We start from the raw sequence: 57,476 nt of genomic DNA on the forward strand, positions 1-57,476 counted from the left end.
GCCAGCGGTGAGCGCACTGGCGCGAGATGCCCATCTCCTTCGCGACGTGCGCGACAGGACGGCCGGCGAGGACCCGGCGCACGAGAATCAGACGGCCCGCGACAGTGAGCCGCGCATTACGGTGGACCAAGAGAAGGCCTCCACTTCGGTGACGTTAGACACCACCAATCGTGGAGGCCTTCTCCCTACCCGAGTGTCACCAACGTGCCGACCGGGTACACCTAGAACGGCGGCGGGTCGGTGCCGAGATCGGCGCGGGCGATCTCGGCGGATGCTTCGAACCTCACGACCGGTGTGGGTTTGTGCTTGACGGCCCTGCCGGTGGGGCTGATGACCTCGATGACCCCGCCGGGCCCGTGACGGAAGTTCCAGTTCGAGTTGTGTTTGAGGACGTGGTGGGCGCGGCAGAGGTTGGCGAGGTTGCGGACGGTGGTGGGGCCGCCGTGGGAGTACGGGATGGTGTGGTCGTCCTCGCAGCGGATGGCGGGTTGCCGGCAGCCGGGGAAGCGGCAGTGCTCGTCCCGGGCGATGAGGAAGCGCCGCTGCGCTTTCGTGGGCGTGTAGGTGTCGACCGTCTTCAGGCACCCGGTGTCGGGGTCCTGGAACAAGCGGACCCAGGTCGCGGCCTCCCCGGCCAGGCGGCGCGCGGCCTCCGCGGGGATGGGGCCGTACCCGGCGAGGAACGCGGACTCCTCACCGACACCGGTCAGTGACTGCCACGGGACGGTGACCTGAACGGTGGCGGTGATCTTCGTGAGGGCGTCGCCGCCGTGCTGGTCGATCAAATCCGCGGTCGGGAGACCGGCGAGGGCGATCTCGGCGAACACGTCCGCCCGGATCTGATCCAACGTCCGCTCGTCGGTCTCATCCTTGGTGCGGTAGATCGTGCGCGCCATCTGAGTGGCCCGGTCGTGCATCGCGTACACCGTCACCGCCGGACCGATGTAGGTCAACTCGCCCATCCCGTCCGGGAGCGGCGCCGCCCGCAGGGAGCGGTCGGCCATGGCCTCTTCGTGCCGCTCCTCCAACGGCAACGGCTCGATGTCATCCGCGAGCTTCCGCGCCAGCGAGCCCAGCTGCCCCGCGGTGAGCTTCACCGCTCGCGGCAGGCGCTCCTCCAACGGCAACGGCTCGATGTCATCCGCGAGCTTCCGCGCCAGCGAGCCCAGCTGCCCCGCGGTGAGCTTCACCGCTCGCGGCAGGATGATCTGCTCGAACTCCGCCCGGGAGTCGTCATCCTCGAGGCGACTGCCGGCGTCGACGATCGCGCGGACATGGGCCTCGCTGATCCGGCCCTCCTCGAACAGGGCGAACGTGGCCGGGAACCCGTCGACGAGGTCGACCGCCCACTCCATCCGGGCCCGGATCGTGCGGTCTGACATCCGCCCGGCGACCGCGAACTCCNNNGTCATGGCCCGATTCTCCTCCGGGCCACCGACATTCACCGGGCCGGAAAGCGCAGATCAGCGATTCAAACCGAATCTGTGGAGAAGTCCTCGCGGGCGGTGCCCTGTGGACGAGCGGTGGGTTGGTCGGCAGGGAGGGTTCGGACACGTTTCGACTCCGCTCGCTGGCGCTCGCACCGCTCAACGACCACAGGGTGGGTTCGCGCTGGCACACTGGCGGCATGGTGAGCACGGCGGGATTCGGGACGTACGGAGTCTGGCGCGGCGCGGCGGCGCTGGACGCGGACTTCGCGCGCGGGGTGGAGCGGCTCGGCTTCGGCACGCTCTGGGTCGGCGGCTCGCCGGGCGGCGACCTCGGGATCGTGGAGGAGCTCCTCGACGCGACGGAGCGGATCGTGGTCGCGACCGGCATCGTGAACATCTGGAAGGACGACGCGCGAAGCATCGCCCGGTCGGCCCGCCGGATCGAGGAGCGCCATCCGGGTCGCTTCGTGCTCGGCATCGGCTCGGGCCATCGCGAGGCGACACCCCACCGCGTCCGTCCGCTGGCCGCGCTCACGGCGTACCTCGACGTGCTGGACGCCGAGGGCGTCGGGCGCGACCGGCGTCTCCTGGCCGCGCTGGGCGACCGCACGCTCACGCTCGCCGCGGAGCGCTCGCTGGGCGCTCATCCGTATCTCACGGTCCCGGCGCACACGCGGCACGCGCGCGGCGTCCTCGACGCGGCTCGTCCCGGGGCGCTGCTCGCCCCGGAGCTCAAGGTCGTGATCTCCGACGACCAGGAGCACGCGCGCGCGGTCGCGCGCCGCTACCTGCGCCGCTACTTCTCGCTCGAGAACTACGTCGGCGCGCTGCGGCGCTTCGGCGTCGGCGAGGCCGCGTTCGCCGACGGCGGCTCGGACGAGCTGATCGACCTGGTCGCCGCGAACCCTACGGCCGGTGCGGCCGTCGCCGGCCTGCGGGCCCATCTGGACGCCGGCGCGGATCACGTCGCCGCGCAGGCCCTCGGCGACGACCCGCTCGGCGCGCTCGAACAGCTCGCCGAGGCGCTCACCCTCACGCGCTGAGCGCATCCGCCCCCCCGCCCGTGGGATTCTGGACGCATGCGGATCGGCGTGTTCCATCTGCGGCGCGAGCGGCCGCAGGCCCCGGGCTATCAGGCCCTGCTCGACCACCTCGACAGCGGGCTGCGCGCCGCGATCGACGAGCTCGGCTGGGAGGCCGACGTCGTGTACTCGGCCGAGCATCCGGTCGAGGCGAGCCTGGACGCCGTCGAGCGCGCCGACGTCCTGCTGCTGATGGGCGGCGAGGACGTCGAGCCGTCGCGCTACGGCGGCGCCGCCGAGTACCCCGGCAGCGGCCACCACGTGCCCGCGGCCGACGAGGCGCACATCGCGGTCGTCCGCGAGGCCATCCGGATCCGCAAGCCCCTGCTGGGCATCTGCCGGGGCCTGCAGGTCATGAACGTCGCGCTCGGCGGCACCCTCATCCAGGACATGGCGGGCCACCGCCTGCCGGACGCGCCGGATCCGTACGTGCGCACGCGCCTGACGATCGCGAACGCCCTCGCGGGCGACGTGGATCCCGCCGCGCCGGGCCGCTGCACGCACCACCAGGCGGTGGGCGAGCTCGCGCCCGGCCTCGAGGTCGTCGCCCGCGCGCCCGACGGCGTGGTCGAGGCGGTCGTGCACGCCGCCGCGCCGGTCACTGGTGTGCAGTGGCATCCCGAGCACCCCGACACCGCGCGCGAGCAGCTCGTGCCGCTGCTGCGCCGGCTCGAGGCGCAGCTCCGGGCACAGGACGCGCCCGCCGCGTCCGAGCCCGCACCCGCCTGAGCGAACGATCACCCCGGGGGCGCGGCGCGCGCGACGAGTCCGGAGCCCTGGAGCCCTGGAGCCCGGCGACATCGTCTCGACGCCCCGGAGGCCCGTCCGAGGCCGGAGCGGCCCACGGACTGGGACGCCGAGACCGGTGAGCCGCTGCGCGGCGCGACCGAACAGGGCGCGTTCGACGAGTCGCGCTGGGCCCGCGGCGAGGCGCGGAGCGTGTACGGCTTCGCGATGAACCACGAGGCGAGTTCCCGCGCGGCATCGGCGCCGACGAGGGCTCGCTGTGGGGCGAATACTTCTCCCTCGAGGCGCTCACCCGTCGTGCGCTGCCCGAGTGGGAGCGCCACTGGCAAGTCCCCGCCACCAGCACGGGCCCCGGAGAGCCGATCGACTCGGATCTCCGGGGCCTTCTCTATCCCCTCGCGGTCGCGCGCGCATCCGTCGCGCGACGGATTTCCCGGATCGCCGGAAGTGCGGGATGGCCTGGGATTCCGCCGTCAGCGGACAGGGCCGTCCGCGACTGGAGGATGTCGGAGGTCGGTGGCAGTCTCTATGGGTCCCGTGCGCGCACGCGCGGGGAGTTCCCCGTGGAGGCCCCTGTGCTCGGCAAGCTCCTGTTCCGATATCTCCGGCGATACAGATGGCTGCTCGCCGGCGTGCTGGTGTTCCAGTTCGCCGCGGCCCTCGCCGCCCTGTACCTTCCGTCCCTCAACGCAGACATCATCGACGAGGGAGTCGCCGAGGGCGACACCGGCTTCATCATCCGCACCGGCCTGGTGATGCTCGCGGTCTCGCTCGGTCAGATCGTCGCGTCGATCATCGCGACGGCCTGCGCCGCGCGGTCCGCGATGGCGGCCGGCCGCGACATCCGCCGCGCCGTGTTCGAGCGGGTCAGCTCGTTCTCCGAGCGCGAGGTCTCGCAGTTCGGGTCCGGATCGCTCATCACGCGCAACACCAACGACGTGCAGCAGATCCAGATGCTCGCGATGATGGGCGCGACCATGCTCGTGCAGGCGCCGATGCTGGCGATCGGCGGCATCATCATGGCGGTCCGTCAGGACGTCGGCCTCAGCTGGATCATCGGCGTCGCCGTGCCGGTGCTGCTCGTGCTCATGGGCCTGATCATCTGGCGCATGGTGCCGCTGTTCCGCAGCTACCAGACCAAGCTCGACGGCGTGAACCGCGTCATGCGGGAGCAGCTCACGGGCGTGCGCGTCGTGCGCGCGTTCGTGCGCGAGCCGATCGAGGAGGAGCGCTTCGGCGCCGCGAACGACGAGATCATGATCGTCGGCCGCAAGGTCGGATCGCTGTTCGTGCTGATGTTCCCGCTCGTCATGCTGGTGCTCAACGTCACGGTGGTCTCGGTCGTGTGGTTCGGCGCGTTCGAGGTCGACGAGGGCAGCGTCGAGATCGGCACCCTGTTCGCGTTCATGCAGTACGTCGGCCAGATCCTCGGCGGCGTGATGATGGCCGCGTTCATGACCGTGATGATCCCGCGCGCCGCCGTGTCGGCCGACCGCGTGGGCGAGGTGCTCGCTGTCGACAGCTCGCTGCAGCGGCCGGCCGAGGCGGTGTCGCACCTGCCGCGGCGCGGCGAGGTCGTGCTCGAGGACGTCGCGTTCACGTACCCGGGCGCGGACGAGCCGGTCATCCAGGGCGTGAGCTTCCGCGCGGATCCGGGCGAGACCGTCGCGATCGTGGGGTCCACCGGGGTGGGCAAGACCACGCTGATCAACCTCATCCCGCGGCTCTACGACGTCACGGCCGGATCGGTGAAGGTCGCGGGCGTGGACGTGCGCGAGGCCGACCTGGACGCGCTGTGGGCCGGCATCGGCCTGGTGCCGCAGCGGCCCTTCCTGTTCAACGGCACGATCGCGTCCAACCTGCGGTTCGGCCGCGAGGACGCCACCGACGACGAGCTGTGGGCCGCCCTCGAGATCGCACAGGCGGCCGACTTCGTGCGCGAGAAGCCGCGCGGGCTCGAAGAGCCGATCGCCCAGGGCGGCACCAACGTCTCGGGCGGTCAGCGCCAGCGGCTGGCGATCGCCCGCGCGATCGTGAGCCGGCCCGACATCCTGATCTTCGACGACTCGTTCTCGGCGCTCGACCTCACGACCGACGCGCGCCTGCGCCAGGCGCTGTGGCGGGAGCTGCCCGGCGTGACGAAGATCGTGGTCGCGCAGCGCGTGTCGACCATCACTGACGCCGACCGCATCGTGGTGCTGGACGGCGGCCGCGTGGCCGGCGTGGGCACGCACGACGAGCTGCTCGAGAGCAGCGACACGTACCGCGAGATCGTGGACTCGCAGCTGGGGGTCGAGGCATGAGGCGCGTGGTGATGCCGAGGACGTCGGCGCAGTTCTCCGCCCGCATCCTCCGAGGGGAGTCGTTCCTGTGAGCGCCGTCGAGAACGAGACCGTGAACGAGGAGCAGGCCCGGATCGAGGCCGAGCTCGCCGAGAAGGCGCGCCAGCAGGGCGGCGGCTGGGACGCCCCGCCGCCCGGCAAGCCCAAGAGCTTCGGGCCCAGCTTCCTCCGCTTCATCGGGCTGCTCGGCCCGTACAAGTGGGTGTTCGCGCTGGTCATGGTGCTGGGCGCCGCCGGCGTGATCCTGTCGATCGCCGCGCCCAAGGTGCTCGGCGAGGCCACGAACATCGTGTTCGAGGGTTTCATGTCGTCGGTGCTCGGGGCGCAGTTCCCGGCCGGGATGACCCAGGAGCAGGTCGTCGAGGCGCTGCGCCAGGCGGGTCAGACCGACTTCGCGAACACGATCGCGGCCATGGAGCACTTCGAGCTCGGGCGCGGCATCGACTTCGCGGCGCTGGCCGTGGTGATCCGCTGGGTGCTCGCGCTCTACGTGGTCTCGGCGCTGCTGCAGTGGGTGCAGGGCTACGTGATCAACGTGATCATGGTCAAGACCATGTGGCGCGTGCGTCAGCGCGTCGAGGAGAAGATCAACCGCCTGCCCCTGGCGTACTTCGACAAGGTGCAGCGCGGCGAGCTCATCTCGCGCGTCACGAACGACATCGACAACATGACGCAGACGCTGCAGCAGTCGCTGTCCGGCGCCGTCACGTCGATCCTGACGGTGGTCGGCGTGCTGATCATGATGTTCTCGATCTCGTGGCAGCTGGCGCTGGTCGCGCTCGTGGCGCTGCCGCTGATGGCCGTGATCTTCGGCGTCATCGGCCCGCGCTCGCAGAAGGCGTTCCAGGCGCAGTGGGCCAAGGTGGGCCGCCTCAACGCCCGCGTCGAGGAGTCGTTCTCCGGCCACGCGCTGGTCAAGGTGTACGGCCGTGAGAAGTCGAACTCCGACGCGTTCGCGAAGGAGAACGACGACCTGTTCGAGTCGGCGTTCCGGGCCCAGTTCTTCTCGGGCCTCATGATGCCGAGCGTGCAGTTCATCGGCTCGCTCACCTACGCGGGCATCGCGGTGCTCGGCGGCGTCATGGTCGCGAGCGGGCAGCTCCGGATCGGTGACGTGCAGGCGTTCGTGCAGTACTCGCAGCAGTTCACCCAGCCGCTCATGGAGCTCGGCGGCATGACCAGCGCGGTCATGTCCGGCACGGCCTCGGCCGAGCGGGTCTTCGAGCTGCTCGACGAGCCCGAGCAGGAGCCCGACGCCGAGGACGCCCCCGCGGCGCCCGACGGGCGCGGCGTGATCGAGTTCCGCAACGTGTCGTTCTCGTACACGCCCGAGAGCCCGCTCATCCGGGACCTGTCCTTCCGGGTCGAGCCGGGTCAGACCGTGGCGATCGTGGGGCCGACCGGCGCCGGCAAGACCACGCTGGTGAACCTGATCATGCGGTTCTACGAGCTCGACGGCGGGGCGATCCTGCTCGACGGCCAGGACACCTCGAAGATGACCCGGCACGACGTGCGCGCGCGGGCGGGCATGGTGCTGCAGGACCCGTGGCTGTTCTCGGGGACGATCCGGGAGAACATCCGCTACGGCCGGCAGAGCGCCACGGATGACGAGGTGATCGCGGCCGCGAAGGCGACCTACGTCGACCGGTTCGTGCACACCCTGCCCGACGGGTACGACACGGTGCTCGAGGAGGACGCGGCCAACGTGTCGGCCGGCGAGCGTCAGCTGATCACGATCGCGCGCGCGTTCGTGTCGCAGCCGAGCGTGCTGATCCTGGATGAGGCCACCAGCTCGGTCGACACCCGCACCGAGCAGCTGCTGCAGCACGCCATGGCGGCGCTGCGGAAGGGCCGCACGTCGTTCGTGATCGCGCACCGCCTGTCGACCATCCGCGACGCCGACCTCATCCTCGTGATGGAGCACGGCGACATCGTGGAGCAGGGCACGCACGAGGAGCTGATCGCCCGCGAGGGCGCCTACTGGCGCCTGTACCGGTCGCAGTTCGAGCATGCCGCGGTCGACCTCGACGCGGTCGAGGCGCAGGAGACGGCCACCGACACCGGCGTGATCGAGGTGCCCGCGGCCGCGGGCGCGCCGGAGGAGCCCACGGCCTGACGCGACCTGAGCCGAGGAGAGATCCACCTCCGAGGGCGGAACCCGGCGCTCCGCTCCTCGCAGGTGGATTCCTCCTCGGCTGGAGGCGGTCACCACTCCGGCCGGCGTCGTCCACAGGCCCAGGGATGGCCCGGTTGCTCATCTTGGCGAGTCAGGCCGACCGCGGGACCGGGCCGGGTGGCCAGCATGGGCGCATGGATCCCGTCACCGCGCTCGCCCGCTTCGGAGGCATCGCGCGCACCCCCGCGCTCCACAGGCTCGGTGTCACGCGGCACGCGCTGCGCGGCGCGCTGCACAGCGGCGCGGTGCAGCGACCCCGCCACGGCTGGATGTGCCTGCCCTCCGTCGACCCGGCCTGGCGCTCGGCGGTCGAGGTCGGCGTGGTGCTCTCGTGCGTCACGGTCGCGCAGCGGCGCGGGCTCTGGACCGATACCGTGACGCAACCGCACGTCGCCATCCGCCCGAACGGACAGCTGCAGCGCGAGACGACCGCGCACGTGCACTGGGCGACCCCGGTCATCCCGCGCGACCCCGACGCTCTCGAGGATTCGCTGATCAACGCGCTGGTGATCCTCGCGACGTGCCAGCCCTACGAGGCCGGCCTTGCGGCGTGGGAGGCGGCCATCCGGAGGCACCTCGTCGACCTCGACGTGCTGCGCGGCCTGCCGCTGCCGCCCGACGCCCGACGGCTGCTCGCGGATGCGCGGCCGCTCGCGGATGAGGGCACCGAGTCGATCGTGTTCTCGCGCCTGCGCCTCCTCCGGCTGGGGCTGCCGATCCGGCGCCAGGTGGTCATCGCCGCGCGGCCCGTCGATCTCCTCATCGGCGACCGGCTGGTGATCCAGATCGACGGCGGTCATCACGTCGACGCTCAGCGCCTGCGCGACAACGAGCACGACGCTCGCCTGCGCCTGATGGGCTACCACGTCATCCGGATCGGCTATTGGCAGATCATGGACGACTGGGCCGCGGTGCAGGACCTCGTGGTGACCGCCATCGCGCAGGGGCTGCACCGCATCCGCCGTTGAACGCCGACCTCCGCGGAGGAGAAATCCACGCGCGAGGCCGATCTCATGGGCATTCGTCCTGGATCGGGGATTTCTCCTCGCGCCAGGGCGGGGGCGGGCGCGTGCGGCGGCGCGCTACTGCAGGCCGAGCAGGTCGAGCGGGTGCGAGAGCCGCCAGAGCAGGCTGGGGCCCTCGAGGTCGCCCTCGAGCACCAGGGGGACCGTGGCCGAGTCGAACGGCCCAGTCGCGGTGAGCGTGCCGACCTCCGCGCCCGACGCGGTGCCGACCTCGACCTCGTAGTCCGACTGGACCTCGGGGGTGCCGCGGTCCCACAGCACGACCTCGGCGTCGTCGCCCGTGACCACCTCGACCGGCTCGCCCCACTCGGTCGTGACGTTCGCGACGGTGGTGCCGGATGCGACGGTCGGGGCGGGCTGCAGGGACTGCTCCACCTGCTCGAGCAGCGTGCGGCTGACGCTCGCGCGGGTCTCCTCGTCGGGCTGGCCGAGCACCGAGGCGTACAGCCGCACGGTGGTCTGGCCGATCGTGACGTCCTTGGCCGTGAGCAGGTTCCACGACTCGATCCACCACTCGGACAGGGTGCCGGTCTTGATGCCGACGACGCCGGGGTCCCCGATCAGCGGATTGCTGTTCTCGACCACGCCGGCGCCCGGGAGTTCCGTCTCGGGCATCGCCACGATCTCCGCGATCACGGGGTTCGCCAGCGCCAGGCTCGCGAGGGTGACCAGCGACGCGGGGGTCGCCGTGTTGTCCGGGTCGATGCCGCTCGGGTCGACCATCGTGATGCCCGACAGGCCGTGCGCCTGGAGCCACTCCGGCACGGCGAGGGCGAACGCGTCCTTCGAGCCCCACAGCTCCGTCGTCAGGCGATCCACGTAGTTGTTGGCCGAGCCGATCAGGATGCCCTCGAGCAGCTGCCGCTGCGTGAGCGTGCCGTCCACGGGCACGTCGAGCGCCGACTCGTTCGCCACGCGGTACTGCCAGTACTCCTGGCTGTCGGCGTAGTCGAACGCGTAGGACGGCCCCTGCTCGCCCACCGCGAGCGGCGCCTTCTCGAGGATCATGAGCGCGGTCACGACCTTGGCGATGCTGGCCATGGGCGCGCGCGCGGCGCTGGAGGCCGGGACCGTGCCGAGGCCCTCGGCGCCGACGGCGGCGGAGCCGTCCGCGGGCCAGGTCACGGCGAGCGGATGACCGGGCGCCGGGTCGACCGTCGCGGCCGAGACCGCGGGGGCGACGTTCGCGAGCGGCCAGAAGGCGCAGCCGCCCACGTAGCCGAGCGCGAGGACGCCGGCTGTGATCAGCGGGGCCGCGACGGAGGGGCGCCTCTCGCGGCGGGTGGGGACCAGGTCGAACGCGGGCGACGGCGCGGGGGCCGCCTCGGGCTTGGGGGCGACGGTGGCCGGGTCGATCCAGGCCAGAGCGGCGGTGTCGGTGCGGGGCGCGTCCGCCACCGCTGCGTGCGGCGCCTCGACCGCGGCGCCGGCGGCCTCCTCGAGCGACGTCGGGGTCTCCGGTGCGGGCACGGCCAGCGCCTCGGCCCCGGTCGGAGCATCCGCCGGGGGCGCATCCGTCAGCGCGGCGCCCGCCAGGGCCGTGGCCGCCTCGGTCACGGGCGCATCGGCGGTGCGCTGGTCGAACAGCGAGCCGATGCCGCGACGGATCGCGGGCTGCTCGGGCACCACGGGCGTCTCGGGCAGGGGGTCGATGTCGTGCGCCGTCACCGCACGGCGCAGGGGCGGCGCCTCGGCGACGGGGGTCGCTGCCACCGGCACCGTGGCGACGGACGCATCGTCGATCGCGCCGCGGAAACCCTCGCGGAGATCGTCGTGGGGGGAGTCGTCGATTGCCACCCGCCTACGGTACCCGCGGATGCCGGGAGTCAGCCGGAGATCGCGGGCCCCGGCGGCGAACCTCACCCGCCGGATCGCCCTAGAATGTCCCTCACACACCACGGGAGTCCGGCGAGCCGGGCTGAGAGGAAGCGACCCGCGCTTCGACCGTCGAACCTGATCCGGATCATGCCGGCGCAGGGAGGAGAGAGATGAACACGTCCGCACCCGCCACCCCGGGCACCCGCCGCTTCACCTGGCGCGTCGTCGACATCGTCGTCGCCAGCGTCATCGCCGTGGCCTGCGCCGTGGTGTTCCTCGTCTGGAACGTCGCCTACATCGGCCCGAGCGAGCTGCTCGCGCCGCTGCTGCCCGGTCTGGGCGGCCTGCTCACCGGCCCCTGGCTCATCGCCGGGGTGATCGGCGGCCTCGTCATCCGCAAGCCGGGCGCCGCGCTCTACACCGAGCTGCTCGCCGCGGTCATCTCCGCGCTCGTCGGCAACCAGTGGGGCGCGCTGACGATCGTGTCGGGCCTCGTGCAGGGCCTCGGCGCCGAGATCATCCTCGCGATCTTCCTGTACAGGTCGTTCCGCCTGCCGGTCGCGGTGCTGGCGGGCGCCGGCGCGGGCCTCGCGGCCGGCATCAACGACCGCGTCCTCTGGTACGCGGGCGCCGACGCGCTGTTCACGACCGTGTACATCGCCTCGACCACGGTGTCGGGCGCGGTCATCGCGGGGCTCGGCGGCTGGGCGATCGTCCGCGGCCTCGCGGCGACCGGCGCGCTGAACCGGTTCGCGGCCGGGCGCGCGGTCGCCAGGCGCGTCTGACGTGACGGCCTCTCCGGCGACCGGGGCCGTGTCCCCGGCCGCCGTCGATGCGCGCGGCTGGGGATGGCGCTACGCCAGCCGCCGCGCGTGGGCCGCCTCCGGCATCGACCTGCGGATCGACGCGGGCGAACGCGTCCTGCTGCTCGGCGCGAGCGGCTCGGGGAAGTCCACGCTGCTGCACGCTCTCGCGGGCGTGCTGGGCGGCGACGACGAGGGCGAGCACGCCGGCACCCTGACGATCGACGGGCACCCGCCCGCGGCGGTCCGCGGTCGCGCCGGGCTGGTGCAGCAGGATCCCGACACCCAGGCCGTCCTGCACCGCGTCGGCGACGACGTCGCGTTCGGCTGCGAGAACCTCGGGGTGCCGCGGCACGACATCTGGCCGCGCGTCGGCGAGGCGCTGGACCTCGTGGGCCTCGACGTGCCGCTCGACCGGTCCACGACCGCGCTGTCCGGCGGACAGAAGCAGCGCCTCGCGCTCGCCGGGGCGCTCGCCATGCGCCCCGGGCTGCTGCTGCTCGACGAGCCCACCGCCAACCTCGATCCCGCGGGCGCGATCGCGGTGCGTGACGCCGTGGGCCGCGTACTGGACCGCACGGGCGCGACCCTCGTCGTGGTGGAGCATCGCGTGGACGTGTGGCTGCCGATCGTCGACCGGATCATCGTGCTGGGAGCGGGGGACGCGGGCGTGATCGCGGACGGCCCGGTCGCCGACGTGCTGCGCGACCGGGGCGCCGAGCTCGCCGCGCTCGGCGTCTGGGTGCCCGGGATCGCGCCGCGCCACCCGGCGCCGCCGGCCGCGGCGCCCGGCGAGGTCCTGCTGTCGGGACGCGCGCTCGAGGTCGCGCGCGTACGCGGCCGCCGCGTGGCGGGCCCGCTCGACGTGGACGTGCGCGCCGGCGAGGTCCTCGGCGTCGTCGGGCCGAACGGCGCGGGCAAGTCGACGCTCGGCCGCACGCTGGCCGGGCTGCTTCCACCGGCGGGAGGCCGGGTCGTCGCCGGGCCGGCGCTCGCGGGCGGGATCGGCGAGGCGCCGATCCGCTGGTCGTCGCGGCAGCTGCTCACGCGCATCGGGACCGTGCTGCAGTCCCCGGATCACCAGCTGCTCTCCACCACCGTCCGCCGCGAGCTCGAGGTCGGTCCCCGCGCCCTGCGCCTGCCCGAGGGCGAGATCGCGGCGCGGGTCGACGAGCTGCTCGAGCGGCTCCGGCTCGCGCATCTCGCCGAGGCCAACCCCCACACGCTCTCCGGCGGCGAGAAGCGGAGGCTGACCGTCGCCGCGATGCTGGCGACGCGTCCGAGGGTGGTCGTGCTCGACGAGCCGACGTTCGGCCAGGATGCGCGCACGTGGGCCGAGCTGGTCGCGATCATCGCGTCGCTGCGCGACGGCCGCGACGGGGCGCCCGGGGCGGGCGTCGTCGCGATCACGCACGACGCCGATGTGCTCGAGGCGCTGCACGCGCGCCGCCTCAGCCTCACGGCCGGGGTCGGGACATGATCCTTCCGACCCCGCTGGTCCCCGCCGGCCCGCTCGCCCGCGTCAACCCGGTCGCGAAGCTGGGCGCCGCGCTCCTCATGGCCGCCCCGCTGGTGCTCACGATCGACTGGGTGTCGGCGGCCGTCGCGCTGCTCCTGTCCGTGCCGCTGCTGGCGATGTCGGGTCTCGGATGGCGTCGCTTCTGGGCGCGCACGGCGCCCGTGTGGATCGCGGCTCCGCTCACCGGGGTGACCATCGCGCTCTACGGCGAGACGTCGGGCACGGTGCACCTGGACTGGCTCTTCGTGCGCATCTCGGACGGCTCTCTCGCGCTCGCCGCGGCCACCGTCCTGCGCATCCTGGCGCTCGCGCTGCCGAGCGTCGTGCTGTTCGCGACGGTCGATCCGACGGATCTGGCCGACGGCCTGGCGCAGCGGGCGCGGCTGCCCGCGCGGTTCGTCCTCGGCGCGCTGGGCGGCCTGCGCCTGGTGGGGCTGCTGGTCGACGACTGGCGGGAGCTGGAGGTCGCGCGCCGCGCGCGCGGGGTCGCGGACACCGGACGGCTGCGCCGCGTGCTGGGAATGGCCTTCGCGCTGATCGTGCTCGCCATCCGGCGCGGCTCGGCGCTCGCGACGTCCATGGAGGCGCGCGGCTTCGGCGCTCACGGGGAGCGCACCTGGGCGCGGATCTCGCCGTGGGGCGCGCGCGAGTGGCTGCTGCTCGCGGCCGGCGCCGGGATCGGCCTCACGGCCGTGGCCGTGGCCGTCGCGACGGGCTCGTGGAACTTCATCGTCGGCCCGTCCTGAGGTCGGCTCGGGTCGCGCACCCGCGCCGGCCCGGGCGTCTCCTTCGCGGGGACGGGCATGCCCCGTCCATGCCCGAACGCACGCGGGCCCCCGACGGGAGGTCGGGGGCCCGCGCGGCGAGGACGGCCGTCAGCCGCCGAACGCCTTGGTGATCGCCTGCACCGCCTGGTAGACGCCCAGGACGATGAACAGCAGCGCCGTGATGCCGAGCGCGACGTTCAGGTACCACTTGTTGCGGTACTCGCGCGGGACGCGATCCGTGTTCAGGATCGGCAGCAGCGTGATCGCGAGGAACGGCATGAACAGCGCGCCGAGGAACCCGTACAGCAGGACGAGGAAGATCGGCTGGTTCAGGAACAGCATGAGCATCGGCGGGAAGGTCAGCCACAGCAGGTAGACCTTGAACCACTTGCCGTTCAGGCGCGAGTCGGGGTGGTCCGATCCCTTGCCCGTGACGTTGCCCATGAAGTCGGCGAACATCAGCGAGACGCCGTTCCACACGCCGAGCACGGACGAGAAGCCGGCGGCCCAGAAGCCGATCAGGAACCAGACGCCGATGAAGTCGCCGTAGCGCTCCCGCAGCACGCCGTCGAGCTCGAGCAGGCCCTGGTCGCCGGCCGCGAGCGCGACGCCGGCGGCGCGGACGACCTCGGCGCCGACGATCAGCATCGAGATCACGAAGATGCCGGTCATGACGTACGCCATGGTGTTGTCGATGCGCATCACGCGCAGGAAGCGCGGCTTGTCCCAGCCCTTCTCGCGCAGCCAGTAGCCGTATGCCGCGAGCGTGATGGTGCCGCCGACGCCGCCCGCGAGCGCGAGCGTGTTGAACACGCCGCCCTCGGGGATCATCGGCACCAGGCCGCCGATCGTCTCGAGGAAGTTCGGTGCGGCGATGACCGCCAGGATGACGATCGTCACGAACATGAGGCCGACGAGGAACGCCGTGATGCGCTCGAAGAAGCGGTACCGGCCGAACCACACGAGCACGAAGCCCAGCAGGCCCATCGCGATGGCCCACGGCCACACCTGGGCGAAGAACGTCCCCTCGGGGAACAGCGCCGCGATCGGCAGGGCGGTCGAGCTCATGGCCGAGGCGGCGTACACGAAGCCCCAGATCACGATGTAGGGCGCGAAGTACCAGACCGGCCAGCGGCCGAGCGACCGCCAGCCCTCGAAGATCGTGTTGCCGGTCGCGACCGTGTAGCGGCCGGCGCCCTCGACGAGCACGATCTTCAGGATCACGCCCAGGATCACCGCCCACAGCAGCATGTACCCGTAGTTGGAGCCGGCGACCAGCGTGGCCACCATGTCGGCCGAGCCGACGCCCGTGGCGGCGACGACGAGGCCGGGTCCGATGATCCTCCAGCGAGGCTTCTCTGTCTCCTGCGTGCTCATCCGTCCTCCTCGATCGGAACCTGGGATTCCGCTGTGAGCGGCCCGGGCCCGAGTCTAGGGGCGTGCCCGCGCGCCGGGGCGGAGGACGTGCGGGCAGTGCCCGGGTCGGCCCCGCGTAGGCTTTCGAGAGCCCCCGCGATGGCGCGCGGGCAGGAGGAGCACGGATGTCATACCCCGCCCATCGTCCCGTCGACGCGACCCGGCCCCTGGAGGGGCGCACGATCCTGATGTCCGGCGGCAGCCGCGGCATCGGCCTGGCGATCGCGATCCGGGCGGCGCGCGACGGCGCCAACATCGCGCTGCTCGCGAAGACCGACACCCCGCATCCGAAGCTCGAGGGCACGATACACACGGCCGCGGAGTGGATCCGCGAGGCCGGCGGCCGCGCGCTGCCGATCGTGGGCGACGTGCGCGACGACGACGCGATCGCACATGCGGTGCTCGCCACCGTGGGGGAGTTCGGCGGCATCGACGCGGTGGTGAACAACGCCAGCGTGATCGATCTGTCCGGCACCGAGGCGCTCTCGCCCAAGAAGTACGACCTGATGCAGGACGTCAACGTGCGCGGCACGTTCATGCTCAGCCGCGCGGCCATCCCGGTGCTGCGGGAGAGCCCGAACCCGCACATCCTGTCGCTCGCGCCGCCGCTCAACGTCACGCCGAGGTGGCTCGGCGCCCACCCCGGCTACTCGCTCGCCAAGTTCGGGATGACCATGGCCACGCTCGGGATCGCCGCCGAGCTCGCCGGTGACGGGATCGCCGCGAACACGCTCTGGCCGCGCACGCTGATCGCGACCGCGGCGGTGCAGAACGTGATCGGCGGCGACCGGCTGATGGCCCGCAGCCGCACGCCCGAGATCTACGCGGATGCGGCGCACCTCGTGCTGTCGCGGCCCGCCTCCGAGCGCAGCGGCCAGACCCTGATCGTCGAGGACGTGCTCGCCGAGGCCGGCGTGACCGACCTGTCGGGCTACGCGGCCGTGCCGGGAACGCCCGACGAGGAGCTGTACCCGGACGTGTTCCTCGACTGACCGATGGGGCGAGGCTTCGACTCGCTTCGCTCGCTCAGTCCGTTTCGACTCGCTTCGCTCGCTCAACGACCACGAGAGAACGACCGTCCCCACCTCCCTGAAGAAATAGACTCACCGCAGGCCACAAGCCCCCACCCCGGAAGGACCCCGATGACCGTCGTCCACGCCGTCCGCACCTATCGCAGCGACGAGAACCTCGCCCGCGAGGACCAGCTCGCCTGGAAGATCGCCCAGGTCGCGGCCGACCCGGTCGAGGTCGAGGCCGACGTCGCCGACATGGTGATCAACCGCGTGATCGACAACGCGGCGGTCGCGGCCGCCTCGCTCACGCGCGCCCCCGTCGTCTCGGCGCGCGCGCAGGCGCTCGACCACCCGGTCTCGCGCGGCGGATCCGGCGCCACGGTGTTCGGCTGCGCGCTCGACGCGCACACCAGCCCCGAGTGGGCCGCGTGGGCGAACGGCGTCGCGGTGCGCGAGCTGGACTACCACGACACGTTCCTCGCCGCGGAGTACTCCCACCCCGGCGACAACATCCCGGCGGTCACGGCCGTCGCGCAGCACGTCGGCGCCGACGGCCGCGCGCTGCTGCGCGGCATCGCGACCGGCTACGAGATCCAGATGGACCTCGTGCGCGCGATCAGCCTGCACCGCCACAAGATCGACCACGTGGCGCACCTCGGCCCGAGCGCCGCGGCCGGCATCGGCACGCTCCTCGGCCTGGAGCCCGAGGTGATCTATCAGGCGGTGTCGCAGGCGCTGCACACCACGACCGCGACGCGGCAGAGCCGCAAGGGCGAGATCTCGACGTGGAAGGCCCACGCCCCGGCGTTCGCCGGGAAGATGGCGGTCGAGGCGGTGGACCGCGCGATGCGCGGCCAGACCAGCCCGTCGCCGATCTACGAGGGCGAGGACGGCGTGATCGCCTGGCTGCTCGGCGGCCCCGAGGCCCGCTACGAGGTGCCGCTGCCCGCCGCCGGCGAGCCCAAGCGCGCCATCCTGGACTCGTACACGAAGGAGCACTCGGCCGAGTACCAGGCGCAGGCCTGGATCGACCTGGCCCGCCGCCTCGGCGCCGAGCGGCCCGAGCTGCGCGACCCCGCGAACGTCGAGAGCATCGTGCTGCACACGAGCCACCACACGCACTACGTGATCGGCTCCGGCGCGAACGACCCGCAGAAGTACGACCCGAACGCGTCGCGCGAGACGCTCGACCACTCGATCCCGTACATCTTCGCGGTCGCGTTGCAGGACGGCGCGTGGCACCACGTCGACTCGTACGCGCCCGAGCGCGCCGGCCGCACCGACACCGTGGCGCTCTGGCACAAGGTGACGACGGCCGAGGACCCGGAGTGGACGCGCCGCTACCACTCCGAGGACCCCGACGAGAAGGCGTTCGGCGGCCGCGCCGAGATCACCCTGACCGACGGGACCCGCATCGTCGAGGAGATCGCGGTGGCCGACGCCCACCCGCTGGGCGCGCACCCGTTCGCGCGCGAGGACTACGTGCGCAAGTTCCGCGTGCTGGCCGAGCCCGTGCTCGAGGCCGCGGAGATCGAGCGGTTCCTCGACCTCGCGCAGCGCCTGCCCGAGCTCACGGCCGAGGAGGTCGCGGCGCTCACGATCGTCGCGAAGCCCGGCCTGCTCGAGGCGATCCCGGCGCCGCGCGGCCTGTTCTGACCGAAAGGCGTCCCGATGCTCTACTCCCAGGTCCCGGCCCACGAGAAGCGCCGCCTGTTCCGCGAACGGCTCGACTCGGGCGACCTGCTCCGGTTCCCCGGAGCGTTCAACCCGCTCTCGGCGCGGCTGATCGCGCAGAAGGGCTTCGAGGGCGTCTACATCTCGGGCGCCGTGCTGTCGGCCGATCTCGGCCTTCCCGACATCGGCCTCACGACGCTCACCGAGGTCGCGGCGCGCGCCCAGCAGATCGCGCGGATGACCGACCTGCCCGCGATCGTCGACGCCGACACGGGCTTCGGAGAGCCCATGAACGTCGCCCGCACCGTCCAGACGCTCGAGGACGCGGGGCTGGCGGGCCTGCACATCGAGGACCAGGTCAACCCGAAGCGGTGCGGCCACCTGGACGGCAAGCAGGTGGTCGACGAGGGCACGGCGCTGCAGCGCATCCGGGCCGCGGCCGACGCGCGGCGCGACCCGAACCTGCTGATCATGGCGCGCACCGACATCCGCGCGGTCGAGGGTCTCGACGCGGCGGTCGATCGCGCCAAGGCGCTGGTCGACGCCGGCGCCGACGCGATCTTCCCCGAGGCCATGGCGGACCTCGCCGAGTTCGAGGCGGTCGCGAAGGCCGTGGATGTGCCGATCCTGGCCAACATGACCGAGTTCGGCAAGAGCGACCTGTTCACGGTCGACCAGCTGCGCGACGCGGGCGTGCGGATCGTGATCTGGCCCGTCTCGCTGCTGCGCCTCGCGATGGGGGCGGCCGAGCGCGGGCTCGACGAGCTGATCGGCGAGGGCCGCCTCACGGGCAAGCTGGGCGAGATGCAGCATCGCGCCGACCTCTACGACCTGATCGACTACTCCGGCTACAGCCGGTTCGACCAGGGCGTCTTCGACTTCACCATCGACCGCTGATCGGCGGTCGGGCAGGATCGGCCACAAGCCGCACGTCGCGAAGGAGCACGCATGCCGGAGGAGATCCGCAAGGGACTGGCCGGGGTCGTGGTCGACACGACCGCGATCTCGAAGGTCAACCCCGAGACCAACAGCCTTCTGTACCGCGGCTACCCGGTGCAGGAGCTCGCCGCGACCCAGCCGTTCGAGGCGGTCGCGCACCTGCTGTGGCACGGGGAGCTGCCGGATGACGCGCAGCTCGCCGAGCTGCGCGAGACCGAGCGCGCGCACCGTGCCCTCGCCCCGGAGGTGAAGGCCGCGATCGACCTCATGCCGGTGGAGGCGCATCCGATGGACGAGGTGCGCACGGCCGTCAGCGTGATCGGCGCGATCGAGACCGCCGGCATCGACAACGTGCTCGACGCGGTCGGCACGCCCGAGCAGAACCTCGAGCGCAGCGTCCGCCTGTTCGCGCAGCTGCCGGCGATCGTCGCGTACGGCCAGCGCCGCCGCCGCGGCCAGGAGCCCGTCCCGCCGCGCGACGACCTCGACTACTCGGCCAACTTCCTCTGGATGACGTTCGGCGAGGAGGCGCATGAGGTCGTGGTCGACGCGTTCAATCGGTCGATGATCCTGTACGCCGAGCACTCGTTCAACGCCTCGACCTTCACGGCGCGCGTGATCACCTCGACCCTCAGCGACCTGTATTCGGCGGTCGTCGGCGCGATCGGGGCGCTCAAGGGGCCGCTGCACGGCGGCGCGAACGAGGCCGTCATGCACATCCTCGACGAGATCGGCGACGCCGCGCACGTCGTGCCGTGGCTCGACGCGGCCCTCGCCGAGAAGCGCAAGATCATGGGCTTCGGGCACCGTGTGTACAAGCGCGGCGACTCGCGCGTGCCCACCATGAAGGCCGCGCTCGACACGCTCGTCGAGCACTACGACCGCCCCGACCTCGCCGAGCTGTACGACACGCTCGAGCGCGAGTTCGTGGGCCGCAAGGGCATCTACCCGAACCTGGACTACCCGTCGGGCCCCGCGTACAGCCTGATCGGGTTCGACACGCTCACGTTCACGCCGCTGTTCGTGGCGTCGCGCGTGACCGGATGGACCGCGCACGTCATGGAGCAGCTCTCGTCGAACGCGCTCATCCGCCCGCTGTCGGCGTACGGTGGGCCCGACGAGCGGCACATCCCCGGCTACGTGCCCGACGCCGCGCACGACGAGACGATCGACCGGCCGGAGGAGGCCGCGGGCTGACATGCCGGTCCTCAGCGCGGGGATCCTGCTGCACCGGGCGTCGCCCGGTGGCGTCGAGGTGTTCATCGCGCACATGGGCGGGCCGTTCTGGGCGCGCCGCGTCGAGGGCGCCTGGTCGATCCCGAAGGGCGAGTGCGACCCGGCGACCGAGGAGCCGCTCGCGGCCGCGCGCCGCGAGTTCGTGGAGGAGCTGGGCGTCGACCCGCCTCGGGGAGACGTGGCGGATCTCGGCGAGTTCGCGTACGCGTCGGGCAAGCGCATCCGCGTGTTCGCGCTCGACGGCGCCGGGTGGGAGCCGGGCCCGCTGTCGTTCGGCACGTTCGCGCTCGAGTGGCCGCCGCGATCCGGGCGCATGCAGGAGTTCCCCGAGGTGGACGAGGCCCGCTGGGTCGCCGTCGGCGCGGCGCGCACGCTGCTCGTGAAGGGGCAGCGCCCGGTGCTCGACGCGCTCGCGCGCGCCTGACCCGCGGGCGGTCGGGCAGGAGTTGCGCACCACCACCCTTCGCTAGAGCTCGATGCCTTCCTTGAGAAGCGGAGGGAGGAACCCCAGTGCGTCCAACTGTGCAATGAGGTGAGGGGCGAAGACGTCGCCGAGCAGGGGGACTCGGTAGAACCGTGGGCCCCGTCGGTCTACCTCAAGGAGCCCGCGACTCAGCATGCCTCGGATCTCCTGGGACCGATGCGAGGCGCTGCCAGGTAACGAGTCCGCGAGGTCGCCGGCCTTGACGACGCCCCTTACCAAGGCCGTTTTCAGCGCTCCCCTCTCGGCTGCGCTGATCACGCCTCGCTCTTGCATCCGGCCGAGAGTGGGATCGAGCAGCTCATCGAAGAGATAGTCGGCGCTCTGCAGCTTCGTCAGCCGCTCGAGGTCGGAGTGGATGCCCCGAGCGAAGAACGTGCACCAGGCGACCGTTCCCTCATTGCTCAGCGAGTCGGCCGATTCGAGTGCCGCGTAATACTCGTCTCGGTCGTTTCCGAAGACCGCCGTGGGGTTGACCGTCCGAAAGCCGATCGGGCTGACGAACCCGTTCCGTCGGATCATGGCGTAGCTGAGCAGTCGGGATACGCGCCCGTTGCCGTTTCGGAAGGGGTGAATCCACAAGAAGCGGTGGTGCGCGAGCGCGACATGGATCATCTGCTGCGACGTCGGAACCTCGCGGTTCGCGAAGTCCAGGAACTCGTCCATCTCCGCCTGGAGAAGCACGTGGCTCGGGGGGATGTGCGATGCGCGACTGATCTGCACGTCGACGTTGCGATAGCTTCCAGGCCGCTCGTCGCCCTCCCGTGTCAGCTCCTCGACGGTCAGGCGATGGAGTTCCCGAACGAACACATGGGTCAGCGGCTGATCTGGTGGAGTCGACTCGATGAAGGCGATGGCGCCGAGGAGGTTCGTGATCTCGCGCTGCTGCTCGGACGCTCCGCCGGTCGTGGCGTTCGCGTCGCGGATGGCATCGAAGATCGTCGTCCTGTTGCCTTCGATGCGTGCCGAGATGACGCTCGACATGAGTTGGAACAGCGCGTGCAATTCCCCGAGGAGCTCGGTGCGCGTCGTTCCGTACCCCAGGTTCCCTCGTAGACGCTCGAGATCGACGATCAGCTGTACGAGCGGAGAGTCGAAGTCGACGCTCGGCAGTCGGTACTTGCCGGGTGTCATAGGACTACTTTGAGCATACTGCGGAACTAATTGCAATGCTTCCGCATAAAGCCCAGATCAACCAATCATAATCCTGTCGCACAGTCGGACATCTATTTCCGTGTGCGTGAAGTGCTTCTTGCGGATGCCGCTCCATTGAATCCCCCTTGCCCGAAGATGACGGCGAGCGACGGCGCGCTCGCGCGCGCCTGACCGCGCGCACCTGCTCGCGCGCGCCTGACCCGCGGGCGCAGGCGCTTCGCAGGGGCGTCGCTCTACGCTGGACGCATGAGCGACGCCCCCATCCGCCCCGCGAACACGGCCGTGCGCGCCACGGGCGTCCGTCAGGTCCGGCCGCAGACGGAGGGCTGGCAGCAGAAGAAGGACGAGACCGGCCGCCCGCTGCTGCAGTTCGCGAGCCCCAAGCGCGGCAAGCCGCCCGTGCACCTCGCCGACCTCACGCCCGAGGCCCGCGTCGAGAAGGTGAAGGAGCTCGGCCTGCCCGGCTTCCGCGCCAAGCAGCTGGCGAAGCACTACTTCCAGCACTGGACGAGCGACCCGGCCGACATGACCGACCTGCCGGCCGCGGGCCGCGAGGAGTTCGTCGCCGGGATGCTGCCGAACCTGCTCACCGAGGTGCGCCGGCTCGAGACCGACAAGGGCGACACGATCAAGTTCCTGTGGCGCCTGCACGACGGCGCGCTGGTCGAGTCCGTTCTCATGCGCTATCCCGGCCGCATCACGCTGTGCGTGTCGTCGCAGGCCGGATGCGGCATGAACTGCCCGTTCTGCGCCACCGGCCAGGCGGGGCTGACGCGCAACATGTCGTCGGCCGAGATCATCGAGCAGATCGTGCGCGCCAACCGCGCGATCGCGAACGACGAGCTCGGGCGCCGCGAGCACGCGGACGAGCGCGTCACCAACATCGTGTTCATGGGCATGGGCGAGCCGCTGGCCAACTACGCGCGCGTGATGCACGCCGTGCGGGTCATGGTCGACAAGAAGGACGGGCTCGGGATGAGCGCCCGCGGCATCACGGTGTCGACCGTGGGCCTGGCCCCGGCCATCCGGAAGCTCTCGGACGAGCAGATCCCCGTGACGTTCGCGCTGTCGCTGCACGCGCCCGACGACGAGCTGCGCGACGAGCTGATCCCGGTGAACTCGCGCTGGAAGGTCGACGAGGTGCTGGACGCCGCGCGCGAGTACTTCGACAAGACCGGGCGCCGCGTCTCGATCGAGTACGCGCTGATCCGCGACATGAACGACCACGCGTGGCGCGCCGACCTGCTCGCCGAGAAGCTCAACGCGCGCGGCCGCGGCTGGGTGCACGTCAACCCGATCCCGCTGAACCCGACGCCGGGCTCGGTGTGGGACGCGTCGGAGCGCTCGGTGCAGCAGGAGTTCGTGCGCCGCCTCAACGACGCCGGCGTGCCCACCACGATCCGCGACACCCGCGGCAAGGAGATCGACGGCGCCTGCGGCCAGCTGGTCGCCACGGAGGAGGACCAGGCCGCCGCCGCGGCCGCCACCACGGCCTGAGCCCCCGCGGTGTGTCGTCCTGTGTCGCGGTCGCACCGTGCTCACGGGCGCGGCTTGGCATGATGCTCTGGTGACCCTCGCCCGCCTTCCGATGCCGCTGCGTGTCGTCTACGGGCTCTTCGGGGCCGCGACGCTCGCGCTCGGCGCCTTCGTCGTCGTGTTCCTCACCCGCTGGATCGCCTCGCTCGAGCCGGTCGAGGCGTTCCTCGCCGCGTACCCCGGCACGGCGCCGATGCCCGAGGGGATGGGCGTCGGCATCCCGGCCTGGCTGTCGTGGACGCACTTCCTGAACGGGTTCTTCCTGCTGCTGATCATCCGGTCCGGCATCCGGATCCGCGGCGAGAAGACCCCGAGCGGGCTGTGGACGTCTCGCCGCGTGAAGAAGCGCCGGATGAGCCTGACGATGTGGTTCCACATCATGATCGACCTGCTCTGGATCGCCAACGGGCTCTTGTACGTCGTGCTGCTGTTCGCGACCGGGGCCTGGGTGCGCGTGATCCCGACCAGCTGGGACGTCTTCCCGCACGCGCTGTCGGCGCTCATCCAGTACACGTCGCTGGACTGGCCGACGCACAGCGGATGGACCGGCTACAACGGCCTGCAGCAGCTCTTCTACTTCGCGATCGTGTTCGTGGCGTCGCCGCTCGCGATCGTCACGGGCTTGCGACTCAGCGCGTTCTGGCCGCGCGATGCCGAGAGGCTCAACCGGGCGATCCCGTTCGACCTCGCCAAGGCGCTGCACTTCCCGGTGATGCTGTTCTTCGTCGGTTTCGTGATCGTGCACGTCGGGCTGGTGCTCGCGACCGACGCGCTGCGCAACCTCAACACCATGTACGGCGGCCAGGACGCCGTGAACTGGACCGGCTTCTGGATCTTCGTGCTGTCGCTGCTCGCGATGGCCGCCGGATGGATCGCCGCGCGGGACCGGCTGATCGCTCCGATCGCGCAGCGCTTTGGCGACGTCCGGATGCGCCCGACCCGCTGACGCCGGCGCACGAGCACCGCAGGAGCGGCGCCGGCGCACCGCAAGACAGGGAAAGGCCCCCGCCGTCACCCGAAAACGGCGGGGGCCTCATCGTCCGGGGAGTGCCTCACCCGGACCACTGCGTCGTCAGCGCGCCGAAGGCGCGACCCCCTGTCGACGACGCAGGAGCGGTGTCACGGTGCGGTGGTCCCGCTGACGATCGCGCGACCGAGCGGCGCCGGGTCGACGACCTGCTTCGCCTCGAAGTAGTCGACCGTGGCCGACAGGTCGACCAGGCCCGAGTCGGCCGTGCCGGCGCCGTCCGCGAGGGTCGCGAAGCCGTCGCCGCCCGCCGCGAGGAACGAGTTGGTGACGATCACGAACTCGTCGGTCGGCGCGATCGGCGCACCCTGGTAGCTCATCGACACGATGTGCTCGCCCGCGGGCGCGTCCTCGACGTACTCGTAGGAGAAGCCCTCGGAGACGCCCAGGTGCAGCTTCGGCCGCTCGCTGCCCGGCTGCCACTGCTCCTCGAGCACCTGCTCGAGCTGCGCGCCCGTGAGGGTGAGCGTCACGAGCGTGTTGCCGAACGGCTGCACGGCCGCGACGTCCGCGTAGGTGACGGTCCCGTCGCCCTCGAACCGCAGGTCGTCGCGCAGGCCGCCCGGGTTCATGAGCGCGATCTGCGCGGGCACGGTGCCGCCGTAGTTCTCGTACTCGCTCGTAGCCCACAGGTAGATGTCGGCGACCAGGTTGCCCATGGTCGACTCGACGCCGCGGTCCGAGCCGGCGGGGTCGCCGCCGCGCAGGATGTCCGCCGAGATCTTCCCGACCTCGACCGAGCCGAGCACCTCGGCCTCGGCCACGGCCGCGTCGACGATCGCCTGCACCTCGGGGTCGGCCGGGTACACGGTGCCGCCGCCGACCAGATCGATCGTCGATCCCGTGATCGAGACGAGCTTGTTCTTGTTCTTCTTCGCGTCCACGACGATGTCGAGAGCGCCGAGCGTCGTGCCGTACTGGTGCGCCTGGATGACCGGGCGGTCGCCGATCTCGCACGCGTACAGCTGGTGCGTGTGGCCCGACACGATCGCGTCGATGCGGTGCGACGCCTCGCGCACCAGGTCGCCGTAATCCGACTGCTCGGTCGCGATGCCCGCGCAGTCCGTGCTCTCGGCGCCCGAGTGCGACAGCAGCACGATGACGTCGGTCTGCTTGTCGATCTCCTTGGCGACGCGGTTCGCCGCCTCCAGCTGGCTGCCGAACTCGATGTCGGCGACCCCGGCGGGGCTCACCAGCGTGCCGGTGTCGGACGTGACGGTGCCGATGAATCCGATCCGCACGCCGTCGACCTCGCGGATCGCGTACTCGGGCAGCGCCGGGTCGGTCGTGCCGCGGTGGTACACGTTCGCGCCGAGCGCGTAGTCCCCGCCGCCGTAGCTCGGGATGACCCGGTCGATCAGGTCGTCGTAGCCCTGGTCGAACTCGTGGTTGCCCACCGCGCTGAGGTCGAGCCCCGCGGCCGACAGCGCGTCGATCGTGGGCTCGTCGTCGGCGATGAACGACGTGAACGTCGAGGCGCCGATGTTGTCGCCCGCCGACACGAACAGCGTGTTCGGGTTCGCGGCGCGGTACTGGGCGACCGCGCCGGCGAGCACGGCGGCGCCGGCCTCGTCGCGGTTGGCCTGGATGCGGCCGTGGAAGTCGTTGATGGTGAGGACCTTCACCTCGGTGATGTCGTCCTCGCCGGTCGCACCGTGCGCGGCGAACGGCACGAGCGCAAGGGCGCCGGCGGTCGCGGCGGCGGCCGTGGTGGCGAGCAGGCGGCGGCCGAGAGGCGATCGGCGGCTGAGGGAAGATGGCATCGCGGTCCTCCGGGGGTGGGGTGACGCGCGACCGATCGGACGCGCGTGTCCAGTCTTACGTCCCGGAGGTTTCGTCGAGGTGAACGACGCGACACGGCACGGATCCGGGCGGGCGGTCCGTGGGGCATGCTGGACTCGCACACTCAGCGAGGAGGCACGATGACCGACACCCCGTACGAGACCATCCGGGTCGAGACGCGCGGCCGCGTCGGATGGATCACGGTCCACCGTCCCGAGGCCCTGAACGCCCTGAACGCGCAGGTGATGCGCGACATCGTGCACGCGTCGCTCGCGTTCGACGCCGACGAGGGCATCGGCGCGATCGTCGTGACCGGCTCCGAGCGCGCGTTCGCCGCCGGCGCCGACATCAAGGAGATGGAGGGCCTGCACGGCCGGGACGTCGCCGTGGGCCATCACTTCCAGGGCTGGCAGACGTTCGCCGACGTCCGCACGCCCGTGATCGCCGCCGTCTCCGGCTACGCGCTCGGCGGCGGGTGCGAGCTCGCCATGATGTGCGACGTCATCCTCGCGGCCGACACCGCGAAGTTCGGCCAGCCGGAGATCACGCTGGGCGTCATCCCGGGCATGGGCGGCACGCAGCGCCTCGTGCGCGCGGTCGGCTACTTCAAGGCGGCGGAGCTCGTGCTGTCGGGGCGCATCATCGACGCGACCGAGGCCGAGCGCATCGGCCTGGTGTCGCGCATCGTGCCGGCCGCGGAGCTGCTCGCCGAGGCCGGGAAGCTCGCCGAGGCGATCGCCGGCAAGCCGCTGCCCGCGGTCTACGCGGCGAAGGAGGCGCTCGACGGAGCTCTCGAGGTGCCGCTGCGCGAGGGGCTGCGGCTCGAGAAGCACCTGTTCGCGGCGATGTTCGACACGGAGGACCAGAAGGAGGGCATGGCCGCCTTCCGCGAGAAGCGCGCTCCCGAGTTCAGGCACCGCTGAGGTCCGGAGCGCGCGGTCGCTCGGCGCACGTGCGTTGACTGGTCCCGGGGCCCGAGACTGGTGTCGCCGACACCAGTCTCGTCGCCCGGGACCAGTCTCGTTCGGGGGCGCCGACGCCGCCCGGGGACGACGGAGGGGCCGGGCATCGCGCGCCCGGCGCCTCCGCAGCGGGGATCAGTCGACGACCGCGAGGGCGTCGACGTTGCCGGCTCCGTAGAAGCCGTTGCGGGCCCCGCCCTGGCACTCGGCCTGGTACTGCGGCAGGCCCGGGCGCGGGTCGTACACGCCCTCGGGGCACGGCAGCGGCGTCGCCTGGCTCTCCACCAGCGCGCTGAGCTGTCCGGCCGACAGCCCGGGGTTCGCCGACAGCGCGAGCGCCGCGACGCCGGCGGCGTGCGGGCTCGCCATCGACGTGCCCTGCTTGTAGCCCCAGCCGTTGACGCCGGTCGCCGCGTTGTACGTGGTCGACAGGATGGCGTCCGCCGGGTTCGACACCGCCGGGTTGCGCCAGCGGCTGTCGCCGCCGGGCGCGGCCACGTCGACCACGCCGATGCCGTACGACGAGTAGTAGCTCTTCAGCTCGGCGGGTCCGACGGCCGACACCGTCATGACGCCGGGCGCCTCGGCGGGGAGGTCGCGGCACGCGCCGGTGATGGTGCGGTCCTCGACGGGGTAGCTGCCGTCGTTCGGGCTGTGCGAGTCGGTGAACGTGTGCGCGAGGTCGACGTTGCTGTTGCCGGCCGACGCGATCGTCAGCGTGCCCTTCGCGGTCGAGTACGCGATCGCGCGCTGCACCGCGAGCCACACCGGGCGCTGGCGCGGGTCGTTCACGCAGTTGAACTCCCACGGATCGATGAAGTAGCTGTTGTTGGTGATCGGCATGCCGTGGTCGGCCGCCCACAGGAACCCGCAGATCGCGGCCTCCGGGTAGATGAAGCCGTCGTCGTTCACGACCTTCACCGACGCGACCTTCACGCCGGGCGCGACGCCCGCCATCCCGACGCCGTTGATCGCGGCCGCGATGGTGCCGGCGACGTGCGTGCCGTGATCCGAGGTCGTCGGGCTCCACGCGGCGACGCTCGTGTCGACCACGCCGCCCAGGCAGGAGGCGCTCTGGTCGGCCGCGATCTGCGAGGCGAGGTCCGGGTGCGTGGGCGAGATGCCCGAGTCGAGCACGCCCACCACGATCGACGAGTCGCCGGTGGTCACGGCGTGCGCGTCGTCGACGTCGATCTGGGTCATGTCCCACTGCAGGCCCCACAGCGGCTCGGCCGTCGGGTCGCCGGGCGTGAGCGCCGCCGGGTCGACCGCCGTGGTCTCCTCGTCGTCGAGCGGGGTGCCGAGCCCCTCGGTCGACGCGACCTGGAGGCCTCCGCCGACGCGCGACGCGAAGTCCGGCGCGGTGGACGTCGCCACGACGACGCCGATCTGGTCGTAGGCGGCCACGACGGTGCCGCCGGCGGCCTTGACGTGGGCCTGGGCCGAGGCGGTGCCGCCGCTCTGCGGACCGACCACGAGGTAGTTCTGCTCCGGTCCCGCGGCGCTCGCCGGGGCTCCGGCCAGGCCGAGCAGTCCGGCTGCGAGCGCGGTGGCGCACGCAGCTCCGATCACCTCGCGATTCATCCCTGTCTCCGTTCGAAGGGCGAAGCCGGCCGGGTTCGACCGGCTCGGCCGGGCCCGCTCTTCGCGGGAGGACGCCTCGTCGCGCCGCCGGCCGATGGCGGCGAGCGTATCCAGCGCGATGCGCGCGCGGGAAGGTGCTCCGTGCGGTGCCCGGACACCCGCCGCCGCCCGCCCGGGCAGCTCAGCCGCGGACGACCGCGGGCGACCAGGCGTGCGGCAGGAAGAGCCGCGGCTCCGCCGACGGATCCACGCGGATCGACCAGACGTCGGCGGCGCCCGGCTCGTCGGGCCGCGGCAGGCCGTAGAGGAGGGTCTCGTCGTCCAGCCACTCGAGCTGATCGTCGACGGACCGGGCCTCCGGCAGGATGAGCTCCTCGCCGGTCTCCAGGTCGAGCACCGCGATGCCCCAGTCGCGCTCGCCGCGGTCCTTCTTGTACGCGAGCCGGGTCCCGTCCGGCGAGATCGAGGGGCACTCCGCGTCCGGGCGCACGGCCGTGAGGGTGCGCTCCGCGAGGTCGCCGCGGACCAGCCAGGTCCGCCCGCCCGAGGCCGCGGTCGCGTAGAACGCGTCGCCGCCCGCGAAGGTCACGCCCCACAGGTTGCGGTCGGCCGCCGTGAGCGGACGCCCGTCGACGAGCAGCGCGAGCTCCTCGAGATCGCCGGCCACGACCTCGCCGTCCCTCGCCGAGCGGATCTCCGTGCGCGTCGAGAACCCGGATCCGGCGTACGAGTGGCCCGTCACGAAGGTCGTCGTCGCGACGAGCGCGCCGTCGTCCGACAGGCGGGTGCGGCTGGGCAGGCCGGCGAGCGGCCAGGATCCCGCGACCCGCCACCCCTCGTCCAGCAGCTGCGCCGCGAACGTCGTCACGACGCCGCGCTCGGTGCGCAGGCAGGCGACGCGGTCGCCGCCGACGTCGACGCGTTCGCACGTCACGTCGGTGAATGCGCGGGGCCCGACCGGATCGGCGAGCGGCACCATGGCGACCCTGCCGTACTCCGCCCCCGGCGCCGTGCTGCGGAACACCACGCGCGGACCGTCCTCGACGTCCGCGACCTCCATCCGCGGGACCGGCGCCGCCGTGTCGCGGACCGCGACGTGGTCGGCGTAGGCGCCGAGGCCGACCGCCACGACGCCGGCCGTGGCCGCGACGACGACCGCCGCCACGAGCAGGCCGCGGACCCGGTCGCCCGGCGTCCGCGCGCTCACGGAGCCGCCTCCGCGGGGCGGCTCCGCCTGGCGCGGCGGGAGAGCGCGATCAGGTAGCACGGCACGGCGAGCGCCATCAGGATCGCGACCACGAGCAGGGATTCCGTGCGCCCCAGCGCGAACCAGAGCGCGCCGAACGCCGTGGCGGCGACCATCCGGCACACCGCGACGACGGTCTGCGCGGCGCCGATCGCGCTCGCCCGCGCGGCCGGGTCCACGAGCGAGCCCGCCACGGCGGCCAGCACGCCGTCGGTGGCGGCGTAGAAGGCCCCGAGCAGCGCGAGGCACGCCAGCGTCGGGCCGGCGCCCTGGGCAGGCACGAGCGCGCACGCGTACGCGCCGAGCAGGCCGAGGTGGCCGAGCACGAGCACGCGGGTGCGGCCCCACCGGTCGGCAAGCCGCCCGAGGGGGACCGCGAGCGCGATGTACACGGCGTTCGTCCCGACGTAGAGCAGGGGGAACCAGTGCGCGGCGAAGTCGTCGCGGTCCTGCAGGGACAGGTACAGGAACCCGTCGCCGATCGTCAGCAGGCTGAGCGCGCCCACGACCACGAGCAGCCGGCGCAGGCGCGGCTCGGCCAGGTGCCGCCAGCGGAACGGCGCGGGCCGCGTGCCGGTCGCCGCGCGCTCCCGTCGCGGCCGGCGATCCGGGACGAGCAGCCCCAGGATCGTCACGCCGACGACCGCGGACCCCAGCGACAGCACGAAAACGACCGTGTATCCGCCCGGGACGACCGCGAGGATCACGAACGCGAGCAGCGGGCCCAGGGCCGCCCCGACCGTGTCGAGGGCGCGGTGCACGCCGAACGCGCGCGCCTGGTCGTCGGGATCGGCGCTCGCCGCGATGATCGCGTCGCGGGGCGCGGTGCGGATGCCCTTGCCGATCCGGTCGATCGTGACGAGAGCGGCCACCGCCGCGAAGCCCTGCGCCGCGACGAGCCAGCCGCGGCTGAACGCCGACAGCAGGTAGCCGCAGAACGCCACCCACTTCGGCCGGTCGGTGCGGTCGGAGACCCAGCCGCCGCCGATGCGCACCACCGCGCTCGCCCCCTGGAAGATCCCGTCCACGACGCCGTAGGCCAGCAGTGAAAGCCCCATGGCGCTCGTGAGGTACAGCGGCAGGACGGCCGCCACCGACTCGGACGAGATGTCCGTGAGCAGCGACACGACCCCGAGCGTGACGACGGTGGACGAGACGCGCCCGCGGCGGGCGCGCCCGACGGGCTCCGCCTTCGGGCGGTCGCGCAGGCTGATGTACATGCGGGTCAGCCCGCCTCGTCCAGGATGCCCAGGACGGTGAACAGCGAGCCCTCGGCCTCGGGCCGCGCGCTGACCACGACCACGTGGCCCTCGCGGGTGAAGGAGATCGCGGTGCCGCCGTCGGTCGCGCCGATCGTGGTCCAGGTGAAGCCCAGCTCTCCCAGCAGGCCGGTGTACCCGTCCATCACCTCCGCGACCGAGCGCGAGTCGGTCGCCTCGACCGAGGCGTGCAGCCGGCTCCCGTCGCTCGACACCGACGACGACAGGACCGTGGCGGTGCGGGCGACCGCGATGACCTCGACCGGGAAGCCGTCCACCAGGCCGTCGACCTCCGACACCGGCGCGTCCGGTCCGGCGGGGATCTCGAGGTCCGGGCGCGGCGGCAGCTCGCCGACGCTGCCGGGCGGGGACGCGGACGGATCCGGCTCGGGCGCCATCTCGATGCCCGGGCTGTTCGCGCCCGGCTCGTCCCTGTCCGAGTCCCCGGGATCGCCTCCATCCGCGGAGCCGTCGTCCGGCGAGGGGCCGTCGGCGTCGTCGTCCGGAGCCTCGTCGGCAGGCCGGCCCTCGTCCGCGGGGGCCTCCGTGCGCGTCGCGTCGCCGCCGGTCCCCTCGACCGCGGGGCGATCATCGCCGCCGCCGGGCGAGCCGGCCCAGACGAAGAGCCCCACGCCGATCGCGGCGCCGATCGCCACGGCCGCCGCCAGCCGGATCAGGGCGGCGCGGCGCGGGTGCGCCTCGCCGCGCGCCGTGCCGTCGTCCGCCTCTGGCATCCCGGTCATCCCCTCCGCGCGGCCCGCGGGCGCGGGCTCGTCTGCGCATGTCGGTGTATCAGGAGCCGCCGCGGCCGCTCCTGATACACGCCGCGCACGGCGGCCGGGCCCCATCGCGGCCCCTCGACAGCGGAGGAACGATGACGAGACCAGCGCAGACACGGCGGCTCATGGCGATCCTGGCGGTCGGCCTGCTCCTGGGGCCGCTCGCGCTGCCGTTCGCATCGCCCGCCGCGGCCGCATCGGGGCCGTGCGGGCCCGAGGGCAACGAGATCGCATGCGAGAACTCCAAGCCCGGCACCGACCCCGAGGTCTGGGACATCTCCGGCGCGGGCTCGGACGACATCCAGGGGTTCGCCACCGACATCAGCGTGAACGTCGGCGGGAGCATCGACTTCAAGATCGACACCACCGCGCGCGACTACTCGATCACGATCTACCGGACCGGGTGGTACCAGGGCAGGGGCGCGCGCGAGATCGCGACGGTCGAGCCGTCGGCCGCGCTGCCCCAGCGGCAGCCCGACTGCGCGCCGGACGAGACCACCGACCTCTACGACTGCGGCACATGGGCGGTCTCCGCCAGGTGGCAGGTCCCCGCGACCGCGGTGTCGGGGGTGTACGTCGCGAAGCTCCATCGCCCCGACACGGACGGGGCGAGCCACATCACGTTCGTCGTGCGCGACGACGCGAGCGACTCGGACATCCTGTTCCAGACCTCCGACACCACGTGGCACGCCTACAACACCTACGGCGGGCGCAGCTTCTACCAGGGCGGCATGGACGGCCGGGCGTACCAGGTCAGCTACAACCGCCCGTTCGCGACGCGGGGCGTGATGTCCGGCCGCGACTTCTACTTCTCCTCCGAGTACGCGATGGTCCGCTTCCTTGAACGCAACGGCTACGACGTGAGCTACACGACCGGGGTCGACTCGGATCGGCGGGGCGAGCTCATCCGCAACCACAGGATCTTCACCTCGACCGGGCACGACGAGTACTGGTCCGGGCCGCAGCGCGCGAACATCGAGGCCGCGCGGGACGCCGGGGTCCACCTCGCGTTCTTCACCGGCAACGAGGCCTACTGGCGCATCCGCTGGGAGAGCGCGGCGCCCGGCGGCGCGCCGCCGTACCGCACCATGACCTCGTACAAGGAGACGTGGAGCGGCGGCAAGATCGACCCCTCGCCGGAGTGGACGGGGACCTGGCGCGATCCCCGGTTCGCGCCGCCCGAGCGCGGCGGCGGGCTGCCGGAGAACGCCCTGACCGGCACGGCCTACATGGTCAACTACTCCGACCTGCCGGTGACGGTGTCGGCGGAGGAGGGGCGCCTGCGGCTGTGGCGCCACACGCCGCTGGCCGACCTGCCGCCCGGGACGAGCGCCCAGCTGGCGCCGCACACGGTCGGGTACGAGTCGAACGAGGACCTGGACAACGGGTTCCGGCCCGAGGGGCTCATCCGCCTGTCGACCACGGTCGGCGATGTGCCGGAGTACCTGCAGGACTTCGGCAGCCGGGTGGCGCCCGGATCCACGACGCATCACACGACCCTGTACCGCGCGCCCTCCGGCGCCCTGGTGTTCTCGTCCGCGAGCGTGCAGTGGGCATGGGGACTGGATCAGACGCACGACGGCGCCGGGGCGCCCGCCGATCCGCGCATGCAGCAGGCGACCGTGAATCTGCTCGCCGACATGGGCGCCCAGCCCGTCACGCTCCAGGACGGCCTGGTCCGGACCGCCGCGTCCGCGGACACGACCGCCCCGACGGTCGCGATCGCCGCGCCCGCGCCGGGGGAGGACGTCGCGAACGGCGCCGCCGTGGTCGCGACGGGCACCGCTGCCGACGCGGGCGGCGGGCGCGTCGCCGGCGTCGAGGTGTCGACCGACGGCGGCGCGACCTGGCACCCGGCGGACGGCCGCGACCGGTGGACCTACGAGTACATCCAGCAGGGCGCCGGAGTCGTCCCGCTGCTCGCCCGCGCGATCGACGACAGCGCGAACATCGGCGAGCCCGCCCGCGTCGACGTGGACGTGCGCTGCCCGTGCAGCGTCTTCGGCTCCGCGGTGCCGGCGCAGCCCGCGCTGGACGACAGCTCCGGCGTCGAGCTGGGTCTCCGCTTCTCGCCGCGCATCGACGGGTACGCGTCCGGCGTGCGGTTCTACAAGGGCCCGGGCAACACCGGAAGCCACGTCGGCTCGCTCTGGTCGGCCGACGGGGAGCGGCTGAGCGCCGTCACCTTCCGCGACGAGACGGCCACCGGATGGCAGACCGCGACCTTCGCGACGCCCGTCCCGCTGACCGCCGGGGCCGCGTACGTCGTGTCGTACACCGCGCCCGTCGGCCGCTACTCGGCCGCCGCCGACGTGTTCTGGTCGCGCGGGCTCGAGGCGCCCCCGCTCACCGTCGCGGGCGGGTTCGGGGTCCCCGCCGCCGGCGTGTACGCGTGGCCGGGCGCGTACCCGTCGCTCCGCTACGGATCGAGCCACTACTTCGTGGACGTGCTGTTCAGCACCCCCGAGGACCTGCCGCTGACCCTCGGCTCCCGCACCCCGCCGCCGGGCTCGAGCAGCGTGGCGGTGAGCGCCGAGATCGGCGCGACGCTGTCGAAGCCGGTGGATCCGGCGACCCTTCGGATCGCCGTGACGGCCGAGGACGGCACCGCGGTGGCCGGGCAGGTCGCGTACGACGCGACCGCCCGCCGGGCGACCTTCGCCCCGGCCCAGCCGCTCGCACACGGCACCCGGTACACGATCGCCCTCGAGGCCGTGGACTCGCGCGGCGAGGGCATCCAGGGGGAGGCCGGGTGGTCGTTCACGACGGCGCCCGCGGACCGGCCCGAGGGGGAGTGCCCGTGCTCGCTCTTCGCCGAGAGCGCGCAGCCGACGATCCTCGAGGTGCCCGACCCCGGTCCCGTCACGCTGGGGGTGCGGTTCACGGTCCGGGATCCGGGGCGGATCAGCGCGGTCCGGTTCTACAAGGGGCCCGGGAACACGGGCGCGCACACGGGGGCGCTGTGGGCGGCGGACGGCACGCGACTCGCGGAGGCGGCCTTTGCGGACGAGAGCACGCAGGGCTGGCAGACCGTGACGTTCGCGCAGCCGGTCGCCGTCCAGCCGGGCGTCGAGTACATCGCGTCCTACCGCGCGCCCGCGGGACGGTACGCGTACACGGCCGGCACCTTCGCGTCCGGATACGCGCGCGGACCCCTCAGCGTGCCGGCGAACGGCGGGGCCTACACGTACGGCAGCGGGTTCCCGGGCGATCGCGGCGCGGGCCAGTACCTGGTCGACGTGCTGTTCCACCCGGACGACCCCGTCCCGGCGCTGCTCGAGGCGACGCCCGAGTCCGGCGCGCTGGGGGCGGCCGCCGACGCGGTCGTGACGGCGCGCTTCGACATCCCCGTCGCGGCGGGAGCGACCCTGACCGTGACCTCCGCCGCCGGAGCGGTGCCCGGCGCGACCTCGGTCTCGGCGGACGGCCGCGTGCTCGCGTTCGACCCGGACGGCCCCCTCGCGGCCAAGACCCGGTACACGGTCGACGTCACGGGCACCGGCGGGCCGCCGGCGACCTGGACGTTCGAGACCGCGGCCCCGGACGGGTGCCCGTGCACGCTGTTCGCGGGGCAGAGGCCGGCGACGGCCTCGGCGGGCGACCGCTCGCGCGTCGAGCTCGGGCTCGAGTTCACGCCCGGAGAGGCGGGGCTCGTGACCGGCGTGCGGTTCTACCGGGGCGAGGCCAACACCGGACCCCACACCGGCACGCTGTGGAGCGCGGGCGGCGAGGCGCTGGCCACCGTCACGTTCCCGGCCGACGCGGGGATCGGGTGGCAGACCGCGTACTTCGACACGCCCGTGGCCGTGTCCGCCGGGACGTCGTACGTCGTCTCCTACCTCGCCCCGTCGGGCGGGTACGCGGTCACGACCGACTACTTCGCGGGCGGTGCCGTGTCCGCGGGCCCGCTGACGGCGGGCGCCGCGAACGGGCGGTACGTGTACGGCGGCGGCTTCCCGCAGAGCTCGTACCGTGCGAGCAGCTACTTCGTCGACGTGGTGTTCGAGCGACCGCCCGCGGCGGCGGCCGAGCCGGCGGCGTAGCCCTCCGCGTAGGCCTCGTCGGCCCCGAGCCGGAACATGTCCCGCGGGCCCGTGCGCGGGATGATGCGCGCGCCGGGCAGGTCGAGGGGGCCGACCAGGTCGCCGCGTCCGCGGACGACCGCGACCGGCAGGCCCGTGGCCTTGCCCTTGACGAGGTCCGCCGCGGCGCACAGCTCGTCCGCCACGCAGGGGAGCGTGACGTGCAGCGGCCGGCCCTGCGCGTCGGTCGTGCCGCGCAGGTCCTCGAACACGTGAACGCCGCCGGCCCCGATGGCGTGATCCGTCTGGCCGTCGCGCCAGGCGCGGCCGAGCGTGTCGGAGACGAGCACGCCCACTCCCACACCGAGCCGCTCGCGCAGGCCCTCCGCCATCGCCCGCGCCGACGCATCCGGATCCACGGGGAGCAGCAGCACCGTGCCCTCGGGGGTGTTCGACGCGTCCACGCCGGCGGCGGCCGACACGATGCCGAGGCGGTTCTCCACGATCCGCGTCACGTGCCCGGACTCCGACGCGCGGGTCGCGACGACGCGCACGGTCTCGGCCGTGATCGCGTCCTCGCGATCGTCGGCCTCGACGAAGCGGCCTTCCGCCTTGGAGACGATCTTGCTGGTCACGACGAGGATGTCGCCGTCCCGCAGCGGCTCAGCCGAGCCGTCGAGTGCGGCCGCGATGACCTCGACCAGGTCCGTGCCGGCGGTGATCTCGGGGATCCCTGAGATCGGCCAGACCGTGAGCACGGTCAGGGACGCACGTACCGCACCTCGGTGAGCGTCTCACCGAGGAACGGCTCGTCGCGCCGGGCGCCGTCGAGGCGGAAACCTCGCTTCTCGTAGAAGTCGCGGGCGCCGGGGTACCGCTCCGCCAGCCACAGGTACAGCGGCTCGCCGTCGTCCACGACCGCGTCGAAGAGCGCGCGGCCGATGCCCTTCCGGTGCCACGAGTCCAGCAGGTAGACGAAGTAGAACTCGCGCGGAGCCGGGGCGTCCTGATCGCGCGCGGGACCGGAGGCCGCGAAGCCCACGATCTCGCCGTTCACGAGCGCTGCGGCGTGCCGGATCTCGTCGCTCTGGGAGGTGTAGTGCGTCCACAGCTCCGCCATGCGGCGGGGTGAGACGTTCTCGAGGGTCGCGCTCGAGATGAGGCCGTCGTAGGTCTCGTGCCAGACCTTGGCGTGCACGCGGCCCATGGCCTCGGCGTCCACGTCGCGGATCGGTCGGATCAGCAGATCGGTGGGGGTGATGGTCGCCATGGCCAGACTCTACGCATGGTCCGCCCCGGCCGGAAATCGGCGCCGTCGAGCGGAGACATGCGCCCACCGGATCGGGCTGGGGCGCTTGTCGGAGCCGGACAACGGACGCCCCGGATCCGGGTCGGATGTGCCAGCATCGCGACCTGTGAACGTGATCTGGCGGACCCTCATCGTCATGCTCCGCGCGCGGCTGCGCCGCCGACGCGAGGGGCCCCTTCCGATGACCGCGGTGGGACGCGTGCGTCTCACCACCCTGCCGACCGACATCGACGTGCTGCGTCACATGAACAACGGCCGCTACCTGTCGCTGTTCGACCTCGGCCGCTGGGACCTGATGATCCGCACCGACCTCATGGCGACCATGGACGAGCGCGGCTGGTACCCGGTCGTCAGCAGCGAGACGGTCACCTTCCGCAAGTCGCTCAACCTGTGGCAGCGGTTCGAGGTGCAGACCCGCTGGATCGGCCACGACGACCGCGCCCTCTACCTCGAGCACCGCGCCGTCGTGCGCGGCGAGATCTACGCCAGCGCGGTCATCCGGGCTCGGATGCTGCGGCGCACCGGCGGGACCGTCCCGCTCGAGGAGGTCCTCGCGGCGGTCGACCTGCCCGACGAGCTGCCCGAGGTGCCCGCGTGGCTGCACGAGTGGGCGGAGCACGCGGCGCTGCCATCGACGCGCCGACCGGCGCCCAGCGACTGGCGCTGACCCCCTTCCGGAAGGCCGGGCCCGGGGTGGTGCGCCGTCGCCCGGCACGCGGGTAGTTTCGGGCCCATGGCGAGCACGCTGACCGCGGGCGAGGCCTTCGCGGACGTCCTGGCGGGGCTGCACGACACCGTGGCCGACCTCGCCGAGCGCGTCTGCCGCTCGGGGGATCCCGAGCTGCTGCACGACCTGCGGGTCGCCGTGCGCCAGGCCCGCGCGGTGGTCCGGGCCGGGCGCCGCGTGCTGACGCCGGAGGCGCGCGATCGCTGCCGGGCCGAGCTGGGCAGGCTCGCCGACCGGACCTCGCTGCTGCGCGACCTCGACGTGCTGCTCGCCGGGTTCGACGACCTGGAGACCGAGGACGCCGCCGCGCTCGCCGCCGTGCGGGCCCGGCTGGTGCGGCGCCGAGCGAGCGCGAGGGGCGCGCTCGTGCGGACCCTGCGCTCGGAGCGCTTCGCCGCGCTGATGGCCGGATGGCGGCGCGATCTGGCCGTGCCCGGCGGCGGCCCGGACGCCGTGCGGTCCGCGCGCCGGGTGGCGGGACGCCGCATCGCCACCGCGTGGAAGCGCGTCGCGCGCGCCGGCCGCGCGATCGACGACGCCTCGCCGGCCGAGCACTTCCACACCCTCCGCAAGCGCGCGAAGGAGCTGCGCTACCTGCTCGACCGGCTCGGTGGGCTGACCGACCCCGAGGCGCGCGACGCCCTGATCGAGATGCTCAAGCGCCTGCAGGACGTGCTCGGCGCGCACCAGGACGCGGTGGCGCAGCGGGCCCTGGTGCGCGAGGCCGCCGATCACGCGGGCGCCGCGGCGGCCGGCACGGAGCTCGATCGCGCGCTCGCGCAGCGGCAGGCGGCCGCCCGGGCCGGCTTCGCCGACGCGTGGGCCGAGCTCGACGGGTCGCGCAGCCGCCGCCTCGTCGCCGAGGTCACGGGAGACTGAGCACGCCTCGTGGTCCTCGCGACGCAGAGGTGCCCATGCGCGGTCCTCGGTCCATCCGGATCCCGCGCGGTACCGTGATCCCGTGCTCGGGATCCTCGCCACCACGGGGCGGCTGCTCGCGGCCCACTGGCCCGCGCTGCTCGCGTGGTACCTCGCGGGCACGATCGGGCACTATGCTGCGATCCAGCTCGCGGGCTGGGTAGGGGCCTTCAGCGACCTCGGCGGCGCGCTGCTGCTGCCGCTCGCCCCCATCGCACGCCTCGTCGCGTACGTGGCGATGTTCGCGGTCGTCCGCGACGGGCTGCGCCATCTCGACGCGCTCGTGCCGCGGTCCGTCGACCGCGCCGAGCGCCGGCGCGAGTTCGGGCGGATGATGCTCGGCGGCATGCTGCCGTTCATCGCGCTGTACACGGCGTACAGCTACATGACCGACGACATGTGGGCGTTCATCCTCCGTGCGCTGGAGGTGCGCACGGAGATCACGGCCGTCGAGGCCTTCGCGCCGCCGGAGGCCGGCGTGGCGCCGCGCGAGTGGGACTACGTCCCCGGCGAGATGGTGCTCTCCCCGGTGTCGATCGCGATCGTCGCGGCGGCGTTCGCGGTGCGGTGGCTGCTCGGGCGCGAGTGGGCGAAGAAGCGCCGCTGGCTGGTCCCCGTCACGGTGTACCTCGAGGGCCTCTGGGTCACGTTCACCTTCATGCTGCTGATCGACATCCTGAACGCGGTGCGCGGGTGGATCGCCGGACGCGTCGCGATGGTGTGGCTGGCCGACCTGCGCGAGTGGCTGGCCGAGGCGCTGTTCCCGGTCGTGTGGGTGTGGGACGGGCTGGTCTGGCTGGTCGGCGAGACGGGCGGCGTCGTGCTGTTGCCGATCGCCTGGCTGACCGTCGCGGGCACGATCTACGGCCACGCCGTCGCCGCGAAGGCCCCCGAGCTCTCGGGCATGGGGTTCGACCGCGTGAAGCGACGCTACGCATCACTGCGGGCGCCGTTCCGGCGCGTGGTGCGTGACGCGTCGAAGCTCACGACCTCGCGCTTCGAGCCGATCTGGAAGGCGATCGTGCTGATGTGGCGCGCGGGCCCCGTGCTCGTCGGCGGATACGTCCTGCTGTTCACGATCGTCGGGGCGCTCGAGGTGCCGGTGTGGTGGGCGATCACGCGCCTCATCGGGCCGCAGGACTTCGCGACGTTCTGGCTGGCGATCGGCAACTCGCTGGGCGAGATCCCGGAGATCCTGCTCCAGCCGATCGTGGTCGCCCTGGTCGCGGCCGCCTACGACGCCACGCTGCAGCGGCTGACGCCTGCGGCGCCGTCGGCGCCGAGCTCGGATGCGCCGGTTCCGCCCGCTGCGGGTGCGCCGCCGGTCCCGGGCACACCGCCGGTGCCCGGTGCGCCGCCCGTTCCAGGGGCGCCGCCGATCCCGCGCGCCGGGAGCGCGGGCCTAGTCGCCGACCTCGAGGCGCAGGAACCGCGGCAGCTCGTCCGCGACCACGAGCTCCGCGACGAACGGGCCCTCGGCATCCTCCGGGAGGAGGAACGGCGCCTCGATGAGGTACGGCGCGGTGCTGTCCGACGGGCAGTAGTCGGTTCCGTCCCAGTCGAGCGGTCCCGACGGCGATGACGCGCGCTCCCAGTGGCGAGCGCCGGAGGCCTCGCGCAGCGTGAGGTCGCACATCGGCGGCTCCGCGCCCGGCCGCACCGCGATCTCGACGACGACCACTTTCGCGTCAGCCGGGATCTGGTCGGTCAGCTCCGCCGTCGCGTCCGTCAGCCGGGCGTCGCCGAACGTGGCGCCGGCGAACTCGACCGACTCGCCCTCGGGCACCTCGATCGGCGAGATCGGCCGGTAGCCGTAGTACGTGATCCACTCCTGCCCGCCGATCACGACCACCGCGGCGGGGATCAGCGCGGCGAGCGCGCCCAGCGCGAGCCCGTTGCGACGCCACCAGCTCATCGCGACCACTCCCGGTCGGGGATCTCCGCGGGCGCGGCGAACGAGATCTGCGTCAGGTCGACCTCGTGCGTGACGACCGAGTCGAGCTGCCTGTTGATGTCGTCGTAGGCGAAGCTCACGACCGCGCGGCGATTCTGCGCGCTGTCCTCGAGAGCGTCGATGGGCAGCTCGAACGCGGCGGTCGCGGTGGCCGGCAGGCCGATCCGGAGGCGCTCTCGCGGCGCCGCGAACAGCGGGCGGTCGGTCGCGCGGTACGTGCGGTCGCCGATCCGCAGCTCGATGCGCTGCAGCGAGGCCGTGGCCTCCTCCGACACCGCCTCGGCCTCGAACTCCACGAGCAGCCACGGGCCCGGGCCGCTCCAGCCGTGCGCGTCGGACAGCTCGGACGCGCCCGACACGTCCAGGACCGTCAGGCGCAGGTTGCGCGCCTCGGCCGGCTCGCCGAGCGTCGCCGCCACGGGGAACGGCTGCTTGGGGAAGTCGGTGTCCGGAGTCAGGGCCATGACGCCCCAGGCCGCGGCCACCAGGCCGACGCCGATGGCCCAGCGCCCGGCCGAGTGCAGGTGCGTCGCGCTCAGGGGGCTCATCCGCCGTCCTCCTCGCTGTCCGCGCCCGCTCCGACATCCTCGATCTCGAGGTCGACGTACGCGGCCGGGGCGGGATCGACCCAGCTGTGGTCGTCCTCGCTGCCGCCGAGCCGGTGCCAGTCGTACCGCTCGTAGTCGGACAGCGTGAGGCGCACGAGGTCGCCCGCGCGGAGCAGGTCGCCCGGGACGGGCCAGCTGACCACGACCTGCACGGGGACGTCCGGCTGCAGCCAGGGCGCGAGAGTCGAGTCGTCGACACGGGCGATCGAGCTGGTCGCCTCGTCGCCGGAGGGGCGCTGGGCGGGCAGCTCCTCGATCGTGAAGGTGGCCTCGCTGAACTGCGAGCTGAGCAGCGGGTTGTCCGTGATGTTCTGCAGGGTCGCGACGACCGCCAGGACGCGCTCGCCCTCCTCCGGATAGGTGCCCGAGCCGGGGAGCTCGTCGATCAGCACCGCCCGCTCGACCGTGATGTCGAACTGCTGGTTCGTGTGGGTCTCGCCCGCTGCGAGCACCGGCAGCGGCTCCGGCTCCGGACCGGGGGCGTCCGCGAGCCCGCCGAAGCCGGCCGTGGCACCCAGGAACACGGCCGTCGCGGCGACCGTGATCCACGTCGCGGGGACCTTTCCGGCCGCGACCTTGATCCACTGCCGCGGCGTCGTGCGCTTCTGCGCCGATGCGGGGTCTTCGGGCGCCGACGCGGGTGCGGCGACGTCGGCCGCCTGCGTGAACGCCTCCCCCTCGCGCATGTGGTCAGTATGCCCGTGCGCGCGCCCGCGCGCCCGTGACAGAGGTGCCCACCGCCGTCCGCGGCACGGCGGTGGAGAACCCTGCGCGGCGCCGCGGGCCGACCTAGGCTGATCGCATGGCCGACGTCCTCGACCCGTCCTCGGGATCCGGCGCCCCGGATCCGGGCCCGCCCGAGCCTGCTCCCGCCGGATCCGGCGATCTCGTGGCGGACGCCGTCGCCCTGGCGCAGCGCTGGGTCAGCGAGGCCGCGCAGACCGAGACCGACGCCTCGGCGCGCCGGCTGGCCGGCGTGCTGCAGGACCCGAACGGCCTGCCGTTCACGCTCGGCTTCGTCGACGGCGTGATGCGTCCCGAGAGCCTCACGGCCGCGGCGGCGAACCTCAACCGGATCGCCCCGCTCGTGCCGGACTTCCTGCCCTGGTACCTGCGCGGCGCCGTGCGCGCGGGGGGCGCGGTCGCGCCGGTGCTGCCCGTGGCGGTCGTGCCGGCCGCGCGCCGCATCCTGCGCGAGATGGTCGGCCACCTGATCGTCGACGCGCGCCCCGAGAAGCTCGGCCCGGCGATCGAGCGCATCCGGGAGAGCGGGGCGCGCCTCAACCTCAACCTGCTCGGCGAGGCGGTGCTCGGGGAGCAGGAGGCGATGCGGCGCCTCGCGGGGATCCACGAGCTGGTGCGGCGCCCCGACGTCGACTACGTGTCGGTCAAGGTGTCCGCCATCGCGAGCCACCTGTCGATGTGGGCGTTCGACGAGACGGTCGATCTCGTGGTCGAGCGGCTCCGCCCGCTGTACCTCACGGCGGCTGACCACGGCACGTTCCTCAACCTCGACATGGAGGAGTATCGCGACCTCGACCTGACGATCGCGGTGTTCCGGCGCCTGCTCGAGGATCCGGACCTCATGGACTACCGCGCCGGCATCGTGCTGCAGGCGTACCTGCCCGATGCCCTCCCCGCCCTGGAGAGCCTGACCGCCTGGGCGAACGAGCGGGTCGACGCGGGCGGCGCTCCGGTCAAGATCCGCCTGGTGAAGGGCGCGAACCTGCCGATGGAGCGCGTCGACGCGATCATGCACGGCTGGTCGCTCGCGACCCACGACTCGAAGCTCGACACGGACGCGTCCTACCTGCGGTGCCTCGACTTCGCCCTCCGGCCCGAGCACACGCGCGGGGTCCACGTGGGCGTCGCCGGGCACAACCTCTTCGACATCGCCTACGCGTGGCTGCTCGCGGGCGAGCGCGGGGTGAGGGACGACGTCGAGTTCGAGATGCTGCTCGGCATGGCGCAGGCGCAGGTCGCGGCCGTGTCCCGCGAGGTCGGCCACGTGCTCCTCTACGTCCCGGTCGTCCGGCCCGACGAGTTCGACGTCGCGGTCAGCTACCTGGTGCGGCGCCTGGACGAGGCCGCGTCGGGCGAGAACTTCCTGTCCGCCGCGTTCGGCATGCACGAGGACCGCGCCCTGTTCATCCGGGAGCGGGACCGCTTCGTCGCCTCCGTGCGCCGCGCGGCCGAGCCGACGCTGCCGACCGGGCCGAACCGGGCGCAGGACCGGGCCGAGGCGCAAGCCACGAACGCGGATGCCGCGGAGCGCGCGGACGAGGATCTCACGCAGGCCGTGCTCGACATCGCGCGCGGATCCGGATCGCCCGCGCTCGGCGACGAGGAGATCGACGACCCGACCGTGGAGTTCCGTGGCCTCGGCGACGACTGGGTCGAGACGGCCGTGTTCGCGCGCCGCGAGAGCGCCCGCGCCGAGGGGGCGCCGGGCTTCCGCAACGCGCCCGACTCGGACCCCGCGCTGCCGGCGAACCGGGCCTGGGCCCGCGAGATCCTGGCGCGCATCCCCGGGTCGACCGCGGGCGATGCCACGATCGCGGCGGCGCGCGTGACCGACGCGGAGGCGCTCGAGGACCTCGTGGCCCGCGTGCGCGCCGCGGGGGAGGACTGGGGCCGGCGTCCGGCCGCCGAGCGCGGCGAGGTGCTGCGGCGCGCCGCCCGCGCGCTGGAGGCCCGGCGCGGCGAGCTGATCGAGGTCGCCGCGTCGGAGACCGGCAAGGTCTTCGCCGAGGCCGACACCGAGGTGAGCGAGGCCGTGGACTTCGCGAACTACTACGCCGCGACCGCGCGGGAGCTCGACCGGGTGCCCGGCGCGGTGTTCGAGCCGTCGCGCCTGACCGTCGTGACGCCGCCGTGGAACTTCCCGATCGCGATCCCCGCGGGCGGGGTGCTGGCCGCGCTCGCCGCGGGATCGGGCGTCGTGTTCAAGCCCGCCCATCAGGCCCGCCGCTGCGCGGCCGTGGTCGCCGAGGCGCTGTGGGACGCCGGCGTGCCGCGCGACGTCCTGGCGCTCGTGCACCTCTCCGAGGGCGATCGCGGCTCGGGCGACCTGGGCCGCCGGCTCATCGGGCACGAGGCGGTCGACCGGGTCATCCTGACCGGCTCGTGGGACACCGCGAAGCTCTTCCGCGGCTGGCGTCCCGACTTGCCGCTGCTGGCCGAGACCAGCGGCAAGAACGCCATCGTCGTCACGCCGTCGGCCGACCTCGACCTGGCCGTGGCCGATCTGGTCAAGAGCGCGTTCGGCCACGCGGGCCAGAAGTGCTCGGCCGCGTCGCTCGCGATCCTGGTCGGCCCGGTCGCGCGGTCCAAGCGGTTCGCGCGGCAACTGGTCGACGCGACCCGCTCCCTGCGCGTGGGCCCGCCGTCGGATCCGCTGTCGGAGATCGGACCGGTCATCGAGGAGCCGACCGGCAAGCTCGAGTGGGCGCTCACCACGCTGGACGAGGGCGAGCGCTGGCTCGTGCAGCCGCATCGCGTGCGCGACACCGGATGGGAGGGCGAGGGCCGCTACTGGACGCCCGGCATCCGCACGGGCGTGCAGCCCGGATCCCGCTTCCACCGGGAGGAGTTCTTCGGCCCCGTGCTCGGCATCATGCACGCGCCGACCCTCGCGCGCGCGATCGAGCTGCAGAACGCCGTGGACTACGGCCTCACCGCCGGGCTCCACACGCAGGATCCGCACGAGCTGGCCCTGTGGCTCGAGACGGTCGAGGCGGGCAACCTGTACGTCAACCGCGGCATCACGGGGGCGATCGTGCAGCGCCAGCCGTTCGGCGGCTGGAAGCGCTCGTCGGTCGGCGCCGGGGCGAAGGCGGGTGGCCCGAACTACCTGATCGGCCTCGGATCGTGGCGCCCCTCGTCGGGCGGGCCGTCGGGTCGCTCGCTGCACCTGCGCGGGCTCGACACCCGGATCGCAGCCGTGATCGAGGCCGCCCAGCCGTCGCTGAGCTACGAGGAGTTCGACTGGCTGCGCCGCGCCGCGCTCTCGGATGCCGTCGCCTGGGACCGCGAGTTCGGTCGCGTCAAGGACGTCTCGCGGCTGGGCGTCGAGCGCAACCTGTTCCGCTACCGGCCCGTGCCGGTCGCCGTGCGGGCCACGGCGGACGCCACGTGGCAGGCGGTGCTGCGCGTCGTCATCGCCGGAGTCCGCACCGGGGGCGACTTCGTCCTGTCGACCCCGGTGGGGCTCCCGGCGGCGGTGCGCCGCGTGCTCGGCCAGCTCGACGTCTCCGTGCACGTCGAGACCGACGACCAGTGGATCGAGCGCATGCGCGGCGTCGCCTCCGAGTCGCCGGTGACCGAAGACGACGTCCATACCCCCCGGTCGTTGAGCGGAGCTGAGCCGGCCACGTCCCCCCGGTCGTTGAGCGGAGCGGAGCCGGTCCCCTCCCCCCGGTCGTTGAGCGGAGCGAGCGCCAGCGAGCGGAGTCGAAACGGGCTGAGCGAGCGAAGCGAGCCGAAGCCGGCTCCCGACGAGCTCGAGCCCGGCGAGGGCGAGAGCGCCTCCGACGAGGACATGACCGACCTCCTCTCCGACCGCCCGCGCCCGTCCCGGGTGCGCCTGGTCGGCTCGCCCGAGTCGGTCGCCCGGCTCCACGCCGCGCTGGCCGAGGCGGTCGCCGGGGACCCGGATCTCGCGATCTACGCGGGCGAGGTCACCACGGCGGGCCGGATCGAGCTGCTGCCGTTCCTGCGCGAGCAGTCCGTGACGATCACCGCGCACCGCTTCGGCAACCCCGACCGCCTCAGCGCCGACGTCATCTGACCACCCGGGCACCTCGGCGGCATCCTTCCCCGGTGCGGTCGGCGCCGGTACTTTGGCGCCATGGAGATCCTGACCCTGAGCGGGGCGGCGCTGCTGGCGGCCATCCTGGGCGGCGCGGTGATGTGGCGGCTGCGTGAGCGTCGCCGGGCGCGCGACGCCGTGCGCGACGACACGCTGCGCGCCGGCACGGCCCCCGAGCAGTCGCCCGAGGCGGCGGCGCTGCGTGCCGAGGGCCGCTCGAGCTGGATGCGCCCGACGTTCTGACCCTCGCGATCCGTCGCGCGGACATCCGGCGCGGATCCGGGCGTGCGTGCGAGAATGATCCCGGCGTGCCCGTGCCGTTGGCTTCTCACAGCTCCGCCGGGCCTCTGGACAGCGTCCGCCGCTATCTGCAGAGGAGCACCATGTCCGAAACCGCGACCGCGTCGATCACGGCCCCGCAGCGCACGCAGCACAAGCGTCGCTACCTGATGTGCCGGCCCGAGCACTTCACGGTGAGCTACTCCATCAACCCGTGGATGGAGCCCGCGAACCCCACCGACACCGCGCTGGCCGTGTCGCAGTGGCAGAAGCTGTACGACACGTACCTCGAGCTGGGCCACGACGTCGAGCTGATCGACCCCGTGCCGGGCTACCCCGACATGGTGTACACCGCCAACGGCGGCTTCCTGATCGACGGCATCGCCTACGGCCCGAAGTTCCGCTACGAGGAGCGCCAGGGCGAGGCCCCCGCGTTCATCGAGTGGTTCCGCGCGAACGGCTTCGACACGCGCGAGCCCGAGGAGGTCAACGAGGGCGAGGGCGACTTCCTGCTCGCCGGCGACGTGATCCTGGCCGGCACCGGCTTCCGCTCGACGGGCGACAGCCACGCCGAGGTCGCGCGCGTCTTCGGCCGCGAGGTCGTGAGCCTCACGCTGGTCGACCCGCGGTTCTACCACCTCGACACCGCCCTGGCCGTGCTCGACCCGATCGTCGAGGACGGCGCGGAGCCCGGCATCGCCTACCTGCCCCACGCCTTCGACGAGGCGAGCCAGGCCGAGCTGGAGCGCCGCTTCCCGAACGCGATCCGCGTGTCCGACGAGGACGGCGCCGTGTTCGGCCTGAACTCGGCGAGCGACGGGTACAACGTGATCATCTCGCCGCGCGCCAAGGGTTTCGAGCAGCAGCTGCGCGAGCGCGGCTACAACCCGGTGCTGGTCGACCTGTCCGAGCTGCTGCTCGGCGGCGGCGGCATCAAGTGCTGCACGCTCGAGCTCCGGGGTCGCAAGTGACCGCGGCGCTCGAGCCGAACGTCGCACACAACTACCACCCGCTTCCGGTCACCGTCTCGCACGGTGAGGGCGCGTGGGTGACCGACGTCGACGGCAAGCGCTACCTCGACATGCTGTCCGGCTACTCGGCGCTCAACTTCGGGCACCGGCATCCGGAGCTCGTGAAGGCCGCGCAGGATCAGCTGGGCCGGCTCACGCTGACCAGCCGCGCGTTCTTCAACGACCAGCTCGGCCCGTTCGCCACCGCGCTCGCGGAGCTGTGCGGCAAGGACCTCGTGCTGCCCATGAACACGGGCGCCGAGGCCGTGGAGACCGGCATCAAGGTCGCGCGCGCCTGGGGCTACCGGGTCAAGGGCATCCCGGCCGAGCAGGCGAAGATCATCGTCGCGCTCGGCAACTTCCACGGCCGCACCACGACGATCGTGGGCTTCAGCGACGACCCGACCGCGCACGACGACTTCGGCCCGTACGCGCCGGGCTTCGTCGCGGTGCCGTTCGGCGACGCGGACGCGCTCGAGGCCGCGATCGACGAGAACACGGCCGCCGTGCTGATCGAGCCGATCCAGGGCGAGGGCGGCGTCGTGCTGCCGCCCGACGGCTACCTGCGCCGCGTGCGCGAGGTCACGAAGGCCCGGAACGTGCTGTTCATCGCCGACGAGATCCAGTCGGGCCTCGGCCGCGTGGGCGAGACGTTCGCGTGCGACCGCGAAGGCGTCGTGCCGGACGTCTACCTGCTCGGCAAGGCGCTGGGCGGCGGCATCCTGCCGGTGTCGGCGGTCGTGGCGGACGAGGACGTGCTCGGGGTCATCCGGCCCGGCGAGCACGGCTCGACGTTCGGCGGCAACCCGCTCGCGGCCGCCGTGGGGCTGAAGGTCGTGGAGCTGCTGAAGACCGGCCGCTTCCAGGAGCGCTCGCGTCAGCTCGGCGACCACCTGCGCGCCGGGCTCGAGAAGCTCGAGGGCGTCACCGCGGTGCGTTCGGCCGGCCTGTGGGCGGGCATCGACATCGATCCGGCCGCCGGCACGGGCCGCGAGGTGGCCGAGCGCCTGCTCGCCCGCGGCGTGCTCGCGAAGGACACGCACGGCCAGACGCTGCGCATGGCGCCGCCCCTGGTGATCCGCGCGACCGAGATCGACTGGGCGCTCGAGCAGCTGGCGTTCGCCCTGAAGGGCTGACACCGCCCGCGTTCCGGTGCGGATGCGCCCTTATCGAGTCTCGTCAGGGCGCATCCGCACCGGATCACGCCGGGAAGCGCCGGTCCAGCCAGGCGAGCAGGTCGGCGCGCACCTGGGCCTGCTGCACCTCGTTGAAGATCTCGTGGCGCGCGCCCGGGTAGACGAGCGTGGTGATGTCCTCGAGGCCCGCGCGATCGCGGTAGGCCCGCGCGAGCCGGTGCACCGAGAGCGGCCCCGCCACCGGATCGTCGCTCCCCACCATCAGCAGCACGGGGACGTCGTGCCCGGCGGCCGCCCGCAGGCCGCGCCGCGGCAGTCCGTAGATGCGCGCGCCCTCCACGACCCCGAAGAGCTTCTGGATCGGCACGTCCGTCGCCAGCGGGTCCTCCAGGAACGCGCGCCCGACCTCGGGGTCCGTCGCGAGCCACTCCACGCCCGTCGCATCCGGGCCCTTCCACCGTGCGTTGAGGGGCAGGAAGTTCAGGGACGTCGGCGTCCGCAGGCCCGACCCGCTCAGGATGACCGCGTCGTACGCGGCCGGGTCGAGGTTCAGCAGGATCTGGGCCAGGAACGACCCCCACGAGTGGCCCAGCAGGATGAGCGGCAGGCCCGGATTCGCGTCCCGGATGATCCGCGTCAGCTGCGCGCACGCCGCGACCGCGGCGCGGTGGCCGCCGACGCCGAGGCGCCCGAGCTTCGCGGCATCGCCGTGCTGGCGCATGCCGGTGCGCCCGTGGCCGCGGTGGTCGTCGGCGTAGACCGTGAAGCCCGCCCCCACGAGGGCGTCGATGAGCGCGGCGTAGCGCCCCGCGTGCTCGCCCACCCCGTGCAGCAGCTGCACGACCCCGCGCGGGGTGTCGGCGCGGTGGACGTCATAGACGATCTCGACGCCGTGGTCGTCGACGAAGTGCAGGTCCCGTTCTGACGGCATGGCCCGATCCTGCCACTCCCGCTGAGCGGAGCCCGCCAGATCCTTAACCTAACTAATGAGTTAGGCTAAGGAACACGATGCCAGATCTCTCCTCCGACGCCTCCGAGATCCGCGCCGCCACCTTCCGCCTCGCCCGCCGACTGCGGCAGCAGCGCGCGGTCACGACGATGTCGGACGGTCAGTTCGCGGTGCTCGTCGCGCTCAAGCTGCACGGCCCCCACACGCTGACGGCGCTCGCCGAGCGCGAGGGCGTGACCGCGCCGTCGATGAACCGCACCGTCAACTGCCTCGAGGAGGAGGGGTACCTCACCCGCGAGCCCGACGCCGACGACCGTCGCAAGGTCAACATCGCGATCACCCCGACCGGCCTGGAGGTCGTCGAGGAGACCGTCCACCGGCGCGACGAATGGCTCGCCCGGGTGCTGGCCGACCTGCCCGACGGCGACCGCGAGACGCTCCGCGCGGCCGCGAAGATCATCCTGAAGGTCATCGAGCGATGAGTGCCATGTTCCGATCCTTCGCCTCCTTCAACTACCGCGTCTGGTTCATCGGCGCGCTCGTGTCCAACATCGGCGCATGGATGCAGTCCACCGCCCAGAGCTGGGTCGTGCTGACGCAGCTGACCGACAACGACGCGGGCGCCATGGGCGTCACGATGGCGCTCCAGTTCGGCCCGCCGCTGCTCCTCGTGGGCCTGTCGGGTCTGGTCACCGACCGCTTCGACCGGCGCCGCATCCTGCTGATCACGCAGTGCGTGCTGCTGCTGTTCTCGCTCGCGATCGGCATCCTGCTGCTCGCCGGGCTCATGACGCTGCCGCTCATGTACGCGTTCGCGCTCGCGACCGGCGTGGTGCTCGCGTTCGACAACCCCGCGCGCCAGGCGTTCGTGTCCGACCTCGTGCACCGCGAGAACGCGTCCAACGCGGTCGCGCTCAACGCGGCGTCGTTCAACGGCGCCCGGATGATCGGCCCGGCCGTCGCGGGCCTGCTGATCGTGGCCGTCGGCACCGGATGGGTGTTCCTGATCAACGTGATCGCCTACGCGGGAATGCTGATCGCGCTGGCGGTCATCCGGACCGGAGAGCTGATCCCCCGCAAGCGGGCGGACGCCTCGGCGCGCCTCGCCGACGGCTTCCGCTACGTCGCGCGCCGCCCCGACCTGCTCGTGATCTTCGCGATGGTCTTCCTGATGGGCGCGCTCGGCATGAACTTCCCGATCTTCGCCTCGACCATGGCGCTCGAGTTCGGGGAGGAGGCCGACGGCTTCGGCCTGCTCAGCTCGATCCTCGCGATCGGGTCGCTCGCCGGCGCCCTGCTGGCGGCCCGCCGCGCCCGCGCCCGCCTGCGCGTGGCCATCCTGGCGACCGGCGGCTTCGGCGTCGTGTCGATCGTGTCGGCGTTCATGCCGCTCTACTGGCTCTACGCCCTCTGCCTCGTGTTCGTCGGGTTCACGGTCGTGACGACCCTGACCACGGCGAACGGGTACGTCCAGACCACGACGGACGCGTCGCTGCGCGGCCGCGTGCTCGCGCTCTACGTCGCGATCCTGATGGGCGGCACCCCGCTCGGCGCCCCGCTGGTGGGCTGGGTCGCGGCCGAGTTCGGCCCGCGCGTCGCGATCCTGGTCGGCGCGGCGGGAGGCCTGGCCGCGTGCGCGATCGGCCTCACGTGGGTCATCGCGTCGGGCCGCCTGCACCGCCGCCCCGAGGACGAGGGCTTCGGGCTCGTGCTCGACGAGACGCGCCCGATCTCGGTCATCACGCGCCCGCAGCCGACGGTCGCGCCCGAGGAGTTCAGCAACGAGGGCGCGCAGACCACGCCCATCCGCCTGGGCGAGCGCGACGACCTCGACACCGGCTCCGTGCCCGTCCGTCGCTGAGGCCCGCGGCGGGCTTGGGTCGTTTCGACTCCGGCTCGTTCCTCGCCTCCGCTCAACGACCGGGGTCCGGAGCCGCCGGTCGTTGAGCGGAGCGACGAAGGAGCGGAGACGAAACGGCCGAAGCCGCTTCCCACCTCACGCCTCGCGGGTGATGGTCACCGTGACGTAGAGCTCGCTCTTGTGCGGGCCGGCGTAGACGCCGCGCAGCGGCGGAACGTCGTTGTAGTCGCGGCCGCGGCCGACGAGCACGTGGCGGTCGCCGATCTCGATGCCGTTGGTCGGGTCGTAGGCCTGCCAGTCGCCGGCCCACCACTCGATCCATGCGTGGGATTCGCCGCGGACGGGCTCGCCCACCTCGGCGTTCGGCCGCGGGTGCAGGTACCCCGACACGTAGCGCGCGGGGATGCCCACCGACCGCAGCGCCCCGAGCGCGATGTGCGTGATGTCCTGGCACACGCCCTTGCGGGCCTCCCACGCCTCGGCGCCGGTCGAGTGCACCTCGGTGACGCCGGGCATGTACTCGACGGCCTCGCCGATCGCGGTCGCGATGGCGTGCGCCGCCTCGCTCGGGTTGTCGTGGCGATCCGCGATCGTGCGCGCGATCTCGGCGACCTCCGGATGCGGCGCCGTGCGGGTCGTCTGCACGAGCATCTCGACGGTGTCGATCGACCGCTCGGCGTCGCGCGCGAGGCGCTCCCACGTGATGTCCGGGTGCTCGATCGGCCGCGGCCGCACCTCGACCAGGCTGCGCGAGGTGATCTTCAGCTCGTCGTGCGACGACAGCACGTCGAACGACGTCACGCGCGTGCCGAAGTAGTCCACGTACGAGTTGACCGCCGCGGTCGGATGGATGTCGAGGCCCGACGACAGCACGAACTGGCTGTCGGTCGTGCCCGGCAGCATCCGCGCCTCGTTGTACGACGCGGCGACCTTGCCCGCGTAGCGGAACCCGGTCTCGTGCTCGATGCGCAGCCGCTTCATGAGCTCTCTCCGATCCACGTCGGCTCGGTCTGCGTCGGGAAGAAGCGCTGCCGGATGGCGTCCGACGCCTCGCGCGTGACGTGCTGCACGCGATCCATGTGCTCGGGGAGCTCGCTGAGGATCTCGCCGATGGGGCGGTACTCGAGGTCGTTGCGGATGCGTCCGAGCGCCCGCAGCACGGCGTTCGAGTGGCCCACGCGGTCGGCGACCGGGTCGATCGCCTGCATGCACTGCTCGGCCTGCGAGATCGCGAAGATGATCGACCGCGGGAACAGCCGGTCGAGCAGCAGGAACTCCGCAGCGTTCTTGGCGCTCGGCATGCCGCGATAGGTGCGCAGGTAGGGCTCGTACGCGCCGCAGGAGCGGAGGATGGTCGTCCACGACGGCCCGGACGCCTGCGTCAGCGACCGGGTCGCGAGCAGGCGCGCGGTCATGTCGGCCCGCTCGATGCTGCGGCCCAGCGTGAAGAACTGCCACGACTCGTCGCGGCTCGTGGAGGAGTCCGCGATGCCGACTGCGAGCGCCGCCCGCTCGCGCACCCACTGGAAGAACTCGTGCGCCTTCTCGGACTGCAGGCGGCGCGGCATCCGGGCCCGGGTCGTGTTGAGGCACTCCCACAGCTCGGTCGAGACGATCTCGCGCGCGCGGCGGGCGTTCTCGCGCGCGGCCGTGAGCGAGTAGGCGATGCTCGACGGCGTGCCGCGGCTGACCGCGAGGTACTCGAGGACGTGTTCGCGGCGCACCTGGTCGACCTCGCCGGGAGCGATGGCACCCATCACGGCGAGGAGCGAGCGGCACGCGGTGTCCTCGTCGATCCACGGGTCCTCGAGCAGGAGCTGGAGGTGCACGTCGAGGATGCGCGCCGTGCCGTCGCTGCGCTCGATGTAGCGCCCGATCCAGAACAGCGACTCGGCGATGCGGCTCAGCATGATCCCTCCCCCGCCCTGGATCCATGTCTCACTTCGGGCCGGAATAAGGGGCGTTCAGCGGCCGAAAGTGAGACATGGGAACCGGGCAGGGAGCGGCCCTGCTGCTGCTGTTCGCTCTGGGCCATGGATCCCGGATCGTCGTGCGGCGAGTGCGCGACCTCGTCCTGCGGGTCGTAGATGATCGGGATGGCCTGCGTGACCGTCGCGGCCTGGTCGGCCACGAGGCCGGCGAGCCCCGTGCCCTGGCCGTACTCGACGTGCTCGGGCGCGGTGCCGCCGACGACCCACGTGTCCTTGGACCCGCCGCCCTGGCTCGAGTTCACGACCAGCTGCCCCTCGGGCAGAGCCACGCGGGTCAGGCCGCCGGGCAGCACCCACACGTCGCTGCCGTCGTTCACGGCGAACGGCCGCAGGTCGGCGTGGCGCGGGCGCATCCCGTCCTCCACCAGCGTGGGGATCGTGGACAGCATCACGACGGGCTGCGCGATCCATCCGCGCGGGTCGGCGATCAGGCGCCTGCGCAGCTTCTCGAGCTCGGCGGGCGAGGCATCCGGCCCGACGACCAGGCCCTTGCCGCCCGATCCGTCGACCGGCTTCACGACCAGCTCGTGGAGGCGGTCGAGCACCTCTTCGAGCGCGCCCGGGTCCTCCAGGCGCCACGTGTCGACGTTCTTCAGGATGGGCTCCTCGCCCAGGTAGTACCGGATGAGGTCGGGCACGTACGTGTACAGCAGCTTGTCGTCGGCGACGCCGTTGCCGACCGCGTTCGCGATCGCGACGTTGCCCAGGCGTGCGGCGAGGAGCAGGCCCGGCGCGCCCAGCATCGAGTCCGCGCGGAACTGCAGCGGATCGAGGAAGTCGTCGTCGACGCGGCGGTAGATCACGTCCACGCGGCGCAGGCCCCGGGTGGTGCGCATGTACACGCGGCCGCCCGTGCACACCAGGTCGCGACCCTCGACCAGCTCGACGCCCATGAGGCGCGCGAGCAGCGTGTGCTCGAAGTACGCCGAGTTGTACACGCCCGGCGTCAGCACGACCACATTGGGCTCGTCGATGCCCGGGGGAGCGGCCGCCTTGAGCGCCGCCAGCAGCTTGTTCGGGTAGTCGCCCACCGGCCGCACCTGCATCGAGACGAACAGCTCGGGAAGGGTCTGCGCCATGACCCGGCGGTTCGAGATGACGTAGCTCACGCCGCTGGGCACGCGCACGTTGTCCTCGAGCACGCGCATCTCGCCGTGCTCGTCGCGGATCAGATCGATCCCCGCCACCTGGATGCGCACGCCGTTGGCCGGATGGATGCCCGCCGCCTGGCGATAGAAGTACTGCGACGAGGCGATCAGCGCGGCAGGAAGCACGCCGTCGCGCACGCAGTAGCGGCGACCGTACGCGTCCTCCAGGAACGCCTCGAGCGCCTTCACGCGCTGCTTCACGCCCGCCTCGACGCGCGCCCACTCGTCGTACGCGATGACGCGCGGCACGGGATCGATCGGGAACGGCCGCTCCTCGCCCGCGAAGTCGAACGTGACGCCCTGCGCGAGGTAGCTGGAGGCGAGCGACTCGGTGCGCCCGCGGAGCTCGTCCTGCGTCATGCGGGCGAGCGCGTGGTAGAGCTCGCGGTAGGCCGCGCGGGCCTCGGCCGTGTCGCCCGAGCCGGCCGGCTGGCCGAACATCTCGTCGAACGCGGGCAGGCCCTGAGGCGTCTTGCGCGGAGCGAGCGTCGATCCGTAGCCGTCGAACAGGTCCCCCATGGGGCGAGCGTACCGGGGAGTCAGGTTGCGGCGATGTTTCGGGTGTGGGGCACACTGAAGTGCGCGTCGCGCGGGCGCGCCGGACGTCGGGAGGACGCATGCTCGAGGCCCTCGGTTTCGGCAGAGCGGAGGCCGAGCTCTACGAGCTGCTGGTGACGCGCGGCCGGCTCGCGCTCGAAGACGTGCTGGCGCTGGGCGAGCGCGAGGCCCAGCGGATCGCGCTCGAGACGCTGGAGAGCCGGGGCCTGGTCCGCCGGGCGGCGGGGCCCGAGCCCGTGTACGTCGTGGCGCCGCCCGAGTACGCGATCGACGTCCTGGTCGCCGAGCAGATGGCCGCGCTGCGCCAGGTGCGGGCGCGCGCCACAGAGCTCGCGGCCCGGGTCCGCGCGGCGGATCGCGGCGACGACGCCGCGTCGCTGATCGAGGTCGTGTCGGGGCCGGGATCGGCGCGGCAGCTGTTCCGGCAGGTCGTGCGCAGCGCCCGCGAGGAGATCGCGGTGTTCGACCGGCCTCCGTACGCCACTCCGCCGGAGGAGATCGAGGAGGTCCGCGAGGAGCAGGCGCGCCGGTTCCAGACCGACGGCGTGCGGATCCGGACCGTGTTCGACCGCGGGCTGCTGGACGACCCCGTCGAGGTGCGGCGGATCATGAACGGCGTGCGCGGCGGCGAGCAGGCGCGCGTCGCGCCGGTGCCGCTCAAGCTCGCCATCATCGACCGGGAGTGGGGGATGCTCCCGCTGCTGCAGTCCGACGCGGGGGCGGCCGAGGCGGTCGTGATCGTGCGGCGCTCGGTGCTGCTGGACTCGATGATCGCCCTCTTCGAGTCCGTGTGGGCGCAGGCATCCGAGATCCGGCCCGGTGACGACGACGCGGTGCGGGAGTCCGACGAGGCCGACCTGCGCGAGCTCGCGCGGCTGCTCGTCGCGGGCATGACCGACCTCTCCATCGCCCACCACCTGGGGCTCAGCGAGAGGACCGTGCGCCGCCGCACGAAGGAGCTGCTGGACGAGCTCGGGGCGCAGTCGCGGTTCCAGGCGGGAGCGATCGCGGCGAAGCGCGGCTGGATCTGATCGTTCGACCGAAAACTGGCCGCCAGCGGACATTGGCCGGATCCGGTCACGAGGTCGGGAGTAGCGTGCCCACCACCTGGCCGAGCGTCGGGCCCGCCCCGATGCGACGCCGCCCCTTCTCAGTGAAGAGAGCGTCCTATGCGCCGTCGTCTGCCCCGCGTCATCCTGGTCCTCCTCGCCGCCCTCGCCTTCGGGGCCGCGTCCTGGGTCGCCCCCGTCGCGGCGACCGCGGCGCCCTCCGAGGACTACGTCGGCCCCTACTACGGCGACGGGAACCTGCCGCCGGGCTGCATCAAGGACTACAGCCGCGACAACCCGGACAACATCTGCTTCCACGGCAAGACCGGCCTGAACACGCTGGACAGCCCGAAGATCGACGTGGCGGTGCTCGTGCCCGCCTCGCCCACGGCCGAGCGCGACCTGCGCATCATGCGCCAGGCCGCCGAGGCCTGGGAGGGCGGCATCGAGTACCTCGCCGACCAGATGGGGCTGGACTGGCTGCGCGACGGCGTCGAGTGGACCATCAGCACCGACATCGTCGGCCTGACCGACGGCGCGGTGCCGAGCACCTACCCGCTGTACGACCCGGAGATCGTGATCATCGCCACCAACCCGGTCGGCGGCATCGGCATCGGCATCGACCCGACGACGTACCTGACCGACTCGATCGGCGTCATGGACGAGAACGGCGTGCCGTGCCACAGCATCCCGAACCCGTTCTCGCTCGACACGTGGGAGGGCATGCCGGGCTACGACGGCCATCACGGCGACGGCGGCGGCTACTACGTCGAGGACTGCGGCGGCGCCGGCGGCAACGTCTGCTTCTCGGTCAACGGGGCGATCGACCCCGTCCCCGGCACCACGGACACCTTCTCGCTGTTCGACCTCGTGCTGCACGAGACGGGCCACTGCCTCACGCTCGGCCACGTCGGCGACGGCGCCGAGGGCGAGTGGGGCCCCGTGCCCACGACCGACATCATGGCCTACAGCGCCGACCCGGCCGGGCAGAGCAAGTGCGTCTCGACCCTGAACGTCGAGGGCTTCGCGGCGCGGATGAGCCGCTACCTCGACGTGAACGGCGACCAGGCGGTCGACGAGCACGACCACCTGCACGTCAACGACCAGCAGGGCGACGGCAACCCGTTCCAGGTGCAGCACCCGGACAACCACCTGTACGCGTCGAGCACCGGATCGGTGTGGGACTGCCCGCAGCCCGACCTCGGCCTGGTCCCGGCGGCGGAGCCGGTGGACTGGACGCCCGAGCCCGTGAGCTCGTACGAGAACGTGCTCACGGTCGACTCGCCCGAGCACGGGCACGAGACCGCCGACGGCCACGTGCACGTCGCGGGCACGGTCGAGCGCCTGCC

Annotated in this window: 46 protein-coding genes and 1 riboswitch (1 of these 47 running past the window's edge); of the genes, 28 read left to right on the plus strand and 18 right to left on the minus strand. The window is 72.7% G+C overall.

Annotated elements, in window-relative coordinates:
• On the minus strand, positions 1-130 hold a 130-nt coding region (locus ASD19_RS14145), incomplete at its 3' end, for a helix-turn-helix domain-containing protein (protein ID WP_268777930.1).
• A gap of 91 nt (positions 131-221) precedes the next feature.
• Positions 222-1,404: HNH endonuclease signature motif containing protein (locus tag ASD19_RS12875; RefSeq protein WP_235563052.1), on the minus strand; the 1,183-nt coding region annotated here is incomplete at its 5' end.
• 223 nt (positions 1,405-1,627) lie between these two features.
• On the opposite strand from ASD19_RS12875, the gene ASD19_RS12880 reads away from it, so the two are divergent.
• From ASD19_RS12880 to ASD19_RS14860, 5 genes are all read left to right on the plus strand, one after another.
• Positions 1,628-2,473: a TIGR03620 family F420-dependent LLM class oxidoreductase gene (locus ASD19_RS12880; protein WP_055993438.1), complete on the plus strand. Its 846-nt coding sequence runs from the start codon at positions 1,628-1,630 to the stop codon at positions 2,471-2,473.
• Positions 2,474-2,509: 36 nt separating this feature from the next.
• The gene (locus ASD19_RS12885) at positions 2,510-3,241 is read left to right on the plus strand and encodes a gamma-glutamyl-gamma-aminobutyrate hydrolase family protein (protein WP_055993440.1); all 732 of its coding nucleotides are present in this window, start codon (positions 2,510-2,512) and stop codon (positions 3,239-3,241) included.
• Positions 3,242-3,834: 593 nt separating this feature from the next.
• Positions 3,835-5,562 (plus strand): ABC transporter ATP-binding protein, encoded by a 1,728-nt coding sequence (locus ASD19_RS12890; RefSeq protein ID WP_055993442.1) that lies wholly within the window; start codon positions 3,835-3,837, stop codon positions 5,560-5,562.
• A 67-nt stretch (positions 5,563-5,629) separates the two neighbouring features.
• Positions 5,630-7,717 carry an ABC transporter ATP-binding protein gene (locus ASD19_RS12895; protein WP_082543190.1) on the plus strand — a complete coding sequence of 696 codons (2,088 nt, stop codon included), beginning with the start codon at positions 5,630-5,632 and terminating at the stop codon, positions 7,715-7,717.
• A 194-nt stretch (positions 7,718-7,911) separates the two neighbouring features.
• The gene (locus ASD19_RS14860) at positions 7,912-8,745 is read left to right on the plus strand and encodes an endonuclease domain-containing protein (RefSeq protein WP_230667896.1); all 834 of its coding nucleotides are present in this window, start codon (positions 7,912-7,914) and stop codon (positions 8,743-8,745) included.
• Between the two features lie 114 nt (positions 8,746-8,859).
• On the opposite strand, the gene ASD19_RS12905 is transcribed toward ASD19_RS14860, so the two are convergent.
• On the minus strand, positions 8,860-10,599 hold the full coding sequence (locus ASD19_RS12905; protein ID WP_055993444.1) for a hypothetical protein: 1,740 nt from the start codon (positions 10,597-10,599) through the stop codon (positions 8,860-8,862).
• Positions 10,600-10,689: 90 nt separating this feature from the next.
• A riboswitch (TPP riboswitch) is annotated at positions 10,690-10,799 on the plus strand.
• Between ASD19_RS12905 and ASD19_RS12910 the strand changes: the two genes are divergently transcribed.
• The 3 genes from ASD19_RS12910 to ASD19_RS12920 all read left to right on the plus strand — a co-directional run bounded on the left by ASD19_RS12910 (position 10,791) and on the right by ASD19_RS12920 (position 13,688).
• Positions 10,791-11,405: an ECF transporter S component gene (locus ASD19_RS12910; RefSeq protein ID WP_055993446.1), complete on the plus strand. Its 615-nt coding sequence runs from the start codon at positions 10,791-10,793 to the stop codon at positions 11,403-11,405. It overlaps the preceding riboswitch by 9 nt.
• 1 nt (position 11,406) lies before the next feature.
• Positions 11,407-12,903 (plus strand): ABC transporter ATP-binding protein, encoded by a 1,497-nt coding sequence (locus ASD19_RS12915; protein ID WP_082543191.1) that lies wholly within the window; start codon positions 11,407-11,409, stop codon positions 12,901-12,903.
• Entirely contained in the window at positions 12,900-13,688 is a 789-nt protein-coding gene (locus ASD19_RS12920) for an energy-coupling factor transporter transmembrane component T family protein (protein WP_055993448.1), read from the plus strand. The genes ASD19_RS12915 and ASD19_RS12920 overlap by 4 nt, the downstream gene beginning before the upstream one ends.
• A 129-nt stretch (positions 13,689-13,817) precedes the next feature.
• Here the strand turns inward: ASD19_RS12920 and ASD19_RS12925 are convergent, their stop codons facing one another.
• Complete coding sequence (locus tag ASD19_RS12925) at positions 13,818-15,086, minus strand: Nramp family divalent metal transporter (RefSeq protein WP_055993450.1); 1,269 nt, start codon at positions 15,084-15,086, stop codon at positions 13,818-13,820.
• Between the two features lie 164 nt (positions 15,087-15,250).
• On the opposite strand from ASD19_RS12925, the gene ASD19_RS12930 reads away from it, so the two are divergent.
• From ASD19_RS12930 to ASD19_RS12950, 5 genes are all read left to right on the plus strand, one after another.
• Positions 15,251-16,117, plus strand: a complete 867-nt coding sequence (locus tag ASD19_RS12930) for an SDR family oxidoreductase (RefSeq protein WP_055993452.1) — start codon at positions 15,251-15,253, stop codon at positions 16,115-16,117.
• Between the two features lie 150 nt (positions 16,118-16,267).
• Complete coding sequence (locus ASD19_RS12935; protein WP_055993454.1) at positions 16,268-17,794, plus strand: MmgE/PrpD family protein; 1,527 nt, start codon at positions 16,268-16,270, stop codon at positions 17,792-17,794.
• A 15-nt stretch (positions 17,795-17,809) separates the two neighbouring features.
• Positions 17,810-18,709: a methylisocitrate lyase gene (prpB, locus tag ASD19_RS12940; RefSeq protein WP_055993456.1), complete on the plus strand. Its 900-nt coding sequence runs from the start codon at positions 17,810-17,812 to the stop codon at positions 18,707-18,709.
• A gap of 51 nt (positions 18,710-18,760) precedes the next feature.
• Positions 18,761-19,948, plus strand: a complete 1,188-nt coding sequence (locus ASD19_RS12945; protein WP_055993458.1) for a bifunctional 2-methylcitrate synthase/citrate synthase — start codon at positions 18,761-18,763, stop codon at positions 19,946-19,948.
• 1 nt (position 19,949) lies between these two features.
• A complete protein-coding gene (locus ASD19_RS12950) occupies positions 19,950-20,411 on the plus strand; it encodes an NUDIX domain-containing protein (RefSeq protein WP_055993460.1) in 462 nt (153 codons plus the stop codon).
• 42 nt (positions 20,412-20,453) lie between these two features.
• On the opposite strand, the gene ASD19_RS12955 is transcribed toward ASD19_RS12950, so the two are convergent.
• Positions 20,454-21,602: a Fic family protein gene (locus ASD19_RS12955; RefSeq protein WP_055993462.1), complete on the minus strand. Its 1,149-nt coding sequence runs from the start codon at positions 21,600-21,602 to the stop codon at positions 20,454-20,456.
• Positions 21,603-21,869: 267 nt separating this feature from the next.
• Between ASD19_RS12955 and rlmN the strand changes: the two genes are divergently transcribed.
• Entirely contained in the window at positions 21,870-23,120 is a 1,251-nt protein-coding gene (gene rlmN / locus ASD19_RS12960; protein WP_055993463.1) for a 23S rRNA (adenine(2503)-C(2))-methyltransferase RlmN, read from the plus strand.
• Positions 23,121-23,190: 70 nt separating this feature from the next.
• Complete coding sequence (locus tag ASD19_RS12965) at positions 23,191-24,105, plus strand: cytochrome b/b6 domain-containing protein (protein ID WP_055993465.1); 915 nt, start codon at positions 23,191-23,193, stop codon at positions 24,103-24,105.
• A 173-nt stretch (positions 24,106-24,278) separates the two neighbouring features.
• Here ASD19_RS12965 and ASD19_RS12970 read toward each other — a convergent pair whose 3' ends face one another.
• On the minus strand, positions 24,279-25,949 hold the full coding sequence (locus ASD19_RS12970; RefSeq protein WP_055993467.1) for a bifunctional metallophosphatase/5'-nucleotidase: 1,671 nt from the start codon (positions 25,947-25,949) through the stop codon (positions 24,279-24,281).
• 159 nt (positions 25,950-26,108) lie between these two features.
• On the opposite strand from ASD19_RS12970, the gene ASD19_RS12975 reads away from it, so the two are divergent.
• Positions 26,109-26,891 (plus strand): enoyl-CoA hydratase-related protein, encoded by a 783-nt coding sequence (locus ASD19_RS12975; protein ID WP_055993469.1) that lies wholly within the window; start codon positions 26,109-26,111, stop codon positions 26,889-26,891.
• A 174-nt stretch (positions 26,892-27,065) separates the two neighbouring features.
• Here the strand turns inward: ASD19_RS12975 and ASD19_RS12980 are convergent, their stop codons facing one another.
• The 4 genes from ASD19_RS12980 to ASD19_RS12995 all read right to left on the minus strand — a co-directional run bounded on the left by ASD19_RS12980 (position 27,066) and on the right by ASD19_RS12995 (position 31,753).
• A complete protein-coding gene (locus ASD19_RS12980) occupies positions 27,066-28,514 on the minus strand; it encodes a S8 family peptidase (protein WP_055993471.1) in 1,449 nt (482 codons plus the stop codon).
• Positions 28,515-28,695: 181 nt separating this feature from the next.
• Positions 28,696-29,721, minus strand: a complete 1,026-nt coding sequence (locus tag ASD19_RS12985; RefSeq protein WP_055993473.1) for a PD40 domain-containing protein — start codon at positions 29,719-29,721, stop codon at positions 28,696-28,698.
• Positions 29,718-30,980 carry an MFS transporter gene (locus tag ASD19_RS12990; protein ID WP_055993475.1) on the minus strand — a complete coding sequence of 421 codons (1,263 nt, stop codon included), beginning with the start codon at positions 30,978-30,980 and terminating at the stop codon, positions 29,718-29,720. The genes ASD19_RS12985 and ASD19_RS12990 overlap by 4 nt, the downstream gene beginning before the upstream one ends.
• Positions 30,981-30,985: 5 nt before the next feature.
• Positions 30,986-31,753, minus strand: coding sequence for a hypothetical protein (locus ASD19_RS12995; RefSeq protein WP_055993477.1), 768 nt, complete (start codon positions 31,751-31,753; stop codon positions 30,986-30,988).
• A gap of 140 nt (positions 31,754-31,893) precedes the next feature.
• On the opposite strand from ASD19_RS12995, the gene ASD19_RS13000 reads away from it, so the two are divergent.
• On the plus strand, positions 31,894-35,841 hold the full coding sequence (locus ASD19_RS13000) for a DUF4082 domain-containing protein (protein ID WP_156377203.1): 3,948 nt from the start codon (positions 31,894-31,896) through the stop codon (positions 35,839-35,841).
• Here the strand turns inward: ASD19_RS13000 and cofE are convergent.
• Both cofE and ASD19_RS13010 read right to left on the minus strand, forming a co-directional pair.
• Positions 35,781-36,578: a coenzyme F420-0:L-glutamate ligase gene (gene cofE / locus ASD19_RS13005; protein WP_055993481.1), complete on the minus strand. Its 798-nt coding sequence runs from the start codon at positions 36,576-36,578 to the stop codon at positions 35,781-35,783. The two genes, ASD19_RS13000 and cofE, sit on opposite strands and share 61 nt — an antisense overlap.
• A 2-nt stretch (positions 36,579-36,580) precedes the next feature.
• Entirely contained in the window at positions 36,581-37,090 is a 510-nt protein-coding gene (locus tag ASD19_RS13010) for a GNAT family N-acetyltransferase (RefSeq protein ID WP_055993483.1), read from the minus strand.
• Positions 37,091-37,235: 145 nt separating this feature from the next.
• Between ASD19_RS13010 and ASD19_RS13015 the strand changes: the two genes are divergently transcribed.
• From ASD19_RS13015 to ASD19_RS13025, 3 genes are all read left to right on the plus strand, one after another.
• Positions 37,236-37,796 carry a thioesterase family protein gene (locus tag ASD19_RS13015; RefSeq protein WP_055993485.1) on the plus strand — a complete coding sequence of 187 codons (561 nt, stop codon included), beginning with the start codon at positions 37,236-37,238 and terminating at the stop codon, positions 37,794-37,796.
• Positions 37,797-37,862: 66 nt separating this feature from the next.
• A complete protein-coding gene (locus tag ASD19_RS13020) occupies positions 37,863-38,735 on the plus strand; it encodes a CHAD domain-containing protein (RefSeq protein ID WP_055993487.1) in 873 nt (290 codons plus the stop codon).
• A gap of 82 nt (positions 38,736-38,817) precedes the next feature.
• Positions 38,818-40,356, plus strand: coding sequence for a hypothetical protein (locus ASD19_RS13025; protein WP_055993489.1), 1,539 nt, complete (start codon positions 38,818-38,820; stop codon positions 40,354-40,356).
• Positions 40,357-40,685: 329 nt separating this feature from the next.
• Here the strand turns inward: ASD19_RS13025 and ASD19_RS13030 are convergent, their stop codons facing one another.
• The gene (locus tag ASD19_RS13030) at positions 40,686-41,276 is read right to left on the minus strand and encodes a hypothetical protein (RefSeq protein WP_055993491.1); all 591 of its coding nucleotides are present in this window, start codon (positions 41,274-41,276) and stop codon (positions 40,686-40,688) included.
• Entirely contained in the window at positions 41,273-42,022 is a 750-nt protein-coding gene (locus tag ASD19_RS13035; RefSeq protein ID WP_055993494.1) for a hypothetical protein, read from the minus strand. Before ASD19_RS13035 ends, ASD19_RS13030 begins: the two co-directional genes overlap by 4 nt.
• Positions 42,023-42,138: 116 nt before the next feature.
• On the opposite strand from ASD19_RS13035, the gene ASD19_RS13040 reads away from it, so the two are divergent.
• The 4 genes from ASD19_RS13040 to rocD all read left to right on the plus strand — a co-directional run bounded on the left by ASD19_RS13040 (position 42,139) and on the right by rocD (position 48,571).
• Positions 42,139-46,125, plus strand: a complete 3,987-nt coding sequence (locus tag ASD19_RS13040; protein ID WP_082543192.1) for a proline dehydrogenase family protein — start codon at positions 42,139-42,141, stop codon at positions 46,123-46,125.
• Between the two features lie 60 nt (positions 46,126-46,185).
• Positions 46,186-46,389 carry a hypothetical protein gene (locus ASD19_RS13045; RefSeq protein ID WP_055993497.1) on the plus strand — a complete coding sequence of 68 codons (204 nt, stop codon included), beginning with the start codon at positions 46,186-46,188 and terminating at the stop codon, positions 46,387-46,389.
• A 140-nt stretch (positions 46,390-46,529) separates the two neighbouring features.
• Positions 46,530-47,396, plus strand: a complete 867-nt coding sequence (gene ddaH, locus ASD19_RS13050; protein ID WP_055993499.1) for a dimethylargininase — start codon at positions 46,530-46,532, stop codon at positions 47,394-47,396.
• The gene (gene rocD, locus ASD19_RS13055) at positions 47,393-48,571 is read left to right on the plus strand and encodes an ornithine--oxo-acid transaminase (RefSeq protein ID WP_327040993.1); all 1,179 of its coding nucleotides are present in this window, start codon (positions 47,393-47,395) and stop codon (positions 48,569-48,571) included. Before ddaH ends, rocD begins: the two co-directional genes overlap by 4 nt.
• Positions 48,572-48,635: 64 nt before the next feature.
• Here the strand turns inward: rocD and ASD19_RS13060 are convergent, their stop codons facing one another.
• On the minus strand, positions 48,636-49,502 hold the full coding sequence (locus tag ASD19_RS13060; protein ID WP_055993503.1) for an alpha/beta fold hydrolase: 867 nt from the start codon (positions 49,500-49,502) through the stop codon (positions 48,636-48,638).
• A 77-nt stretch (positions 49,503-49,579) separates the two neighbouring features.
• On the opposite strand from ASD19_RS13060, the gene ASD19_RS13065 reads away from it, so the two are divergent.
• Together ASD19_RS13065 and ASD19_RS13070 are read left to right on the plus strand one after the other, a co-directional pair.
• Complete coding sequence (locus tag ASD19_RS13065; protein WP_055993505.1) at positions 49,580-50,002, plus strand: MarR family winged helix-turn-helix transcriptional regulator; 423 nt, start codon at positions 49,580-49,582, stop codon at positions 50,000-50,002.
• Positions 50,003-50,007: 5 nt separating this feature from the next.
• Positions 50,008-51,381, plus strand: coding sequence for an MFS transporter (locus tag ASD19_RS13070; RefSeq protein WP_167626790.1), 1,374 nt, complete (start codon positions 50,008-50,010; stop codon positions 51,379-51,381).
• Positions 51,382-51,516: 135 nt separating this feature from the next.
• Here ASD19_RS13070 and ASD19_RS13075 read toward each other — a convergent pair whose 3' ends face one another.
• Genes ASD19_RS13075 through ASD19_RS13085 form a run of 3 tightly spaced genes read right to left on the minus strand, consistent with a single transcriptional unit; the run spans position 51,517 to position 55,039 of the window.
• Positions 51,517-52,362: a transglutaminase family protein gene (locus ASD19_RS13075; RefSeq protein WP_055993508.1), complete on the minus strand. Its 846-nt coding sequence runs from the start codon at positions 52,360-52,362 to the stop codon at positions 51,517-51,519.
• Positions 52,359-53,291, minus strand: a complete 933-nt coding sequence (locus tag ASD19_RS13080; protein WP_055993510.1) for an alpha-E domain-containing protein — start codon at positions 53,289-53,291, stop codon at positions 52,359-52,361. Before ASD19_RS13080 ends, ASD19_RS13075 begins: the two co-directional genes overlap by 4 nt.
• Positions 53,285-55,039, minus strand: coding sequence for a circularly permuted type 2 ATP-grasp protein (locus tag ASD19_RS13085; RefSeq protein ID WP_082543193.1), 1,755 nt, complete (start codon positions 55,037-55,039; stop codon positions 53,285-53,287). Before ASD19_RS13085 ends, ASD19_RS13080 begins: the two co-directional genes overlap by 7 nt.
• A gap of 98 nt (positions 55,040-55,137) precedes the next feature.
• Between ASD19_RS13085 and ASD19_RS13090 the strand changes: the two genes are divergently transcribed.
• Complete coding sequence (locus tag ASD19_RS13090) at positions 55,138-56,109, plus strand: helix-turn-helix domain-containing protein (protein WP_055993512.1); 972 nt, start codon at positions 55,138-55,140, stop codon at positions 56,107-56,109.
• Between the two features lie 138 nt (positions 56,110-56,247).
• Positions 56,248-57,476 carry the 5' portion of a thrombospondin type 3 repeat-containing protein gene (locus ASD19_RS14640; RefSeq protein ID WP_055993514.1) on the plus strand. It continues 1,321 nt past the right edge of the window, so 1,229 of the gene's 2,550 nt are visible here — the first part of the coding sequence; its start codon is at positions 56,248-56,250; its stop codon lies beyond the right edge, outside the window.

This window comes from Microbacterium sp. Root53, from assembly GCF_001426925.1.
Lineage (GTDB): Bacteria > Actinomycetota > Actinomycetes > Actinomycetales > Microbacteriaceae > Microbacterium.

What these genes read in the sequence shown, in the direction of transcription:
- ASD19_RS12880 (WP_055993438.1), top strand. Translation starts at nt 1,628, where the DNA reads ATGGTGAGCACGGCGGGATTCGGGACGTACGGAGTCTGGCGCGGCGCG.
- ASD19_RS12885 (WP_055993440.1), top strand. Translation starts at nt 2,510, where the DNA reads ATGCGGATCGGCGTGTTCCATCTGCGGCGCGAGCGGCCGCAGGCCCCG.
- ASD19_RS14860 (WP_230667896.1), top strand. Translation starts at nt 7,912, where the DNA reads ATGGATCCCGTCACCGCGCTCGCCCGCTTCGGAGGCATCGCGCGCACC.
- ASD19_RS12910 (WP_055993446.1), top strand. Translation starts at nt 10,791, where the DNA reads ATGAACACGTCCGCACCCGCCACCCCGGGCACCCGCCGCTTCACCTGG.
- ASD19_RS12920 (WP_055993448.1), top strand. Translation starts at nt 12,900, where the DNA reads ATGATCCTTCCGACCCCGCTGGTCCCCGCCGGCCCGCTCGCCCGCGTC.
- ASD19_RS12925 (WP_055993450.1), bottom strand. Translation starts at nt 15,086, where the DNA reads ATGAGCACGCAGGAGACAGAGAAGCCTCGCTGGAGGATCATCGGACCC.
- ASD19_RS12930 (WP_055993452.1), top strand. Translation starts at nt 15,251, where the DNA reads ATGTCATACCCCGCCCATCGTCCCGTCGACGCGACCCGGCCCCTGGAG.
- ASD19_RS12935 (WP_055993454.1), top strand. Translation starts at nt 16,268, where the DNA reads ATGACCGTCGTCCACGCCGTCCGCACCTATCGCAGCGACGAGAACCTC.
- prpB (WP_055993456.1), top strand. Translation starts at nt 17,810, where the DNA reads ATGCTCTACTCCCAGGTCCCGGCCCACGAGAAGCGCCGCCTGTTCCGC.
- ASD19_RS12945 (WP_055993458.1), top strand. Translation starts at nt 18,761, where the DNA reads ATGCCGGAGGAGATCCGCAAGGGACTGGCCGGGGTCGTGGTCGACACG.
- ASD19_RS12950 (WP_055993460.1), top strand. Translation starts at nt 19,950, where the DNA reads ATGCCGGTCCTCAGCGCGGGGATCCTGCTGCACCGGGCGTCGCCCGGT.
- ASD19_RS12955 (WP_055993462.1), bottom strand. Translation starts at nt 21,602, where the DNA reads ATGACACCCGGCAAGTACCGACTGCCGAGCGTCGACTTCGACTCTCCG.
- rlmN (WP_055993463.1), top strand. Translation starts at nt 21,870, where the DNA reads ATGAGCGACGCCCCCATCCGCCCCGCGAACACGGCCGTGCGCGCCACG.
- ASD19_RS12970 (WP_055993467.1), bottom strand. Translation starts at nt 25,949, where the DNA reads ATGCCATCTTCCCTCAGCCGCCGATCGCCTCTCGGCCGCCGCCTGCTC.
- ASD19_RS12975 (WP_055993469.1), top strand. Translation starts at nt 26,109, where the DNA reads ATGACCGACACCCCGTACGAGACCATCCGGGTCGAGACGCGCGGCCGC.
- ASD19_RS12980 (WP_055993471.1), bottom strand. Translation starts at nt 28,514, where the DNA reads ATGAATCGCGAGGTGATCGGAGCTGCGTGCGCCACCGCGCTCGCAGCC.
- ASD19_RS12990 (WP_055993475.1), bottom strand. Translation starts at nt 30,980, where the DNA reads ATGTACATCAGCCTGCGCGACCGCCCGAAGGCGGAGCCCGTCGGGCGC.
- ASD19_RS12995 (WP_055993477.1), bottom strand. Translation starts at nt 31,753, where the DNA reads ATGCCAGAGGCGGACGACGGCACGGCGCGCGGCGAGGCGCACCCGCGC.
- ASD19_RS13000 (WP_156377203.1), top strand. Translation starts at nt 31,894, where the DNA reads ATGACGAGACCAGCGCAGACACGGCGGCTCATGGCGATCCTGGCGGTC.
- ASD19_RS13010 (WP_055993483.1), bottom strand. Translation starts at nt 37,090, where the DNA reads ATGGCGACCATCACCCCCACCGATCTGCTGATCCGACCGATCCGCGAC.
- ASD19_RS13020 (WP_055993487.1), top strand. Translation starts at nt 37,863, where the DNA reads ATGGCGAGCACGCTGACCGCGGGCGAGGCCTTCGCGGACGTCCTGGCG.
- ASD19_RS13030 (WP_055993491.1), bottom strand. Translation starts at nt 41,276, where the DNA reads ATGAGCCCCCTGAGCGCGACGCACCTGCACTCGGCCGGGCGCTGGGCC.
- ASD19_RS13035 (WP_055993494.1), bottom strand. Translation starts at nt 42,022, where the DNA reads ATGCGCGAGGGGGAGGCGTTCACGCAGGCGGCCGACGTCGCCGCACCC.
- ASD19_RS13040 (WP_082543192.1), top strand. Translation starts at nt 42,139, where the DNA reads ATGGCCGACGTCCTCGACCCGTCCTCGGGATCCGGCGCCCCGGATCCG.
- ASD19_RS13045 (WP_055993497.1), top strand. Translation starts at nt 46,186, where the DNA reads ATGGAGATCCTGACCCTGAGCGGGGCGGCGCTGCTGGCGGCCATCCTG.
- ddaH (WP_055993499.1), top strand. Translation starts at nt 46,530, where the DNA reads ATGTCCGAAACCGCGACCGCGTCGATCACGGCCCCGCAGCGCACGCAG.
- ASD19_RS13060 (WP_055993503.1), bottom strand. Translation starts at nt 49,502, where the DNA reads ATGCCGTCAGAACGGGACCTGCACTTCGTCGACGACCACGGCGTCGAG.
- ASD19_RS13065 (WP_055993505.1), top strand. Translation starts at nt 49,580, where the DNA reads ATGCCAGATCTCTCCTCCGACGCCTCCGAGATCCGCGCCGCCACCTTC.
- ASD19_RS13070 (WP_167626790.1), top strand. Translation starts at nt 50,008, where the DNA reads ATGTTCCGATCCTTCGCCTCCTTCAACTACCGCGTCTGGTTCATCGGC.
- ASD19_RS13075 (WP_055993508.1), bottom strand. Translation starts at nt 52,362, where the DNA reads ATGAAGCGGCTGCGCATCGAGCACGAGACCGGGTTCCGCTACGCGGGC.
- ASD19_RS13080 (WP_055993510.1), bottom strand. Translation starts at nt 53,291, where the DNA reads ATGCTGAGCCGCATCGCCGAGTCGCTGTTCTGGATCGGGCGCTACATC.
- ASD19_RS13085 (WP_082543193.1), bottom strand. Translation starts at nt 55,039, where the DNA reads ATGGGGGACCTGTTCGACGGCTACGGATCGACGCTCGCTCCGCGCAAG.
- ASD19_RS13090 (WP_055993512.1), top strand. Translation starts at nt 55,138, where the DNA reads ATGCTCGAGGCCCTCGGTTTCGGCAGAGCGGAGGCCGAGCTCTACGAG.